General features: G+C 57.4%; 59 protein-coding genes, 1 tRNA gene, 1 rRNA gene and 4 pseudogenes. 26 read left to right on the forward strand and 39 right to left on the reverse strand.

The window, feature by feature from the left end:
• Positions 1–74: ribosomal RNA gene (gene rrf, locus ACZYSM_RS22005) — 5S ribosomal RNA — on the forward strand; the annotation flags it as partial.
• Positions 75–217: 143 nt separating this feature from the next.
• Here rrf and ACZYSM_RS22010 read toward each other — a convergent pair.
• Positions 218–595: a cupin domain-containing protein gene (locus tag ACZYSM_RS22010; RefSeq protein ID WP_489074546.1), complete on the reverse strand. Its 378-nt coding sequence runs from the start codon at positions 593–595 to the stop codon at positions 218–220.
• Positions 596–625: 30 nt separating this feature from the next.
• The gene (locus ACZYSM_RS22015; protein WP_489074548.1) at positions 626–2662 is read right to left on the reverse strand and encodes an oxidoreductase; all 2037 of its coding nucleotides are present in this window, start codon (positions 2660–2662) and stop codon (positions 626–628) included.
• Between the two features lie 136 nt (positions 2663–2798).
• Here ACZYSM_RS22015 and ACZYSM_RS22020 point away from each other — a divergent pair, with 136 nt between their 5' ends.
• From ACZYSM_RS22020 to ACZYSM_RS22050, 7 genes are all read left to right on the forward strand, one after another.
• A complete protein-coding gene (locus ACZYSM_RS22020; protein WP_489074550.1) occupies positions 2799–3452 on the forward strand; it encodes a TetR/AcrR family transcriptional regulator in 654 nt (217 codons plus the stop codon).
• 36 nt (positions 3453–3488) lie between these two features.
• Entirely contained in the window at positions 3489–4328 is an 840-nt protein-coding gene (locus tag ACZYSM_RS22025) for a pyrroline-5-carboxylate reductase family protein (protein WP_489074552.1), read from the forward strand.
• A 41-nt stretch (positions 4329–4369) separates the two neighbouring features.
• Positions 4370–5371, forward strand: a complete 1002-nt coding sequence (locus tag ACZYSM_RS22030; RefSeq protein ID WP_489074554.1) for an ABC transporter substrate-binding protein — start codon at positions 4370–4372, stop codon at positions 5369–5371.
• A gap of 151 nt (positions 5372–5522) precedes the next feature.
• Positions 5523–6386 carry an ABC transporter permease gene (locus tag ACZYSM_RS22035; RefSeq protein ID WP_489074697.1) on the forward strand — a complete coding sequence of 288 codons (864 nt, stop codon included), beginning with the start codon at positions 5523–5525 and terminating at the stop codon, positions 6384–6386.
• Entirely contained in the window at positions 6376–7485 is a 1110-nt protein-coding gene (locus tag ACZYSM_RS22040; RefSeq protein ID WP_489074556.1) for a quaternary amine ABC transporter ATP-binding protein, read from the forward strand. The genes ACZYSM_RS22035 and ACZYSM_RS22040 overlap by 11 nt, the downstream gene beginning before the upstream one ends.
• A 267-nt stretch (positions 7486–7752) precedes the next feature.
• Positions 7753–9147, forward strand: coding sequence for a cardiolipin synthase (cls, locus tag ACZYSM_RS22045; protein WP_489074558.1), 1395 nt, complete (start codon positions 7753–7755; stop codon positions 9145–9147).
• A 77-nt stretch (positions 9148–9224) separates the two neighbouring features.
• The gene (locus tag ACZYSM_RS22050) at positions 9225–10088 is read left to right on the forward strand and encodes a hypothetical protein (RefSeq protein ID WP_489074560.1); all 864 of its coding nucleotides are present in this window, start codon (positions 9225–9227) and stop codon (positions 10086–10088) included.
• 121 nt (positions 10089–10209) lie between these two features.
• Here ACZYSM_RS22050 and ACZYSM_RS22055 read toward each other — a convergent pair whose 3' ends face one another.
• The 7 genes from ACZYSM_RS22055 to ACZYSM_RS22085 all read right to left on the reverse strand — a co-directional run bounded on the left by ACZYSM_RS22055 (position 10210) and on the right by ACZYSM_RS22085 (position 16189).
• Positions 10210–10938: a Crp/Fnr family transcriptional regulator gene (locus ACZYSM_RS22055; protein ID WP_489074562.1), complete on the reverse strand. Its 729-nt coding sequence runs from the start codon at positions 10936–10938 to the stop codon at positions 10210–10212.
• Between the two features lie 86 nt (positions 10939–11024).
• Positions 11025–11789: an alpha/beta hydrolase gene (locus tag ACZYSM_RS22060; protein WP_489074564.1), complete on the reverse strand. Its 765-nt coding sequence runs from the start codon at positions 11787–11789 to the stop codon at positions 11025–11027.
• Positions 11790–12053: 264 nt separating this feature from the next.
• Positions 12054–13415, reverse strand: a complete 1362-nt coding sequence (locus tag ACZYSM_RS22065) for a purine-cytosine permease family protein (RefSeq protein WP_489074566.1) — start codon at positions 13413–13415, stop codon at positions 12054–12056.
• Between the two features lie 5 nt (positions 13416–13420).
• Complete coding sequence (locus ACZYSM_RS22070; RefSeq protein WP_489074568.1) at positions 13421–14095, reverse strand: cysteine hydrolase family protein; 675 nt, start codon at positions 14093–14095, stop codon at positions 13421–13423.
• Positions 14096–14230: 135 nt separating this feature from the next.
• A complete protein-coding gene (locus tag ACZYSM_RS22075) occupies positions 14231–14389 on the reverse strand; it encodes a hypothetical protein (protein WP_489074570.1) in 159 nt (52 codons plus the stop codon).
• A 78-nt stretch (positions 14390–14467) separates the two neighbouring features.
• On the reverse strand, positions 14468–15511 hold the full coding sequence (locus ACZYSM_RS22080; protein ID WP_489074572.1) for an LLM class flavin-dependent oxidoreductase: 1044 nt from the start codon (positions 15509–15511) through the stop codon (positions 14468–14470).
• 192 nt (positions 15512–15703) lie between these two features.
• Positions 15704–16189, reverse strand: coding sequence for a flavin reductase family protein (locus tag ACZYSM_RS22085; protein ID WP_489074574.1), 486 nt, complete (start codon positions 16187–16189; stop codon positions 15704–15706).
• A 263-nt stretch (positions 16190–16452) separates the two neighbouring features.
• Here ACZYSM_RS22085 and ACZYSM_RS22090 point away from each other — a divergent pair.
• A pseudogene (locus ACZYSM_RS22090) lies at positions 16453–16730 on the forward strand (cytosine permease); the annotation flags it as partial.
• 135 nt (positions 16731–16865) lie between these two features.
• Here ACZYSM_RS22090 and ACZYSM_RS22095 read toward each other — a convergent pair.
• From ACZYSM_RS22095 to ribBA, 5 genes are all read right to left on the reverse strand, one after another.
• Positions 16866–18020, reverse strand: coding sequence for an ABC transporter ATP-binding protein (locus tag ACZYSM_RS22095; protein WP_489074576.1), 1155 nt, complete (start codon positions 18018–18020; stop codon positions 16866–16868).
• 17 nt (positions 18021–18037) lie between these two features.
• Positions 18038–18847, reverse strand: coding sequence for an ABC transporter permease (locus ACZYSM_RS22100; protein WP_489074578.1), 810 nt, complete (start codon positions 18845–18847; stop codon positions 18038–18040).
• A gap of 6 nt (positions 18848–18853) precedes the next feature.
• The gene (locus tag ACZYSM_RS22105) at positions 18854–19798 is read right to left on the reverse strand and encodes an ABC transporter permease (RefSeq protein ID WP_489074699.1); all 945 of its coding nucleotides are present in this window, start codon (positions 19796–19798) and stop codon (positions 18854–18856) included.
• Positions 19795–20820 carry an ABC transporter substrate-binding protein gene (locus tag ACZYSM_RS22110; RefSeq protein ID WP_489074580.1) on the reverse strand — a complete coding sequence of 342 codons (1026 nt, stop codon included), beginning with the start codon at positions 20818–20820 and terminating at the stop codon, positions 19795–19797. The genes ACZYSM_RS22105 and ACZYSM_RS22110 overlap by 4 nt, the downstream gene beginning before the upstream one ends.
• Before the next feature lie 316 nt (positions 20821–21136).
• Positions 21137–22246 carry a bifunctional 3,4-dihydroxy-2-butanone-4-phosphate synthase/GTP cyclohydrolase II gene (ribBA, locus tag ACZYSM_RS22115; protein WP_489074582.1) on the reverse strand — a complete coding sequence of 370 codons (1110 nt, stop codon included), beginning with the start codon at positions 22244–22246 and terminating at the stop codon, positions 21137–21139.
• A gap of 86 nt (positions 22247–22332) precedes the next feature.
• Here ribBA and ACZYSM_RS22120 point away from each other — a divergent pair, with 86 nt between their 5' ends.
• Positions 22333–22626: a DUF1330 domain-containing protein gene (locus tag ACZYSM_RS22120; protein WP_489074584.1), complete on the forward strand. Its 294-nt coding sequence runs from the start codon at positions 22333–22335 to the stop codon at positions 22624–22626.
• A gap of 15 nt (positions 22627–22641) precedes the next feature.
• Here ACZYSM_RS22120 and ACZYSM_RS22125 read toward each other — a convergent pair whose 3' ends face one another.
• The 8 genes from ACZYSM_RS22125 to ACZYSM_RS22160 all read right to left on the reverse strand — a co-directional run bounded on the left by ACZYSM_RS22125 (position 22642) and on the right by ACZYSM_RS22160 (position 29496).
• On the reverse strand, positions 22642–23205 hold the full coding sequence (locus ACZYSM_RS22125) for an NUDIX hydrolase (RefSeq protein WP_489074586.1): 564 nt from the start codon (positions 23203–23205) through the stop codon (positions 22642–22644).
• 1 nt (position 23206) lies between these two features.
• Positions 23207–23959, reverse strand: a complete 753-nt coding sequence (locus tag ACZYSM_RS22130; protein WP_489074588.1) for a GntR family transcriptional regulator — start codon at positions 23957–23959, stop codon at positions 23207–23209.
• Positions 23960–24049: 90 nt separating this feature from the next.
• Entirely contained in the window at positions 24050–24439 is a 390-nt protein-coding gene (locus ACZYSM_RS22135) for a carboxymuconolactone decarboxylase family protein (RefSeq protein ID WP_489074590.1), read from the reverse strand.
• A gap of 34 nt (positions 24440–24473) precedes the next feature.
• Positions 24474–25925: an NAD-dependent succinate-semialdehyde dehydrogenase gene (locus ACZYSM_RS22140; protein ID WP_489074592.1), complete on the reverse strand. Its 1452-nt coding sequence runs from the start codon at positions 25923–25925 to the stop codon at positions 24474–24476.
• A gap of 145 nt (positions 25926–26070) precedes the next feature.
• Positions 26071–26556, reverse strand: a complete 486-nt coding sequence (locus tag ACZYSM_RS22145) for a flavin reductase family protein (RefSeq protein ID WP_489074594.1) — start codon at positions 26554–26556, stop codon at positions 26071–26073.
• A gap of 12 nt (positions 26557–26568) precedes the next feature.
• Entirely contained in the window at positions 26569–28050 is a 1482-nt protein-coding gene (locus ACZYSM_RS22150; RefSeq protein WP_489074596.1) for an aldehyde dehydrogenase, read from the reverse strand.
• Positions 28047–28880, reverse strand: a complete 834-nt coding sequence (locus ACZYSM_RS22155) for an alpha/beta fold hydrolase (RefSeq protein WP_489074598.1) — start codon at positions 28878–28880, stop codon at positions 28047–28049. The genes ACZYSM_RS22150 and ACZYSM_RS22155 overlap by 4 nt, the downstream gene beginning before the upstream one ends.
• A gap of 25 nt (positions 28881–28905) precedes the next feature.
• On the reverse strand, positions 28906–29496 hold the full coding sequence (locus ACZYSM_RS22160) for an amino acid synthesis family protein (RefSeq protein ID WP_489074600.1): 591 nt from the start codon (positions 29494–29496) through the stop codon (positions 28906–28908).
• Between the two features lie 700 nt (positions 29497–30196).
• Here ACZYSM_RS22160 and ACZYSM_RS22165 point away from each other — a divergent pair.
• From ACZYSM_RS22165 to ACZYSM_RS22185, 5 genes are all read left to right on the forward strand, one after another.
• On the forward strand, positions 30197–30979 hold the full coding sequence (locus tag ACZYSM_RS22165) for a transporter substrate-binding domain-containing protein (RefSeq protein ID WP_489074602.1): 783 nt from the start codon (positions 30197–30199) through the stop codon (positions 30977–30979).
• Between the two features lie 58 nt (positions 30980–31037).
• Positions 31038–31766 (forward strand): ABC transporter permease, encoded by a 729-nt coding sequence (locus tag ACZYSM_RS22170; RefSeq protein WP_489074604.1) that lies wholly within the window; start codon positions 31038–31040, stop codon positions 31764–31766.
• Positions 31763–32473, forward strand: a complete 711-nt coding sequence (locus ACZYSM_RS22175) for an ABC transporter permease (RefSeq protein ID WP_489074606.1) — start codon at positions 31763–31765, stop codon at positions 32471–32473. Before ACZYSM_RS22170 ends, ACZYSM_RS22175 begins: the two co-directional genes overlap by 4 nt.
• 34 nt (positions 32474–32507) lie before the next feature.
• Positions 32508–33272, forward strand: coding sequence for an ABC transporter ATP-binding protein (locus ACZYSM_RS22180; protein ID WP_489074608.1), 765 nt, complete (start codon positions 32508–32510; stop codon positions 33270–33272).
• Between the two features lie 225 nt (positions 33273–33497).
• Positions 33498–34397 (forward strand): polysaccharide deacetylase family protein, encoded by a 900-nt coding sequence (locus ACZYSM_RS22185; protein ID WP_489074611.1) that lies wholly within the window; start codon positions 33498–33500, stop codon positions 34395–34397.
• A gap of 46 nt (positions 34398–34443) precedes the next feature.
• Here ACZYSM_RS22185 and dsdC read toward each other — a convergent pair whose 3' ends face one another.
• The 9 genes and pseudogenes from dsdC to ACZYSM_RS22230 form a co-directional block, all read right to left on the reverse strand.
• Complete coding sequence (gene dsdC / locus ACZYSM_RS22190) at positions 34444–35373, reverse strand: DNA-binding transcriptional regulator DsdC (protein ID WP_489074613.1); 930 nt, start codon at positions 35371–35373, stop codon at positions 34444–34446.
• A gap of 78 nt (positions 35374–35451) precedes the next feature.
• Positions 35452–36804: a D-serine ammonia-lyase gene (dsdA, locus tag ACZYSM_RS22195; RefSeq protein WP_489074615.1), complete on the reverse strand. Its 1353-nt coding sequence runs from the start codon at positions 36802–36804 to the stop codon at positions 35452–35454.
• A gap of 37 nt (positions 36805–36841) precedes the next feature.
• Entirely contained in the window at positions 36842–38185 is a 1344-nt protein-coding gene (locus tag ACZYSM_RS22200; RefSeq protein ID WP_489074617.1) for a GntT/GntP/DsdX family permease, read from the reverse strand.
• Positions 38186–38371: 186 nt separating this feature from the next.
• Positions 38372–39124 carry an amino acid ABC transporter ATP-binding protein gene (locus ACZYSM_RS22205; RefSeq protein ID WP_489074702.1) on the reverse strand — a complete coding sequence of 251 codons (753 nt, stop codon included), beginning with the start codon at positions 39122–39124 and terminating at the stop codon, positions 38372–38374.
• An 11-nt stretch (positions 39125–39135) separates the two neighbouring features.
• Entirely contained in the window at positions 39136–39858 is a 723-nt protein-coding gene (locus tag ACZYSM_RS22210) for an amino acid ABC transporter permease (protein WP_489074619.1), read from the reverse strand.
• 28 nt (positions 39859–39886) lie between these two features.
• Complete coding sequence (locus ACZYSM_RS22215) at positions 39887–40750, reverse strand: substrate-binding periplasmic protein (RefSeq protein ID WP_489074621.1); 864 nt, start codon at positions 40748–40750, stop codon at positions 39887–39889.
• 84 nt (positions 40751–40834) lie between these two features.
• On the reverse strand, positions 40835–41218 hold the full coding sequence (locus ACZYSM_RS22220) for a VOC family protein (RefSeq protein ID WP_489074623.1): 384 nt from the start codon (positions 41216–41218) through the stop codon (positions 40835–40837).
• A 106-nt stretch (positions 41219–41324) separates the two neighbouring features.
• Positions 41325–41453, reverse strand: a pseudogene (locus ACZYSM_RS22225) (S-(hydroxymethyl)glutathione dehydrogenase); the annotation flags it as partial.
• Positions 41454–41638: 185 nt separating this feature from the next.
• Positions 41639–42445 carry a phytanoyl-CoA dioxygenase family protein gene (locus ACZYSM_RS22230; RefSeq protein WP_489074625.1) on the reverse strand — a complete coding sequence of 269 codons (807 nt, stop codon included), beginning with the start codon at positions 42443–42445 and terminating at the stop codon, positions 41639–41641.
• 97 nt (positions 42446–42542) lie between these two features.
• On the opposite strand from ACZYSM_RS22230, the gene ACZYSM_RS22235 reads away from it, so the two are divergent.
• A complete protein-coding gene (locus ACZYSM_RS22235) occupies positions 42543–43439 on the forward strand; it encodes a LysR substrate-binding domain-containing protein (protein ID WP_489074627.1) in 897 nt (298 codons plus the stop codon).
• Positions 43440–43464: 25 nt separating this feature from the next.
• Here the strand turns inward: ACZYSM_RS22235 and ACZYSM_RS22240 are convergent, their stop codons facing one another.
• Positions 43465–43689 carry a hypothetical protein gene (locus tag ACZYSM_RS22240; RefSeq protein WP_489074629.1) on the reverse strand — a complete coding sequence of 75 codons (225 nt, stop codon included), beginning with the start codon at positions 43687–43689 and terminating at the stop codon, positions 43465–43467.
• Between the two features lie 229 nt (positions 43690–43918).
• Here ACZYSM_RS22240 and ACZYSM_RS22245 point away from each other — a divergent pair, with 229 nt between their 5' ends.
• The 4 genes from ACZYSM_RS22245 (at position 43919) to ACZYSM_RS22260 (ending at position 46938) form a co-directional block, all read left to right on the forward strand.
• The gene (locus ACZYSM_RS22245; RefSeq protein WP_489074631.1) at positions 43919–44554 is read left to right on the forward strand and encodes a hypothetical protein; all 636 of its coding nucleotides are present in this window, start codon (positions 43919–43921) and stop codon (positions 44552–44554) included.
• A gap of 56 nt (positions 44555–44610) precedes the next feature.
• A complete protein-coding gene (locus ACZYSM_RS22250) occupies positions 44611–45252 on the forward strand; it encodes a helix-turn-helix transcriptional regulator (protein ID WP_489074633.1) in 642 nt (213 codons plus the stop codon).
• Positions 45253–45621: 369 nt separating this feature from the next.
• Complete coding sequence (locus ACZYSM_RS22255; RefSeq protein ID WP_489074635.1) at positions 45622–46569, forward strand: ABC transporter substrate-binding protein; 948 nt, start codon at positions 45622–45624, stop codon at positions 46567–46569.
• A 295-nt stretch (positions 46570–46864) separates the two neighbouring features.
• A tRNA-Cys gene (locus ACZYSM_RS22260) sits at positions 46865–46938 on the forward strand.
• A 100-nt stretch (positions 46939–47038) separates the two neighbouring features.
• On the opposite strand, the pseudogene ACZYSM_RS22265 reads toward ACZYSM_RS22260, so the two are convergent.
• A pseudogene (locus ACZYSM_RS22265) lies at positions 47039–47286 on the reverse strand (site-specific integrase); the annotation flags it as partial.
• A gap of 716 nt (positions 47287–48002) precedes the next feature.
• Entirely contained in the window at positions 48003–48242 is a 240-nt protein-coding gene (locus ACZYSM_RS22270; protein WP_489074637.1) for a hypothetical protein, read from the reverse strand.
• Positions 48243–48633: 391 nt separating this feature from the next.
• Between ACZYSM_RS22270 and ACZYSM_RS22275 the strand changes: the two genes are divergently transcribed.
• Positions 48634–48825 carry a DUF2188 domain-containing protein gene (locus tag ACZYSM_RS22275; protein WP_489074639.1) on the forward strand — a complete coding sequence of 64 codons (192 nt, stop codon included), beginning with the start codon at positions 48634–48636 and terminating at the stop codon, positions 48823–48825.
• A 63-nt stretch (positions 48826–48888) separates the two neighbouring features.
• Here ACZYSM_RS22275 and ACZYSM_RS22280 read toward each other — a convergent pair whose 3' ends face one another.
• Positions 48889–49071 (reverse strand): hypothetical protein, encoded by a 183-nt coding sequence (locus tag ACZYSM_RS22280; protein ID WP_489074641.1) that lies wholly within the window; start codon positions 49069–49071, stop codon positions 48889–48891.
• Between the two features lie 72 nt (positions 49072–49143).
• Between ACZYSM_RS22280 and ACZYSM_RS22285 the strand changes: the two genes are divergently transcribed.
• Complete coding sequence (locus ACZYSM_RS22285) at positions 49144–49428, forward strand: hypothetical protein (protein WP_489074643.1); 285 nt, start codon at positions 49144–49146, stop codon at positions 49426–49428.
• On the opposite strand, the gene ACZYSM_RS22290 is transcribed toward ACZYSM_RS22285, so the two are convergent.
• Positions 49420–49626 (reverse strand): hypothetical protein, encoded by a 207-nt coding sequence (locus ACZYSM_RS22290; RefSeq protein WP_489074644.1) that lies wholly within the window; start codon positions 49624–49626, stop codon positions 49420–49422. The genes ACZYSM_RS22285 and ACZYSM_RS22290 overlap by 9 nt on opposite strands.
• 305 nt (positions 49627–49931) lie before the next feature.
• On the opposite strand from ACZYSM_RS22290, the gene ACZYSM_RS22295 reads away from it, so the two are divergent.
• Positions 49932–50129 carry a hypothetical protein gene (locus ACZYSM_RS22295; protein WP_489074645.1) on the forward strand — a complete coding sequence of 66 codons (198 nt, stop codon included), beginning with the start codon at positions 49932–49934 and terminating at the stop codon, positions 50127–50129.
• Positions 50130–50342: 213 nt separating this feature from the next.
• Here the strand turns inward: ACZYSM_RS22295 and ACZYSM_RS22300 are convergent, their stop codons facing one another.
• Positions 50343–50543 carry a hypothetical protein gene (locus ACZYSM_RS22300; RefSeq protein ID WP_489074646.1) on the reverse strand — a complete coding sequence of 67 codons (201 nt, stop codon included), beginning with the start codon at positions 50541–50543 and terminating at the stop codon, positions 50343–50345.
• A gap of 120 nt (positions 50544–50663) precedes the next feature.
• Between ACZYSM_RS22300 and ACZYSM_RS22305 the strand changes: the two are divergent.
• Positions 50664–50851: pseudogene (locus tag ACZYSM_RS22305) on the forward strand (phage minor tail protein L); the annotation flags it as partial.
• 68 nt (positions 50852–50919) lie between these two features.
• Positions 50920–51684 (forward strand): C40 family peptidase, encoded by a 765-nt coding sequence (locus ACZYSM_RS22310; RefSeq protein WP_489074647.1) that lies wholly within the window; start codon positions 50920–50922, stop codon positions 51682–51684.
• A 523-nt stretch (positions 51685–52207) separates the two neighbouring features.
• Here ACZYSM_RS22310 and ACZYSM_RS22315 read toward each other — a convergent pair.
• The gene (locus tag ACZYSM_RS22315) at positions 52208–52534 is read right to left on the reverse strand and encodes a DUF2388 domain-containing protein (protein WP_489074649.1); all 327 of its coding nucleotides are present in this window, start codon (positions 52532–52534) and stop codon (positions 52208–52210) included.
• Positions 52535–52891: 357 nt separating this feature from the next.
• On the reverse strand, positions 52892–53329 hold the full coding sequence (locus tag ACZYSM_RS22320) for a hypothetical protein (protein ID WP_489074651.1): 438 nt from the start codon (positions 53327–53329) through the stop codon (positions 52892–52894).
• A 117-nt stretch (positions 53330–53446) separates the two neighbouring features.
• Here ACZYSM_RS22320 and ACZYSM_RS22325 point away from each other — a divergent pair, with 117 nt between their 5' ends.
• Positions 53447–53881, forward strand: coding sequence for an anti-virulence regulator CigR family protein (locus ACZYSM_RS22325; protein ID WP_489074653.1), 435 nt, complete (start codon positions 53447–53449; stop codon positions 53879–53881).
• Positions 53882–54011 lie beyond the last annotated feature (130 nt).

The raw sequence follows: 54011 nt of genomic DNA on the forward strand, positions 1-54011 counted from the left end.
AACTCAGCAGTGAAACGATGCATCGCCGATGGTAGTGTGGGGTTTCCCCATGTGAGAGTAGGTCATCGTCAAGATTAAATTCCGAAACCCCTATCTGCGTATGCAGGTAGGGGTTTTGTTTTGCCTGAAATTCGTAGGAGCAGCCTTGGTTGTGTTTGAGTTCAAGGTCGACACGGGGTGAAAGCAGGCGCGCGCAAGACAGCAGTGCAACCTCTAGTCAGCGGCGGGTATAGATCACCAGCACGATAGCCCCTTGTACAGAGCCCGCACTGTGAGCCGCATCGGGTGCCCGGCAACAATAGTCGCCGACGTTCAGCGTTCGATCCTGATCAAAGAAAGAGCCTTGCAGTACGAAAAGTTGCTCCAGCTCTCCTTCATGGGTGTGGCTGGTGACATGGGCGCCAGGGTCAACTTTCATCAGCAGCGTCTTTTCACCGCGCTCGATGTCTTCGAACAGAGGTTTGATCCAGAAGCCTTCAGCCTCGGTCCGCAGCCAATCATCTGCTGAAGATGAGTGATAGCGAGAACCTTCAATGGGTCCATGAATGCCATTTCCCCCAGTAATTCTGCAGGATGGGATTTCATCTTTTTGCATGGTCTTTCATCACCTAGGCAACGGGTTCGTTTACAAGTCCTTGACCAGTCTCAAGGCGTCGTAGATAGCGGCGTGAGTGTTGCGTGCAGCCACCGCATCGCCAATGCGAAACAGCTGAAATTCGCCTCCCGGGTGGGTCACGATATTCTGCGGGTTACCGACGATCAGGTCCTGATGCTCAACCACGCCGCCATTGCTGGAGGCGGCTTTCAACTCGAAATACAGCTCGTCCAGCGGTCGAGTGCCGTGGTTGACCACCACCTGATCGACGCGTCGGGTCTTGCGCGCACTGCCGTAGTCACTGTCGATGGTCGCCAGCAGATCCTGGCCCTCGCGTTCTACGGCGAGCAGGCGGAAGGTGACGGTAAAGGTTGTATCCAGGGCTTGCAGCGAGCGCATATAGGGCACCAGGTTCATCGCCATGACTTCCGGTGCAAAGGTTCGGTCCGGCGTCATGATTTCGATTTTTGCACCGCTTTTGGCGATGAACTCGGCCGCTTGCAGGCCCGCGTGATCGCCTGCGTCGTCGAATAGCAGGACATTGCGGCCGGGTTTCACATCCCCGGAAATGATGTCCCAGGCCGAGACCACCAGTTCATTCCCAGCAGAGAGAATCTCGGTGTGGGGCAAGCCGCCGGTGGCAATGATCACCACGTCCGGGTGTTCGTCGTGGACGGTGCAGGCCTCAGCCCAGGTATTGAAATGAAAGGTGACGCCCCGAGCCGTGCACTGGGCCATGCGCCAGTCGACGATGCTGATCATTTCCCGCCGCCGTTCAGATTGCGCGGTGAGACGAACCTGCCCGCCAGCTTGGTTGGCGGCTTCGAAAACTACGACCTCATGACCTCGTTCGGCAGCCACTCGCGCGGCTTCGAGCCCGGCAACACCTGCGCCGACGATGACCACTTTGCGTTTGCGGGGGGCCTTGGGAATGTCGTGGGGGATGCTGGTTTCACGGCCTGTGGCCGGGTTGTGGATGCAATAGGCGGCACCGCCTTGGTAGATCCGATCCAGGCAATAGTTGGCACCGACGCAGGGGCGAATATCCTCTTCGCGGCCCTCGATAATCTTGCGCACGATGTGCGGGTCGGTCATGTGCGCGCGGGTCATGCCGACCATGTCAATCTTGCCGGAGGCGATGGCATGGCGGGCGGTGGCCACGTCCGGGATCTTCGCCGCGTGAAAGGTGGGGAAGTCGGTGGCGGCGCGAATCTCTCCGGCGAAGTCCAGGTGAGGTGAGTTGCGCATGCCCTGGATGGGAATCACATCGGTCAGGCCCGCGTCGGTGTCGATATGTCCGCGGATGACGTTGAGAAAGTCCACCATGCCGCTGTCTTTAAGGCGCCGGGAGATGTCCAGACCATCGGCTTGGGTCAGCCCGCCGGGCATTTGCTCGTCGCCGGTATAGCGCACGCCGACGATAAACTCATTGCCGACGCGCTTGCGAATGGCGCTGAGGATATCGAAGGTAAAACGCAGCCGGTTATCAATGGAGCCGCCATACGGCGCATCGAGATCGTTGGTCAGTGGTGACCAGAATTGATCCATCAGGTGCCCGTAGGCCTGCAGCTCGATGCCGTCCAGGCCTGCTGCCTTCATGCGTTCTGCTGCGTCGGCGTAGTCCTTGATGATGCGCTCAATATCCCAGTCTTCCATCTTCTTCGGGAAGGAACGGTGGGATGCCTCGCGCTCGAACGAAGGCGACACCACGGGTAGCCAATCACCCTTGTCCCAGCGCGTACGCCGGCCTAGGTGGGTCAGCTGGATCATTACCGCCGCACCATGTTCATGGCAGGCATCGGTCAGGTCCTTCATCCAGCCAACGACCTCATCCTTGTAGGCCAGGATGTTGTTAAACACCGGCGGGCTGTCACGGGAAACCGCAGCGGACCCTGCGGTCATGGTCAAGGCCACGCCGGCCTTCGCCCGTTCCACGTGGTAGGCGCGATAGAGGTCCTTGGGCATGCCGTCTACGGGATATGCCGGTTCGTGGGCGGTGGTCATGATTCGGTTTCTGAGAGTCAGGTGCTTCAACTGATAGGGCTGGAGGAGCGGATCATTCAGCATCGTCAAGACTCTCCGGAAGAGGGCATCGGGTCAGGGGTGAAATTACGTTAGGGGGAAATGTACACCTGTGTCAATACACTAGACATAGGTGTACATTCTGCTTGCGTGGCTTCTGGCAACCCGCTAGGATCGAGCCATGAACGAACACACCAAAGCAGTAGAAACAGGTTGGAGAGGGTCGCTGGAAGGGTGGCTCGACGCAGCTTATGAAAGCCTGACCGAGTGCGGTGTCGACACGGTGCGGGTGATGCCGCTGGCCAAGAAACTGGGGCTGTCGAGAACCAGCTTCTACTGGTTTTTCAAGGATCGCGAAGAGCTGCTCGCGGCATTGATCGAGCGTTGGCGGGTGAAGAACACCGGTAACCTGATAGCTCAGACCGAGTGTTATGCCGAGAGCATTGCCGAGGCGATGCTCAATGTTTTTGACTGCTGGCTGAACCCGGAGCTGTTCGATTCACAGTTCGAATTTGCCATGCGCAGCTGGGCCTTGCAGTCCGCCGAAGTGGCCGAACATATCCGGGTGGCCGATATTGCCAGGCGCGAGGCACTGATCCGGATGTTCGTGCGTTTTGACTATGCATTCGACGCCGCCGATGTGCGGGCTCGAACGATTTACCTGACACAGATTGGCTATATCAGCACCAACACCCGGGAGGATGTCGGGGAAAGAATGCGACGGATTCCCGAGTACGTGAAGATATTCACCGGCCAGGAGCCCCTGGCCCGTGAGTTGAAACGTTTCTACTCCCGTCATGGCTATGGGGTGGATGAAGCTTCATCAGCTACCTGACTGACCGCGACTTCTGATTAACGAAGGCAGGTTCAAATGTTCAACGAACCCACGATAGGCATTATCGGTGGATCGGGATGGCTCGGCCGCTCGATAGCCCTGGCGATGCTCGACAAGGCATTTATAAAGCCCGGCGCGTTGGTACTTTCGAACCGCTCTGCAAGTAATCTGTTACCGAGCGCAAAGTGGCCGCAAGTGACGGTAACGCGCAACAACCAGGAACTGGTGGAGCGTAGTGATGTGGTCATCGTGTCGGTACGCCCGGAGCAATTTGCCGACGTGGAAATTTTCGCTGAAAACACGCTGGTAATTTCTTTGATGGCCGGCGTGACGTTGAACAGCGTGGCGCAGCACACGGGCAGTCGGCAGGTTATTCGTGCCATGCCCAATGCCGCAGCAGAAATCGGCAAGTCCTACACGCCCTGGTTGGTCACGCAGGAGGTTACCGACGAGCAGAAAGCCTTCGCCCAGAAGCTGTTCGAAACCTTCGGTAGCGCCGATGAAGTCTTCACCGAAAGCCATTTGAACTACCTGACGGCGCTGGTGGGGACGGGGCCAGCTTACCCGGCGTTGCTGGCTCGCAGCATGCTCCAACATGCCTTGAACAGCGGCTTGCCTCCGGCGATTGCCCACCGTGCAGTGAACGCTGTGGTGGTGGATGCCAGTCAGATGATCGGGAATGGACACTCCCTCGACGAACTCTTGCAGACGCTCATCAACTACCAGGGCGTTACTGCAGCAGGCCTTGAAGCCATGATCGCCGGCGGCTTCGATAAAACAATAAAAGCAGGTCTGGATTCGGCGACCTCAGTCGCCTGTTCCATGAGTCCATTTGCCCATTCTGCTGACACGAAAGAAGGTCCAATGACGCGGTAGTTGACCCTTCTTAACTTTGGCCGCAATCGAGGGTAGCGTTTATGAATATAAAGTCTTTCTCGAAGACGGGACTTGCACTGGGGATCGTTGCATTCAGTGGTTGGGTGTCAGCGTCTGAATGTGGCGATGTGACTATCGCCAACATGAACTGGCAATCCGCTGAAGTGATGGCCAACGTCGACAAGCTGATCCTCAACGCAGGCTATGGCTGTAATGCCGATCTGGTGACGGGGGATACCGTTCCGACCATCACCTCGATGGTCGAAAAGGGCCGGCCCGATATCGCACCTGAAGGTTGGATCGACCTGGTTCCTGAGGTCGCCAGGACGGGTATTCAAAGCGGTAACCTCATTCAGGCGGCGCGGTCATTGTCCGATGGCGGCTCTCAAGGCTGGTGGATTCCGAAGTACATCGCCGACGCCCATCCGGACATCAAGAGTTTCGATGATGTGAAGAAGCACCCCGAACTGTTCCCGGCACCTGACGATGCGAAAAAAGGCGCGATCTACAACGGGCCTCAAGGCTGGGGCGGCACAGTGGTGACCAGCCAGTTCTACAAGGCTTACGAGTTCGAGAAAGCCGGTTTTGTTCTGGTGGATACCGGCTCGGCTGCGGCGCTTGATGGCTCCATTGCCAAAGCCTACGAGCGCAAGGCTCCCTGGCTGGGTTTCTACTGGGCACCCACCGCCTTGTTGGGCAAGTATCCGATGGTCAAGCTGGAAAATGGTATCGCCACCGACCCGGTGGAATGGAAACGTTGCAATACGGTCGCTGACTGTCCTGATCCCAAGCCAAATGGCTGGCCGATCGATCGGGTCTTTACCTTGACCACCAAATCTTTCGCCGCTCGCTCGCCGACCGTCATGGCGTATCTGAACAAGCGCGCCTGGTCCAATGAGACGGTGAACCGGCTGATTGCCTGGATGACCGATAACCAGGCAACCGGAGAGGAAGGGGCCAAGTACTTCCTCAAAAACAACGAAGCACTCTGGAGCCAGTGGGTCACCCCCGAAGCGACAGGCAAGATCAAGGCTTCGCTTTAACCCCCGGGATCAATGCAGCCCGCCGCGCCGCGCTGCATTGATCCTTGCGCAGATAAAAATAAAAACACCCATGTATTGAAATGACTGCCAGCGTTCTTACGGTCTTCTACAAAAGGGGAATGTTATGGAGTGGCTGTTAAGCTTTCCACATATGGAGGACGAAAGGCTTCGGGCTTTGAAAAAGTCTATCGATGGTGCCTTTCGACACTTCACCAGCACCTATGGCGACAGCTTCGAAGCGTTCTTCCAGCCGTTGCAATATTTCCTCAATCAGTCCGAACGGTTCATGACCACGACGCCATGGCCGATCATCATTTTGCTCGTCGCCTTGATTGCCTGGTTTGCCAGCCGCAGCTGGAATATTGTGTTGGGTTGCGTGTTGACGCTGATGGCGATCGGTTACCTGGATATGTGGACCGACACGATGAAGACCCTGTCGATGATCTTCGTCTGCACGGTGATATCCATCGTCGTCGGCTTGCCGACCGGAATTGCCATGGCTCGCTCCAATCGTCTGCGAAACCTGATCAGCCCTGTGCTGGACGTGATGCAGACCCTGCCGAGTTTTGTCTACCTGATCCCGGTGGTGATGTTGCTGGGGATTGGTAAGGTGGCGGGACTGATTGCGGTGGTGGTCTACGCCTTGCCGCCGATGATCCGGCTGACCAATCTCGGTATTCGCCACGTCGATGCCGAGATGCTTGAAGCCGCCGATGCCTTTGGTTCCTCCGGCTGGCAGAAACTGAAAAACGTCCAGTTGCCCCTGGCTTTGCCATCGATCATGGCCGGGATCAATCAGACCATCATGATGGCGTTGGCCATGGTGGTGATCGCCTCGATGATCGGCGTCCAAGGACTGGGGCAGCCGGTGCTCAAGGCCATTTCCAACCAGTACTTTACCTTGGGCATGTTCAACGGTTTGGCCATCGTCGGTATCGCGGTGATCTTTGATCGGGTCAGCCAGGCCTATGGCAGAAGACTGCAAAAGCATTTGGAGATGGTTCATGGCCACTAGCCCGTCCAACGATTTCGGCATCGAAATCAGGCATCTCTACAAGATTTTCGGTTACCAGGCCCATGCCAGTATCGAACGGGTCAAGCAGGGCATCAGCAAAGCCGAGCTACTGCGCACTCACAGTCATGTACTGGGTTTGAAGGACATCAACATCAGCATGCCGTCCGGGGGCATTCAGGTCATCATGGGCCTTTCCGGTTCGGGGAAATCGACGTTGATACGCCATATCAACCGATTGATCGAACCCACTGCCGGCGAAGTCATAGTGGGCGGCGTGGACGTGTTGAAGATGAGCCCGCACGATCTGCGAGAGTTCCGCCGACATAAAATTTCCATGGTGTTTCAGAAGTTCGCGCTGCTGCCCAACCGGACCGTGCTCGACAATGCGGTGTATGGGTTGGAGATCCAGGGACTGCCCCGTGGCAGGCAAGTGGAGGTGGCCATGGGCTGGCTTGCGCGGGTAGGGCTCAAAGGCTTCGAAGATCACTACCCAAATCAGCTTTCCGGAGGCATGCAGCAGCGGGTTGGCCTGGCGCGTGCGCTGGCCAGCGATGCGCCGATCCTGTTGATGGACGAGGCGTTCTCTGCACTCGATCCGTTGATCCGTATGGATATGCAGTCGGTGCTCCTGGATCTGCAAAAAGAGATCAAGAAAACCATCGTCTTCATTACCCACGATCTCGATGAAGCGCTGCGCATCGGTGATCAAATAGCCATCCTGCGTGACGGTGAAGTCGTGCAACAAGGCACTCGGCAGGAAATTGTCATGAGCCCCGCCGACGATTACATTGCCAACTTCGTCAAGGAAGTGAACCGGGGTAGGGTGATCAGCGTCGAGGCGATCATGCGGCCGTTTGTTCGGGTGAAGGCCGGAGCAACGCTGACAGTGCCGATGGGGACGTCACTCGAGTCGGCGGTCAAACGACTGGTCGAGGCAGGGCTTGAAGAACTGGTGGTCACCAACAGCCAGGGGCAGCCTGTGGGGCAGTTAGCGTTAAAGTCCATTATTGCGACGATGGTCACTTCGACGGTGAGTGAGGAGTCGCAAGTGGTTCAGGGCGAATTACCCGAGTGTCTTGTTCTTCCGGATTGCCGCTGAGACTGATACTGGCGTAAGCGTCCGGCAACGTCATCTAGCTGTGTTTCTGATCGAGCGGCCGGTACGTACGCCACCACACCCTAGGCTGATTCGCTGCACATGCTTACGTCCCGGCAAACGAAGTGCTGCTCGAACGGATCATTCATTTCAGATGATGCTTGAAGTACGAAAACTGGAAAGTGTTCCGTTAAGGGTGGTATCGCACCGACGCCGTCTTCATGCACTGCCATGATTGCGGTATCCCCTCCAGCCTCAGGAGGATGCTCAATGGGCGTGCTTTCAAGGTGGAATCTGGTGCGAGCCTCGGCAGCGCTGAGTCTGACACTGCTCATGGCCTGTAGTTCGTTGCCGACCATTGTGCCCGACATGGCGTATAGCAACCCGGCACCGGTGCAAATCGACGGTACCCATGGGCCGCTGTCGGCCGAGCGCAGCAAGGCGATTCTTGATCGTCTCAAGGCCGGCGGTGTACAGACGAACATCTTCGATCTGCATCTGGCTATTGAGGCGTCTATCGTCGGCAGCCCCCTGACGGAAGGCAATAAGGTCGAGCTGTTACAGAACGGGCCGAGCACCTACCAGTCGATGATCGCTGCGATCGCCAGCGCGCGTGACCATATCAATATCGAGACCTATATTCTCGAGGACGACGAAGTGGGTCAGCGCTTTGTCGCGGCGCTGATTGCCAAGCAGGCGGATGGCGTGCAGGTCAATCTGATCCGTGACAGCGTCGGTACACTCAATACTCCCTCCGGTTTCTTTACTCGCCTTACCGCCGCGGGCATCAAGGTGGTGGAATTCAATCCGATCAATCCAGCGACCGCCAAGGCCGGCTGGGAAGTCAACCAGCGGGACCACCGCAAACTAATGATCGTCGATGGGCGCATTGCCTTCCTCGGTGGCATCAATATCAGTAGCGTTTATTCGAGCGGATCGTTTAACCAGAGCTCAAAAACCAGTTCCAACGGCAAGTTGCCTTGGCGCGACACCGACCTTCGACTGGAAGGGCCGGCCGTTGCTGAGCTGCAAAAGTTATTTATCGAGACATGGGAAAAACAGAAAGGCGAACAACTCGCGCCACGCAAGTACTTCCCTACGATTCAACGCAAAGGTCATGAGGTGGTTCGCGCCATTGGTAGTTCGCCTGACGAACCCTACAGCCAAATCTACGCCACGCTTATTTCGGCGCTACGCAGTGCACAAACCGAAATCTGGCTGACCAATGCCTACTTCGTGCCCGATCCACAGCTACTGACGGAGCTAAAGAACGCGGTGGCGCGAGGTGTTGATGTGAAATTGGTGCTTCCCAGCAGTACTGATTCCTGGCTGGTATTTCACGCCGGCCACAGGCACTACGCCGAGCTGCTGAAGGCCGGCGTCAAGCTTTACGAGCGCCGCGACGCCTTTCTGCATGTCAAAACCGCAGTGATTGATGGCGTGTGGTCCACTGTCGGTTCGACCAACCTGGACTGGCGCAGTTTTCTGCACAACCAAGAGGTCAACGTCGTGGTACTGGGCCCCGAATTCGGTGAGAAAATGCGGGCAGCGTTCCTCGCGGACCTGTCGAAATCCAACGAAATTACGCTTGAGAAGTGGCAGCGTCGGCCCCTTGATGTTAGAGCCAAGGAGCTGTTCGCTCACCTCTGGGAGTACTGGTTGTGATTCATACACACGTGATATCCCAAAGCCCCGGGAGCTGGACCACGATCAGGTTCTACAGATGTACCCAGCTGTTTTGGATGGTCTTGCTTTGTGCGCTGGTCGGCGTACCGCTGGTACATGCACAGGATGGGCAAGCGCTTAAGGCGCGCTACGTCGCCTTGCATGAACAGTTGATCAGCAACGCGTTCCAACGCCCGCTCTACCTCGAATCAAGTGAAAATTCAGACAGCCTGAGAGGCGACATCTATGCGTTGGTCGAACGACCCTTTTCGGTGGTCAGCCCGGCATTGCAGGGCATCGACCACTGGTGTGACATCCTGATCCTGCACCTGAACGTAAAGAGTTGTCGCTCCTCATCCAACGGCGACACGTTGAGCGTCAACATTGGACGCAAGTTCGATCAGCCGGCGGCTGATGCCTACCAGTTCGACTTTCTCTATAAGGTAGTGGTGGCCGGACCCGACTATCAGCAGATTACGCTGAGCGCCGCGCAAGGACCGTTTGGAACGAGTCATTACCGTGTAGAGCTCGAAGTGGTGATGCTCGATCCCCAACACAGCTTCCTTCATCTGTCGTATTCATATGGCTATGGCTTTGCGGCCCGCATGGCCATGCAGGGCTATCTGGCAACGACGGGTCGCAACAAGGTAGGTTTCAGTGTCGTTGGCAAAAAGGTCGATGGACAGCCAGCCTATATTGGCGGCATGCGCGGTATCGTAGAGCGCAATGCGATGCGCTACTACCTGGCAATCGAAGCCTACCTGGGGGCGCTGTCGACGCCTGCGCCTGCGCAGCTCGAAAAACGCCTGAACGATTGGTTCGCCGGGATTGAGCGTTATCCGCTGCAGCTGCATGAGATGGAGCGAAGCGAGTATCTCAGCATGAAACGTCTGGAGGTTCAGCGCCAGCAAGCTGCCAGCGCTGCATCTGAGGTGAAATAGGTGCTCTGGCTATTCAACACGACAATAGTTTCGTGTGCATTGCCGTACAGATTCCTCCAGGCATTTGCGCCTATTGGGTGGCATGCAGATCGCTGATCTCCCTACCTGCAACGGGACTCGCTCAGCTGACAACGCGCTGAGGAATGTAAGGCAGCAAGCGCTCGGTTTCTTTCCTGACCACGGAGTAACACTCGCAACTAAGCCCTTCAAGTTTGGCTCGGTCCAATACCGTAATATGCCCACGGCTGTACTCGATCACGCCGAGTTTCTGCAACTTGCCGGCCGCATCGGTAACGCCTTCGCGGCGCACGCCAAGCATGTTTGCTATCAGCTCCTGGGTCATGGTGAGTTGATTGCTCGGCAGACGGTCGAGGGAATGCAAGAGCCAGCGGCACAACTGTTGATCAATCGAGTGGTGACGGTTGCAGACCGCCGTCTGGGCCATTTGTGTAATCAGGGCCTGGGTGTAGCGCAACATTAGCTGCAGCATATCGCCGTGGCGGTTGAATTCGTCCTTGAGTCGCTGTCCCAGTAACCGGTAGGCGTGGCCGGCGCTCTGCACGACTGCCCGGCTCGGAGTGCTTTCGCCGCCCATGAACACGGCGACGCCAATGAGCCCTTCATTGCCGACGACCGAAATTTCCGCCGATGAGCCATTTTCCATTACGTAAAGCAGCGACACGATGGAGTCGGCCGGAAAAAAGACGTGCCGCAGGGCATCCCCGGACTCGTACAAGACCTTGCCAAGCGGCAGTGACACCCGTTCGAGGTGAGGGAACAGGCGACTCTGAACTTCGGCCGGCAAAGCTGCCAGCAGATGGTTTTGCCGGGGGGAAGGCGCCTCGGACATGTGGGCCACCTTTTAGGTGAACGTGACAGAAGTGGTCTGGGTAAAGAATAGCTCAGCAGTTGCTGAGTTCTAGCGCAACAGGTCGATTACAACCCGCTTCCGAGCAGTTTCAAGTAGTGAGGGCTTTGCGATATTGAGTTGTGGCCAGTGTCCGGAATGACCTTGAGCGAGGCCACGCCAGCAGGGAAGTGCGCATAGAGTTTCTCGGTATTTGAACGCGGTACGATTTCGTCGTGTTCAGCCGCGATCAACAGCGTGGGGACAGTGATGCGAGAGGCGTACTTCCACGATTCAAACTTGTCCTTTAACAGCCACCTCACTGGGAAAAAGGGCATTTTTATGGCCGCGAGGTCTTCCAGGCTGCTGTACGGCGTAATCAGGATCAGGCGCGATGTCGGCCGCTGGCTTGCAAGATGAATGGCGATACCCGTACCCAAACTACGTCCCACAATCACCGTATTGGGGTGGTCGGCGTGGACCATGTCAAACAAGGCAAGAGCATCGCGTTGGAGGGCCTCCTCGGAGGGGGATCCGGAGCTTCCACCAAAACCTCTGTAGTTAAGCAGGTAGATCGCCTGATTCGGGAAGGCCTGCGAAAAGCCGGGCAGGTTCAGCGAGACATCCTCGGCATTGCCTCCAAAGTAGATAAGCGCATCCGGACCGTCGTGGGGCCTGGCTGAAACCAGCACGTGGGCGTCGGCTACAGGTAGCTTGAGAATCGTTGCTGGGATACTCATGGTGCGAGGTTGCGGAAAGTAGATGAGGGCACGCTGAAACACGAACAAGGCGGCACAGAGCCCAAAGTACGAGGCTACAACCAATGCAAGGAGCCATACGACGGTTCGCGGCATGCGACTGACTTCTTTCAGGGGGGACTCTGCGAGGTATAACACAAGGTGGAAGGCTGGCGCAGGCAGGCAGCGCAAGTGTAGCTATCTTTGAGCCGCCAGGAATTTTGTTACTTCACAGGACATAGGACGCAGAATGCCGGCCGTTGGTTTCCTGGGCATGAGTTGCATCCCGAGAGGGGATAATTCCGTCAAAACCCGCCCCTGAATATCCTCCAGGAGCGGGTGATTTTGTTTTGACCTTCGATCAAGTTCTGCGCAGGGTCTTTATGACAGTTCACTGACCCTTGAAACCTGCTTGCCGAGTCTCATCAGCCAGTAGTAACTGAGGGCCGGCACCACCAGTCCGACGACCCAGGCCAGGTCGATACCACCCAGCTGCGTGGCCAATGGGCCGACGTAAAGGGTGGTGTTCATGAAGGGGATCTCCACCCCAATGGCGACGATGAAACTGGCGCAGGCGATCCAGTTGACGCGGCCGTAGATGCCATTCATGTCGAAGATATCGTCAATCCGGTATTCACCTTTGCGCAGCCAGTAGAAGTCGACCAGATTGATCGCCGTCCAGGGGATCAGGAAGTAGCTCATGAAGAAAATGAAGTTGAGGAAGAAGGCAATGAAGTTATCCTGACTGATGGTGCATAACGCTGTGGCCACCAGACTGATGATCAACATGAACACGCCTCTGACCCGTGGTGTGACGCGCAGACGGGCGAAGGGTTCGATTACCGTGATGGTCGACATGAACGCACCATACAGGTTGAAAACGTTGATCGACACCTGGCCATAGACGATAAACGCGAACAACAGCAGGGCGACCGGGCCGAACAATCCGGCGACATGACCGCCGACATTACTGGCGAAATCCGGAATGGCCACGCTGAGGATAGCGCCAAGGATCATCATCCACGCACCGCCGCTGACCGTTCCGGCGTAGCTGTACCAGAACACTTGGGGCATAGACGTCTTGCTCGGCAAGTAGCGTGAGTAGTCCGCGACATACGGGGCATAGGACAGTTGCCAGGTCACGGCAATGCTCACCGCCATCAGGAATTTTGCCAGTGAGAAGTCCGTTGCAGCCCATTGTCCCGCGGCAATCGGCAGACTCAACGCGAGCAGTGTGGCGGCGATGAACACCAGCAACGAGAGGATCGACAGCAACTTTTGCAGCCGATGGATCAGCCGGTAGCCATACAGCGCCACCACGAAGCACAAAGCGCCGATCAGAAAGATGTTGGCGTTGCTGCCCAACGGACTGACGGTCTCCAGGGCCTGGGCTGCCAGCAAGGTATTGCTGACGAAGAACCCGAGGTAGATCAGCATGACGAACAGCAATGGCAGGATCGCACCGATCACCCCGAACTGCGCGCGGCTCTGGATCATCTGCGGGATACCCAATTTGGGTCCCTGAGCCGAGTGCGAGGCCATGAAAATCGCACCCAGCAGCGAGCCCAGAATGATCGCCAGCGCACTCCAGAACAGATTCAGCCCAATCACCACCGGCAACACGCCAGAGGCGATTGTGGTGATGTTCATGTTGGCGCCGAACCAGATGAAAAACAGTGAGCCGGGTTTACCGTAGCGCTCGGACTCTGGAATGAAATCGATGCTTCTTTTTTCGATGCTCATGGCAGTCACTCCTGGCGCTGAAGGCTGGATTGGAAGCGGACAATGGTATTCGCCAACTCTTCAGGCTGGTGGGCGAACAGATCCGGGTGCTGAGGGGCGCAGCAGGTGAACTGCTCACCACTGAGCGAAAGCAGGAATTGTTCGCAGGTGAATAACTCAATGGAGTACACCCAGTTGGCCATGATCAGCAGCGCCGAGTAGTGCGCCGCCAAGGTGCTGGTGGTGCAGGCGTCGGTGATCAGCTGAATGCGATACCCCAACGCAAAGGCGTCGAACACCGTGGTCAACACACAAACATCGGTCAGCACGCCACTGATGATCAGCGTGTCGATACCCAGATGTTTAAGTCGTGCATCGAGGTCGGTCTGATGGAAGCCGCTGTAGCGATGTTTATCGATGACCTGCTCGTCCGGCCGGGGCGTCAGCGCGGTGATGATTTCTACCTGCGTGGTACCGGCTCGGTAGCTGCTCGGGCCACCGTCGTCGGACCTGGGCTCGCCGGGAGGCAAGCCGGCACCGTCGGCCTGATTGATATGTCGGGTGTAGAACACCGGGATAGAGCTCTGGCGGGCTGCCGTGAGCAATGCAACGTTGTGGGCGATGACCCCCTCGAAATTTTCCAGGGTGAAGCCATCTTCCTGTTGCATGTCGATGATCAAGAGCGCGTTTTTATTATTCATGAGCAAACCTGATGAAGAGCGGGGCGCAAACGGCGCGCCGCGCGGGCTCGATTAAATCGAGTCGAAGCAGAGTACACAGCGACCATGTTCGCCAGGCGAAGTCCGGTCAGGGTGCGGTTCTAACTCAGGGTTTACTCAGGTGATTATCAGCCAGAAGCCGTTCTGCTTGGCCGAAACGCAGGCGCGCAAGCGCTTGAGATGGATGTGCGAAGACGTCGATTCGCCACGCAGATACGCCAGTTCAGCGCCTGGTTCCGGGGAACTTTCAAGTGGCTTGAATCGACTGTTTATCATGAAAATCGACCATGACAGACAACGCTGATGGGGGACTGCCGGGCCCGTACTGATCCGGCAGCCTGCATGACTGCCGGCTTATTCGAATGCCGGCACGACGTGCTTGATAAACAGCTCCAGGGATTTCTTTTTCTCGGCGTGGGGCAAGCTGTTGTCGCACCAAAAGCTGAATTCGTCGACGCCCAGTTCCTGGTAGTACTTGATCCGTGCGATGACTTCTTCAGGGGTGCCGATCATCGTGTTCTTGTGGATGTTTTCCAGTTCGAACTCTGGACGGCCTTCGAACTTCTCTTCCGGGCTAGGCGCCAGGAATCCATTGACCGGCACTTGCTTGTTGCCGAACCAGGCGTCGAAGGTGCGATAGAACTTCGAGATGGCCTTGGCCCCGACTTTCCAGCCATCGGGGTCATCGACCGCGTGGACGTGGGTATGGCGCAGCACCATCAGTTGCGGGCGCGGTACGTCTGGATTGTTATCCAGCGCGGCCTGGAATTTGTTCTTCAGGTCGAGGACTTCTTCGTCGCCCTTCATCAGCGGCGTGACCATGACGTTGCAGCCGTTGGCCACCGCGAAGTTATGCGAATCCGGGTCGCGGGCGGCGATCCACATTGGCGGACCAGGCTTCTGAATCGGTTTCGGCACGCAGGTGGAGGTCGGGAACTTCCAGATCTCGCCGTCGTGGGCGTAGTCGCCTTGCCACAGGGCGCGCACCACCGGGACCATCTCCCGCAGGGCCTGACCGCCGGAGGAGGCAGGCATGCCGCCGGCCATACGGTCGAACTCGACCTGATAGGCACCGCGAGCCAATCCAACTTCCATCCGGCCATTACTGATCACATCGAGAAGGGCGCATTCGCCAGCGACCCGCAAAGGATGCCAGAACGGCGCGATGATCGTGCCGGCTCCCAGATGGATGGTCGTGGTGCGTGCCGCGAGGTAGGCCAGCAATGGCATCGGGCTTGGGGAAATGGTGTATTCCATGGCGTGGTGTTCGCCAATCCAGACGGTACCGAAACCACCGGCTTCGGCCAACAGGGTCAGCTCGGTCAGGTCTTCGAACAATTGGCGATGGCTGACTTGTTCATCCCAGCGCTCCATATGCACGAATAACGAAAATTTCATGACGCATACCTCGGATCTTTTGTAGTTGACCTGTCAGGTGCAGGTCTGATGCTTGAAGGAGCGCAGGGCGCTGCGGGTGTCTCTTGCCGATGTGCGAGCGAGCCCGGATTTCGGCGAATCGGCTTGTCGTATATTGGTATACCGTAATACGTAATGTCTACAAAATATTTCAGCGACCGCTCGTTCCAACACTCAAGCAAAGGCTGGCAGCGCGCCCATCTTGCCGCGGCAATACACCAGGGGGCGAGACTGTTGCTGCGGCACGATCAGGTTCTTCACCGCGCCGACCATGATGGCGTGATCGCCGCCTTCGTATTCACGCCACAGCTCACATTCGATAATCGCCGTGGCATTGCTCAGCAGCGGATTACCCAATTCGCTGAGGGTCCATTGGATGCCTTGCGCCTTGTCCTTGCCTTTGCGGGCGAAGGCATAGGCTTCATTCTGCTGCTCGCCGGAAAGCAAGTGAATGGCAAAGCGCTTGTTTTTTATCAGCACGGGGTAGGAGTCGGAGCTGTAGTTGGGGCAGAACAGCACCAAGGCCGGATCCATCGACAGCGAACTGAATGCGCTGGCCGTCAGGCCGACGATCTGCCCCTCGTCATCCAGCGTGGTGATGACCGTCACGCCAGAAGGGAAGGAGCCCATGACTAATTTGTAGACGTTCGCGTCGATCATTGGATGTTCCTCGTTCAGACGGTAGCGCTATGCGCCTTTTTGGAAGTTTTGTATGTCTGATGGTATACCGTAATACCTTCTTTGCAAATGGTTTTTACCTTAGGCAGACGAACGTCTATTTCGGCTGAGCGGTCAATGAATTCGGGGTTTCAAGGTCGTCAGGCGACTATTAATGAATCAGAGTTGCAGATCAGTTGGTCGGCAGAAGGCTGGATCAATCTTGTTATGATGTTGGAATACCATAATATGGTGATCGTCGATTCAAGCGCGGCCGCTATGACATGCCTCGATCTTCCGTTCCGATGGCGGGATCTACGGGCGTTTCAACCTGCATGCGATCGTCGCGTACTTTATCGGCATCGTGGTGCAGTTGCCGTTTGCCAACACTTCGTTGTACGTCGGGCCTTACGCCAATTTTATAGAAGGTGTGGACCTGTCGTGGCGGGTGGGGTTGGCAGTGACTTGTCCGCTCTATTACTGCTTGGCAACGCGCAATCAGACGTTGGTGAGCAAGGCGCAGCAGTTGAGCTTCGCTGACTGATCAATCCCGCTTCAAATGAAGGTGCCGCGCGTGTAAACGCCCGGCACCTTTTTTGTGGTGCGCCATGCCTGGCGCACCACAAAAAAGCCAACGCCCTTGGTAGAGGGCGTTGGCCTGGTTTGGCAGGGAAGGGTATCAGTGCGCCCCAGCCGCCTTGTTCAAATCACTTTCTGCCCACTGGGTGTAAACGCAGGCATCAGCCGTCGCCCAGCGCACACGCACCGGATCTCCGGTTTTAAGCGGCATGCCTGCAGCGGGCAATGCCTTGACGGTCATCGCCGTGCCGCCGGAGGTAACCACGCTGCAGGTCTGGCTTTCACCGAGGAACAACACTTCCGTGACCTTGGCCGAGACTTCGTTCCAGCCTGGCGCGAGGGGTTCGCTGGAGGCTTGTTCGACGCTCAGGGCCAGGGCTTTTTCCGGGCGAACCATCAGCAGCACTTCCTGATCGGTCTTTAGTCCCGAAGTCAGGCGGATCGACAGCGGTTGGCCTTCAAAGGTCGCCACGGCATTGCCCTGGGCCTTGAGTTTGAGGAAGTTCGAGTTGCCGAGGAACGAGGCGACAAAGGCATTCGGCGGGTTCTGATACAGGTCATAGCCGCTGCCAAGGCCAACGATCTTGCCATGACTGAAGATCGCGATGCGTTGCGACAAACGCATGGCTTCTTCCTGGTCGTGGGTCACGTAGACGATGGTGATGCCCAGGCGCCGATGCAACTGGCGCAGTTCATCCTGCAGGTCCTCGCGGAGTTTTTTATCCAGTGCGCCAAGCGGCTCATCCATCAGCAGAATGCGCGGCTCGTAGACCAGTGCCCGGGCAATCGCCACGCGCTGCTGCTGGCCGCCGGACAGTTGCGAAGGGCGGCGATGGGCAAACTGATCCAGTTGCACCAGTTTGAGCATGGCTTCGACCCGGCGCTCACGTTCGGCCTTGCCGAGTTTGCGGATGTCCAGCGGGAAGCCGATGTTGTCGCGCACCGACAGATGCGGAAACAGCGAATAGCGCTGGAACACCATACCGATGTCGCGCTTGTGCGGCGGCACATTGACCAGCGACTTGCCATTGACCTGGATCTCCCCGGAGCTGGGCGTTTCGAAGCCGGCCAGCATCGACAGGGTGGTACTTTTTCCGGAGCCACTGGAACCGAGGAAGGTGAGGAATTCACCGTCCTGGATGTCCAGCGAAATGTCGTCCACGGCGGCAAAGTCGCCGTAGTGCTTGTTCAGGTTGCGCAGGCTGACCAGGGTCTTGTTGTCCTGCTGTGCGGGGTCTTTGATCACGGCACTCATTGCTTACTCCCAGGCGCTCAAGCGCTGACTTCGTTGCGCCGGCGCACAGCGGCGGCGATCACCATGACCAGTACCGACAGCGCGATCAGCAGCGTCGAGGCGACGGCGATCACTGGGGTCAGGTCCTGACGCAAGGTGGTCCACATTTTTACGGGCAAGGTTTGCAGGGTCGGGCTGGCCATCATCACGCTGAGGACCACCTCATCCCACGACACCAGAAAGGCGAACAGCGCACCGGCGACCATGCCTGGGCGGATCGCCGGAAAGGTCACCTTGAACACCGCTTGCAGGCGTGAGGCACCACAAATCACTGCGGCATCCTCGATCGACTGATCGAACAGTTTCAGCGAGTTGATGATCGAGATAATGGTGAACGGCAACGCGACGATTACATGGCTGACCACAAAGGCGAACATCGTCCCGGTGTAGCCGAGTTTGAGGAACAACGCGTACACCGCCACCGCGATGATCACCAGTGGCACGATCATCGGCAGGGTGAACAGGCCATACAGCATCTCCCGTCCGCGGAAGCGTCCACGCACCAGGGCGAAAGCGGTCGGCAAGCCCAGCGCCACGGCAAAGATGGTGGTCAGGATCGCGACCTTGAGGCTGGCAAAGGCTGCATCCATCCAGTCGGCATTGGAAAAGAATTGCGTGTACCACTTCAGCGTCCAGCCCGGCGGCGGGAACACCAGCCACTGAGAGGAACCGAATGACAGCAGCACGATGAACACGATGGGCAGCAACAGGAACAGCGCGATAACCCCGGTGGTGAGGTAAAGGCTAAAACGCATGCGCCGGCTCATGGCATTGGAGGTCAATAACATGATGGCTTACCTCGAGTTGCTGGAGCCGACCGGGGATTCCGGTTGCAGCTTCAGGTAGAAGTAGAACAGCACCAGGGTGATCAGGATCAGCAAGGCTGCGCCCGCGCTGGCCAGGCCCCAGTTGAGGAACGATTGCACCTGCTGGATGATGAATTCCGGCAGCATCATGTTCTGCGCACCGCCGAGCAGTGCCGGGGTGACGTAGTAGCCCAGAGACATAACGAACACCATCAATCCGCCGGAGAACAGCCCAGGCCGACACAGCGGCAGGAACACCCGGAAGAAATTGCTCCACGGGCTGGCGCCGCAGATGGAACCGGCCTGCAACACCATCGGATCAATCGCTTGCATGGTCGCCTGCAGCGGCAGGACGATGAACGGAATCATGATGTAGCTCATGCCGATCACCACACCGGTCAGGTTATGCACCATCTCCAGCGGTTGATCGATGATGCCCATGGCCATCAAGGCCTTGTTGATCACCCCTGAAGCCTGCAGCAGTACCAGCCAGGAATAGGTGCGCGCCAACAGACTGGTCCACATCGACAGCAAGACAATATTGAGTATCCAGCGGCCCCAGCCACTCGGGACCAGGGTGATCGCCCAAGCCAATGGAAAGCCCAATAGCAGACTGAACACGGTGACCAGACCGGCTACCGCGAAGGTGTTGAACAGCACGTGGGCATACGCCGAGTTGGCGAACAGCTCGGCATAGTTGCCCAACCCCGGCGTTGGTTCGAGAACCCCGCGCAGCAGCAGGCTGATCAGCGGCGCGAAGAAGAACAGACCCAGGAACAGCAGTGCCGGCAGCAGGTTGCTGGCACCGCGCCAACGTTGGGTCAGTGGAGCGGAACGCTTCATTACCGCCGCCTTGGCTGGAGCCGGGACGGCGGCGCCAGTGGCGCCCCCGACCGGATTGGATTGACGGGACGCAGTGGCCGTCATTTTCATTTGAGCAGCCATTCGTTCCACCGTGTCGCGATGGTCTGACCATTCTTGGCCCAGTACGCGAAGTCGAGAGTGATCTGATCCTTAGCGTAGGCAGTTGGCAGGTTCGGTGCCAGTACTGAGTCCAGGCGTTGCACGCTATCGGTGTTGATCGGCGCATAGGCGGTCAGGTTGGAGAAGTCGGCCTGGCCTTTGGCGGAGCTGGAGTTGGCCAGGAAGCGCATGGCCGCATCCTTGTTTTTCGAGCCTTTGGGGATGACCAGAAAATCCGCCATGACCAGGTTCTGTTTCCAGCTCACACCGACCGGTGCGCCATCTTCTTGCAGGGCATGCACCCGGCCGTTCCAGAACTGACCGAGACTGGCTTCACCAGAGGCTAGCAGTTGCTGGGATTGCGCGCCGCCGCCCCACCAGACGATGTCTTTCTTGATGGTGTCGAGCTTCTTGAACGCGCGATCCAGATCCAGTGGGTAGAGCTTGTCGGCTGGAACGCCGTCGGCCAGCAGGGCCAGCTCAAGCACGCCTGGGCTCGGCCACTTGTACAGTGCGCGTTTACCCGGGAAGGTTTTGGTGTCGAACAGCGCGGTCCAGTTTTCCGGAGCGCTGGCGCCCAGCTTGCTCTGGTTGTAGCCGAGGACGAAGGAGAAGAAGAACGAGCCGACGCCGTGATCGGAGACGAAGCGCGGGTCGAGCTTGTCGCGCTGGATAACGTTGAAGTCCAGTGGTTCGAGTAAACCTTCAGCCGCTGCGCGCAAGGCGAAATCGGCTTCGACATCGACCACGTCCCATTGCACGTTACCGCTTTCGACCATGGCCTTGAGTTTGCCGTAGTCGGTTGGACCGTCCTGGACCACCTTGATCCCGCTGGCTTTGCTGAAAGGGTCGGCCCAAGCCTGCTTTTGCGCATCCTGGGTGGAGCCGCCCCAACTAACGAAGCTCATGCTGTCAGTCGCATTGGCTGCAGTGCAGGTAACCGCCAGAAAGCCTGCAGCGAGTAACGCGGTTGCACGTTTATTCAACACCATTTTTACGCCCTCATTTGTTGTGTTTTTGAGCGGGCTGTTGACGCCCGCCTATCGGGAGCAGTAGGTCCATCACAGGGGATAAATCGTCCGGTCTATGGAATATCATATTATGGTATTCCAAACTTTCTGCAAGAGCTTCACCTTACCAATTGTCAGCAGATGGCGATATTTTGTGCATCAGGTGTACGCAAAACCCTTGTAGGAGCGAGCTTGCTCGCGATGGACTCAAGGGCGCCGCGTTTTTTCAGAAAACGCGCGTTATCGTTAACGTCCATCGCGAGCAAGCTCGCTCCTACATTGGGATTGGGGTAGGGCGTCAGCCGGTAAACGGAATGCTCTCCACCACTTCCAGGTTGTACCCGGTCAAGCCGGCATATTTGAGCGGCGGCCCCAGATGGCGCAGTTTGCCGACGCCGATGTCTTGTAGAATCTGTGCCCCGGTACCGACTTCGGAGTAGATCCGCGATTGCGAGCGGGTGTATTGCCGAGGCGGTTGGATCAACTGTGGGATCCGCTCAAGCAGCGCCTGGGAGGACTCGTGATTGGCCAGCACCACCACGACGCCGCGACCTTCTTCGGCGACTTTTTGCAGTGCTGCCCACAACGTCCAGTTCGACGGTCCGGTGTATTCGGCACCCACCAGATCGCGTAGCGGATCAATCACATGCACGCGGACCAGCGTCGGGTCTTCTCGGCGGATATCGCCCATGACCATGGCCATGTGCACGCCGCCTTCGATCTTGTCCTCATAGCTGATCAGCCGGAACGTCCCGTGAACGGTGGGTAGTTCGCGCTCGCCGATGCGGGTCACAGTGTGCTCGGTGCTAAGCCGGTAATGGATCAGGTCGGCGATGGTGCCGATCTTGATGCCGTGGCGAGCCGCAAATATTTCCAGATCAGGTCGCCTGGCCATGGTGCCGTCATCGTTCATCACTTCAACGATCACCGAGGCCGGGGTGAAACCGGCCAGGCGCGCCAGATCGCAGCCAGCCTCGGTATGCCCGGCGCGGGTCAGCACGCCGCCTTCCTTGGCGCGCAGCGGGAAGATATGCCCCGGTTGCACCAGGTCTTGCGCGGTGGCAGTGGCCGCAACGGCGGCCTCGACGGTGCGGGCACGGTCGGCGGCGGAGATGCCGGTCGTGACCCCGGTAGCGGCCTCGATGGACACGGTGAAAGCGGTACTAAACGCGCTGCCATTGCTCGGTACCATCTGCTCCAGGCCCAGGCGCTGACAGTGTTCGTCGGTCAGCGTGAGGCAGATCAGGCCCCGTGCTTCGCGGGCCATGAAACTGATTGCCTGGGCGTTGCAGCGGTCTGCGGCGAGCAGCAGGTCGCCTTCGTTTTCTCTGTCTTCATCGTCAACTAACAGGACCATCTTGCCTTGACGGTAATCTTCGATGAGTTCTTCGATGCTGTTGAAGGCCATGCTCGGGCTCTCTGTGTCGCGAATGGTTGAAGGTTTGTGTTTATGGTATACCATAATACAAAATAAACCGAAATGACGAGGTCGTAATGAAGGCTTACTGGATTGCACATGTCGATGTCACCGACCCTGATCAATACGTTCAATACACCCAGCGCGCACCCGCAGCCTTCGCGTTGTATGGCGGCAAGCTGCTGGCCCGTGGCGGGCGTTCCGAGGCGATGGAGGGCAGGGCGACGCCGCAACGCAGCGTGGTGATCGAATTTGCGTCATACGAGCAGGCGCTGGCGTGCTATCGCTCGCCGGAATATCAGCAGGCGTGCCAGTACCGCCAGGGCGCAGCCAAGGCTGAAGTGATCATTGTCGAAGGGGTTGAAGCCTGAGGTTTGGTTGTTTGGTCAGCGGATGAAGTGGATTTTGCCGCTGTCATCGTTGCCCATGTAGATGCCGTAGACGCCCGCCTGGCGTTCCTCTATATAGCGTTCGAGGATCTGCCGGATGGCGGGGTAGTAGATGCTGTCCCAAGGAATGTCTTCGGGCGCAAAAAATCGACAGTCGAGGGTTTCCGGGCCGTATTGGCCAGTGTCCTCCATGGCGATGGCGCGGAAGATAATGTAGACCTCGCTGATCTGCGGCACGCTGAAGATCGAGTAGGGCGAGACGATTTCCGCGCGCACTCCGGTTTCTTCCCAGACTTCGCGCAGGGCTCCCTGCTCGGTGGTTTCGCCACTTTCCATGAAGCCGGCGGGCAGGGTCCAGGTACCGGGGCGCGGCGGGATCGCGCGCTGGCACAGCAGGTACTTGCCGTCCTGCTCGATGATGCAGCCGGCAATGATCTTCGGATTGACGTAGTGGATGTAACCGCAGCCGCGGCACATCAAGCGCTCATGGGTATCGCCCTGCGGTTGCTGGTGACCGAGGTCACCGCTACCGCATTGCGGGCAAAAGCGCGGGATGGGCATGTCAGCGACCTATGCGCGGTTCTTTGAGAACGATCGGTGCGACGATGTCACGCACCTTGTCAGTCTCGTTCTGCTTGAGCTTGAGGTAGTCCAGTGCGACCTTCGCGGCGGCACGGACGTGATCGACCGAGGCCTGATGCGCCGCCAGTGGATCGCCGCTCTTGATCGCCTCGACGATGCGTTCCATTTCCTGGTTGCTGACGCTACGGCGGTTTTCCTGGGACACCGAGGTGGCGCGCAAGTAGCTGATGCGTGCCTGCAACTGGCGTAGCTGGGTGGCCGCGATGTGGTTGCCCGAACCTTCCAGCAGTACATCGTAGAAGCCTTGTACCGAGTCGAGCACTTGTTGCAGTTCGCCGTCCTTGAGGGCCTTGCGGTTTTCCTCGAGGGCTTTTTCCAGGGCACGAATATCTTTGGCCTTGGCCCGCAGGGTGAACAACTGCACGATCAGGCCTTCGAGCACGCAACGCAGCTCGTAGATATCGCAGGCGTCTTCCAGGGTGATGATGGCGACGCTCGGGCCCTTGGCATCGGCGAACTCCACCAGGCCTTCGGATTCCAGGTGGCGCAGGGCTTCACGAACGGAGGTGCGGCTGACGCCCAGACGATCGCAGAGATCCCGCTCGACCAGACGGTCTCCCGGCAGAAGCTGGAAGTTCATGATGGCGCTTCGCAGTTTATCCAGCACGATTTCGCGCAGGGTAATAGGGTTGCGATTGACCTTGAAGCTGTCGTCAAGTGGCAGGCGTTTCATCGGGTCCGCTCTGAGTGTGGCTGTCCATGCAAAAAGAGCACTTTGATCGCTTCGATCATCAGTGCTCCGGTCAAATCAAACAGCCAGTAGTTAACTGGATGCCTCGGCGTCGGCTTCGGCGAATGCTTCACGGGCGAGACGGAAACTGTCTACGGCTGCGGGAACACCGCAGTAGATACCTACCTGAAGCAGGATCTCTCGTATTTGTTCACGACTCAGACCGTTACGCAAGGCGCCGCGTACATGCAGCTTGAGTTCGTGTGGCCGGTTGAGCGCCGAAATCATGGCCAAGTTTATCATGCTGCGTTCTTTAAGCGACAAGCCCTCGCGGCCCCAGACGTGGCCCCAGCAGTACTCGGTGACCATTTCCTGCAGCGGACGGGTGAAGTCGTCGGCGTTCTCGATCGATTTGTTCACATACTCCTGGCCCAGCACCTGAGTGCGGATGGCCAGGCCTTTCTGGTATTTTTCGTTGTTCATGTCAGATCACTCATGTTGGATCGGTCCTGCCGGATCAAAGTCCGCCCATCAGGGTGTATTTGAGTTCAAGGTAATCGTCGATGCCGTACTTCGAACCTTCACGGCCCAGGCCCGAGGATTTGATCCCGCCAAAGGGCGCGACTTCAGTGGAAATCAGCCCTTCGTTGATGCCGACCATGCCGTACTCCAGACCTTCGCTCATGCGCCACGCACGGCCCAGATCACGGGTGTAGCAATAGGCGGCGAGACCGAACTCGGTGTCATTGGCCATACGCAACGCGTCGCTTTCGCTGGTGAAACGGAACACCGCTGCCAGCGGGCCGAAGGTTTCCTCGCTGGCGACTTTCATCTGAGGGGTCAAATCAGCGAGCACCGTGGGCTGAAAGAAACCATGGCCCAAGGCATGCCTTTCGCCGCCACACAGCAGCCGCGCGCCTTTGGCCAGAGCGTCCTGCACATGGTCCTCGACTTTGGCCACCGCGCGCTCGTTGATCAGCGGGCCCTGGCTGACGCCTGCCTCGAAACCGTCGCCGACTTTCAGTTCGCCTACACGCTCGGCGAGGCGGGCGAGGAAGGCATCGTGGATACCGTCCTGCACCAGGAAGCGATTGACGCAGACGCAGGTCTGGCCGGCGTTACGGAACTTGGCGATCAAGGCTCCTTCAACCGCGCGCTCCAGATCAGCATCGTCGAACACAATGAACGGCGCGTTGCCGCCCAGCTCCAGCGAGACTTTCTTCAGTGTCGAGGCGCATTGGGCCATCAGCAGTTTGCCAATGGCCGTGGAACCCGTGAAGGACAGCTTGCGCACCTCGGGACTGCCGGTCAGCTCGGCGCCAATCGCCACCGCATCGCCCGTAATCACATTGAAGATGCCTGGTGGAATACCGGCCTGTTCCGCCAGAGCGGCCATGGCCAGTGCCGAGAACGGCGTTTCCGGTGCCGGTTTAACGATGCACGGGCAACCGGCCGCCAATGCCGGGCCGGCCTTACGGGTGATCATCGCCGCCGGGAAGTTCCACGGTGTGATGGCCGCGACGACGCCGATCGGTTCTTTGCTGACGACGATTCGCGCGTCGCCCTTGTGGCTCGGAATGGTGTCGCCGTAGATGCGTTTGGCTTCCTCGGCGAACCACTCGATGAAACTCGCGGCGTAGAGGATTTCACCCTTGGCTTCGGACAGTGGCTTGCCTTGTTCCAAGGTGAGGATTTCGGCCAGGGCGTCGGCGTTATCCAGCATCAAGGCGTGCCAGCGCTTGAGCAAGGTGCTGCGCTCCTTGGCGGTTTTTGCACGCCAGGCCGGCCATGCGGCATTGGCGGCAGCGATGGCTGCGCGCGCTTGCGTGGCGCCGAGGTTCGGCACATGGCCGATCACTTCACCCGTGGCCGGGTTGAAGATGTCCTGACAGACGCCATCGGGTGCATCCAGCCACTGGCCGTCGATGTAGGCCTGCTGGCGAAACAGTTGCAAGGCTGCTGGGCTCATGCGGGTACCTAAGAAAGTGGGGGGCGCTCTATGTGGGAGCGAGCCTGCTCGCGATAGCGGTGTGTCAGTCACATTGATGTTGAATGTGCCGCCGTCATCGCGAGCAGGCTCGCTCCCACATGTACCTGCGCCCAGAAGAAAAATATCAGGCCAAGGTGGGCAGCGGGCCCAGCTTGCCTCGGTGATAGATCATCGGCGTCACCGGCTGCTCGGGCAGGATCAGGTTCTTCACTGCACCAACGATGATTGCGTGATCGCCGCCATCGTATTCACGCCACAGTTCGCACTCGATGATCGCGGTCGCCTCGGCCAGCAACGGGTTGCCCAGTTCGCTCAGGTGCCATTCGATGCCTTTGGTCTTGTCCTTGCCTTTGCTGGCGAAGGCGTAGGCCAATGCCTGCTGATCTGCCGAGAGCAAATGGATCGCGAAGCGTTTGCTGTCGCGCAGGATCGGGTAGGTGTCGGAGGCGTAGTTGGGGCAGAACAGCACCAGCGCCGGGTCGATCGACAACGCACTGAAGGCGCTGGCGGTGATACCGACGATGCCGCCCTCAGGGTCGAGGGTGGTGACCACCGTGACCCCGGAGGGGAAGGAGGCCATCACCTCTTTATATATGCCAGGTTCGATCATCTCGGGTCATCCTCAACGCATGACAAAGGGGTCGGGCATCGGTGCCGACGAGAGGTTGATCCACACCGTTTTCAGTTCGGTATAGGCCAGCACCGAATCGATGCCGCTCTCGCGACCGTAGCCGCTGTTCTTGAAACCGCCGATCGGCGCCATGGCCGAGACCGCACGGTAGGTGTTGACCCAGATGATCCCGGAGCGCACGTCCCGAGCCAGCCGGTGGGCACGGCCCAGGTCGCGGGTCCAGATGCCTGCCGCGAGGCCGAACTGTGAGTCGTTGGCGATGGCCAGCGCCTCGGCCTCGTCTTTGAAACGGATCACCGAAGCGACCGGGCCGAAGACCTCTTCCTGCATGATCTTCATCGAATTGCGGTCGCATTCGAACAGGGTCGGCTCGTAGTACCAGCCGTCGCTGTCCATTTGCGGACGCTTGCCACCCAGGCGCAAATGGGCGCCTTCGGCGATGGCGTCGGCCACCAGACCTTCGACCACAGCCAGTTGCTGGGCGGTGGCCATTGGGCCCATTTCGCTGCTGTCATCCTGCGGGTTGCCGATGCGGATGCGCTTGGCGCGTTCCACCAGACGCTCGACGAATTCGTCGTAGATCTCGTCCTGCACCAACAGTCGCGAGCCGGACACGCAGCTCTGCCCGGAAGCGGCATAGATGCCGGCGATGGCACCGTTGATCGCGCTGTCGAGGTCGGCATCGGCGAAGATGATGTTCGGTGATTTGCCGCCGAGTTCCAGCGACAACTTGGCAAAGTTCTCGGCACTGCTGCGCACTACATGACGAGCCGTAGCCGCGCCGCCGGTGAAGGCAATCTTGCGCACCAGTGGGTGGCGGGTCAGGGCGGCGCCGGTGCTGGGTCCATAACCGGTGACGACGTTGACCACACCCGCTGGAATACCGGCTTCGAGGGCCAGACGGGCCAGTTCGAGGATCGTTGCCGAGGCGTGTTCGGACGGCTTGATCACAATGGTATTACCCGCCGCGAGGGCTGGCGCCAGTTTGATCGCGGTCAGGTACAGCGGGCTGTTCCAGGGAATGATCGCGGCGACCACGCCCATCGGTTCATGCACGGTGTAGGCAAACAGGTCGGGCTTGTCCAGCGGCAGGGTGCCGCCTTCAAGCTTGTCGGCAAGGCCTGCGGTGTAATGGAAGAACTCGGGCAAGTAGTTGACCTGACCGCGGGTCTCGCGGATCAGCTTGCCGTTGTCGCGGCTTTCCAGTTGCGCCAATTGCTCTTTGTTCTCGGCGATCAGATCACCGAGACGGCGCAGTAATTTGCCCCGGGCGGTGGCGGTCAAACCGCGCCAGGCCGGGCTTTCGAAAGCCTTTTGCGCAGCCTGTACGGCGCGCTCGACATCGGCTTCGTCAGCATCCGGCAGTTCGGCCCAGGCTTGGGCCAGTGCCGGATTGAGGCTTTCGAAGGTCTTGCCGGAGAGGGCATCGACCCATTGTCCGTCGATGCACATCTGGAAGCGTGCGAGTGTCATGCAACGATCCCCTTTATTTGATTTTGTCGGGTTTGCGCCGTGTTGAGAAAGTCCAGCAGCACCTGATTGACCAGACGCGGCGACTCTACCGGCATCATATGCCGTTGCTCGTGGAGCACGGCAACTTGCGCGCCGGGAATCCGTTCGGCCAGTTGTTGGGCCATTTGCGGCGTCGAACCCGGGTCTAGCTCACCGGTGGCGATCAGCGTCGGCACCTGGATACTGCCCAGGTCCTCGGCGCGGTACATGTCCTGGGTGGCAAACAGCTCATAAGTGGTCAGATAACCTTGCGGATCATTGCCGGCCAGGGTCTGGCGAATCGCCGCGATCTGTGCCGGATTGGCCGCCTGATACTCTCGGCTGAACCAGCGTGAGAGCGCCGCTTCGGCATTCGCATCCGGGCCATGTTCGGCAGCCTGACTGGTCCTCTCGATGACCCCGGCGCGCTGTTCGGCGCTTCGGTTAAACACGCTGTTGAGCACCACCAGCCCGAGCAAATGCTGCGGGTAATGCAAGGCGAAGGCTCGCGCCACCAGCCCGCCCATGGAAAAACCGATCACCGTGGCTTGCGGCAGCTGTAAATGCTCGAGCAGTTCCAGTAACTGATCGGCATAGCCGAGCAGCCCGGTACCCGATGCCGGGCGCGGACTTGCGCCATGCCCGAGCATGTCGTAGGCAATAACCCGGTAATGAGGAGCGAGACCAACGATCTGGCCGCCCCACATTTCTTTATTCAGGCCCACGCCGTGGATCAATACCACGGGTTGGCCTTGGCCGGTCGCCAGATAACTGGTGCCGGCCGGGGTGAGTTCAGCGCTGAGCCGAATCATGGATCGCTCCTGCAAATCTTATGAGTTACTGGGCTTTCTCAGCGGCCAGTTCTTCCAGATCGATGTAGCGGTTGCCGATGCGTGGGTGCAGGCGACCGCCGTTGGCGCAACCGAGGACGACGACAATCTCGTCCGAGCGCGGCGCGTCTTCGATCTGCATTTCCAGGGTGATGTAGTGCGAACGCAGACCTTCGTCGTCCTTGTGCATCATCGGAATCTGGATCGAGGTGCCCGGGCCACCGCGCTTGTTGGTGAAGCTCAAGTAACTCTTGGCGTTCACCGCTTCGCGGTAGTGGTTGCCGAAACGAAGGGTGTGGATCACCGCAGAAGCGTGCTCGATCTCGCCGTCGGCACCGACTACAGCAGCCTTGCCGTAGGCTTCGATCTTGTCTGCACCACCGATCGTGGCCACCAGACGCTCGACCATCAAAGCCCCCAGATCGGAGCAGTTGGCACGAATTTCCGGCTTGAGGTCTTCAACAAAACCACGGCCCAGCCATGGGTTCTTCATGACAACGGCCAGGCCGACCATGGTCACTGGGGTGTCAGTGGCTTTGCCGCCTTCGATGAAGGTTTCTTCCACGTAGCTGACGATCTTGCGAATTTCGAAACTCATGAGCGACTCCGTATGAGAGAGGGGATGTGTTTGTCGTATGATGGTATACCATAATATTGTGTATGCAAGCGTCAGCTGCAAGTTCATCGAAAAGGAAGTCGACGGAAGGTAGAACGGGCAGGGGAAAGCAGGGGGAACGCGTTATGCGCGATTCCATGCATTTGGAGAGTGGGGTGAGGGCTGGTGAGATAGAGAGGCGGCCTGCTGGAAGAGAACCACTAAGGACTGGCAATCATTCGTGAACGTGCATCGACCATCGGTGCGCGGTTGTCGATCGAAACCATTCGACCCCATGTTGAGTAGCTGCCAAGGGGTATTTCCGCGCGCACTTACCCATCTCAAATTGTTACCGGACGTACCTGCACGGTGTAAAACGGTGCTCCGGTAACAGCCGCACGCGCTTCTCAAGAATCTTCGATAATTTATTGGTCGTCTCGTAAGCCCTGTTCTAGACGCTTACTGCCTATTAAAAAGACTTTTTTGAACGTCCAGTCAACGAGTTGGCCGTTTGATTGCATATGCTTGTACGTACAAGTATGCGTATGTGCGTAAGAGTCAATGGGGCGTCTTGTCGCACAAGTGGTTTTAAAACACTTGTTCGGAATTTTGGTTCGGAAATTTCTGCGTTCATAGAGTCGTACGCGTTCCAGTAACAGTACTTATGCGCCACAAGCGCTCATATCGGTTTTGGGAATTGAATATGAAAAAAGCATTGCTGACCCTTTCTGCACTGACTTTATGCATGGCTACAGGCGTAGCGCTGGCCAAAGAATATAAAGAGCTGCGTTTTGGGGTCGACCCTTCCTACGCACCGTTCGAGTCCAAAGCGGCTGACGGTAGCCTGGTGGGTTTCGATATTGATCTGGGCAATGCGATCTGTGCCGAGCTGAAGGTCAAGTGCAAATGGGTCGAGAGCGATTTCGACGGTACGATTCCAGGCCTGAAGGCCAACAAGTTCGACGGCGTGATCTCTTCCATGACCGTGACTCCCGCCCGCGAGAAAGTCATCGACTTCTCCAATGAGCTGTTCTCCGGCCCGACTTCTCTGGTTTACAAGAAGGGCTCCAGTATCGGCATTGATCCAGAATCCCTTAAAGGCAAAAAAGTCGGCTACGAACAGGGCACCATTCAGGAGGCCTATGCCAAGAATGTGTTGGACAAGGCAGGGGTGGAAACCAAGGCCTACGCCAACCAGGACCAGGTTTACGCTGACTTGATTTCTGGTCGACTCGACGCCTCGATCCAGGACATGCTGCAAGCCAAGCTGGGTTTCCTGAAGTCGCCACAAGGTGCTGATTTCGAGGTCAGCAAGGCGGTCGACAGTGAGTTGTTACCCGCTAAAACGGCGGTGGGTATCGCCAAAGGCAACACGGAGCTCAAGGCGTTTATCGATAAAGGCCTAAAGGCGTTACACGATGACGGCACTTACGACTCGATCCAGAAGAAACACTTCGGTGATCTGAGTCTCTACAGCGGCAAGTAACGCCCCGGCGCCCATTCTCAAAATGGGTGCTTTTTTTTGATTGCCAAAGGCCTGACCCATGTTCGAAAACCTATTGCAGACTCTGGGGCTTTCCGCCTTCAGCTTGAAGGGTTTCGGTCCTCTGCTGATGCAAGGCACCTGGATGACCGTCAAATTGTCGGTGTTGTCGCTGTTGTTGAGCGTTTTGCTCGGCCTGATCGGCGCCAGTGCCAAGCTTTCAAGCGTCAAGCTGTTGCGTGTTCCGGCTCAGCTCTACACCACGCTGATTCGCGGGGTGCCGGATCTGGTGCTGATGCTGCTGATTTTCTACAGCCTGCAAACCTGGCTGACCAATCTCACCGTGGCGCTGGAGTGGGACTATATCGAGATCGATCCGTTCAGCGCCGGGATCATTACCCTGGGGTTCATCTACGGCGCCTATTTCACCGAGACCTTTCGCGGCGCGATCCTCGCCGTACCTCGCGGGCAGATGGAAGCCGCAACCGCCTACGGCTTGAGTCGCACCCAGCGCTTTCGCTTCGTGGTGTTCCCGCAAATGATGCGTTTCGCCCTGCCAGGCATCGGCAATAACTGGATGGTGATCCTCAAGGCCACGGCGCTGGTGTCGATCATCGGCCTCGCCGATCTGGTCAAGGCTGCTCAGGATGCCGGCAAAAGCACCTATCAACTGTTCTACTTTCTGGTACTGGCGGCATTGATTTACCTGCTGGTTACCAGTGCCTCAAACGTCGTCTTGCGTTGGCTAGAACGGCATTACGCGGCGGGTTCCCGGGAGGCTGTACGATGATTGAACTACTGCAGGATTACTGGAAGCCCTTCCTCTATAGCGATGGCTACCACATCACCGGCCTGGCGATGACGCTGTGGCTGCTCAGCGCCTCGATCTTCATCGGCTTTCTGGTGTCGATCCCACTGTCCATCGCCCGGGTTTCACCCAAGCTTTACGTACGCTGGCCGGTGCAGTTCTACACCTACCTGTTCCGCGGTACGCCGCTCTATATCCAATTGCTGATCTGCTACACCGGGATCTACAGCCTCGCCGCAGTGCGCGCGCAACCGGTGCTCGACGCGTTCTTTCGCGATGCGATGAACTGCACCATCCTGGCCTTCGCCTTGAACACCTGCGCGTATACCACGGAGATTTTCGCCGGTGCGATCCGCAGCATGAACCACGGTGAAGTCGAGGCGGCAAAAGCCTATGGCCTGACCGGCTGGAAGTTGTACGCCTATGTGATCATGCCCTCGGCCCTGCGCCGTTCGTTGCCGTACTACAGCAACGAAGTGATCCTGATGCTGCACTCGACCACCGTGGCCTTCACCGCGACCATCCCGGATATTTTGAAAGTTGCACGGGACGCCAACTCGGCGACCTTTTTGACCTTCCAATCGTTCGGCATTACCGCGCTGATCTACCTGAGTGTCACCTTTGCGCTGGTCGGCTTGTTCCGCCTCGCTGAACGCCGATGGCTGGCCTTTCTTGGCCCTGCTCACTAGGACTTCTACTTCCCCTTTGAGGATGCTTGCGCACATGTACAAACTGACGATTGAAGACCTACATAAAAGTTACGGCAGCCACGAAGTACTCAAGGGCGTCTCTCTGAAAGCCAAAACCGGTGATGTGATCAGCTTGATCGGCGCCAGCGGTTCGGGCAAGAGCACCTTTTTGCGCTGCATCAACTTTCTCGAAACGCCCAACGACGGCGCCATGACCCTGGACGATCAGCCGATTCGCATGGTCAACGATCGACACGGTATGCGCGTGGCCGATGACGCTGAACTGCAACGAATCCGCACCCGTCTGGCGATGGTGTTCCAGCACTTCAATCTGTGGAGCCACATGACGGTGTTGGAAAACATCACCATGGCCCCGCGCCGGGTGATGGGTTGCAGCAAAAAAGACGCCGAAGACCGTGCCCGTCGTTACCTGGACAAAGTCGGCCTGCCGTCCCGCGTCGCTGATCAATACCCGGCGTTTCTCTCCGGCGGTCAGCAACAGCGAGTCGCCATCGCTCGGGCCTTGGCCATGGAACCGGAAGTCATGCTGTTCGACGAGCCAACCTCGGCCCTCGACCCGGAACTGGTGGGCGAAGTGCTCAAGGTCATTCAGGGGTTGGCCGAAGAAGGTCGCACCATGATCATGGTCACCCACGAAATGAGCTTCGCTCGCAAAGTGTCAAACCAGGTGCTGTTTCTGCATCAGGGGCGAGTCGAAGAACAGGGCGCACCCGAAGACGTACTGGGCAACCCCCAGAGCGATCGGCTGCGACAGTTCCTCAGTGGCAATCTGAAATAGGTCCTTTCTCCGTACAACACCTTTGAGCGACTGGCCAGTTGCTCAAAGGTCAGTTGTCTGCCTGGTGCAGTTGAGCCCGTGTTTCTTGCGCGGGTGAAGCGCAGCTTTCTCACTCAGATCCGGACAAAATCAGCGGGTGCCTGATTCGCTATCCGTCTAGAGGGGGTGGTGTCGCTGTCTTCGCTGACGTGGGAAACTGGGTCGATCTGGACTAAGGCAAAAAACATGAAACAGATCGTCACCGCTTTATCAGCGCTCGCTATTGCAGTCGGCCTCTTCGGTTGTATCAGCCAGCCGATCGCAATGACGCCGCAGACTGAGCAACGTTTGCACTCGCAACCCCCAATACGTTTTCTGCTGACCTTTGACGACGGTCCAAGCGCGTCCGGATTTTACAATCCGACGGTCTCCATTCTCGACGATCTTGCGCATAATCCGGTGCAGTCGGGCATCAAAGCGGTCTTTTTTGTGCAGAGTCGTGCGACAGGGGCGGGCGGCAGCGAACGGGGCCGGGAAATCATGCACCGTGAAAATGACGAAGGCCATATGCTGGGCTTTCACACCGCCACGCCGGGGCATACCAATCATCGTTCGCTGAGCCCGGAAAAACTCGAACAGTCGCTCACGGAAGGCAGCGCGGACATTGCTGCGATCACAGGCGCGGCACCGATTCTCGTGCGCCCGCCATTCTGGAATTACGATAAACGCACCTTCGCCGCGTATCAGCAGCATGGCATGCATGTTTTGCTGACGGATCTGAGCGCCAATGACGGCAAGATATGGGGTTATAACTTCAGTCTGCGCAGACGTTCCAACATGCTCAGGCAATTGTCCGAGGTGCGCGAGCGGATCGCTGCTGGAGAGCTGCCGACGGTCGATGCCGCTATTCCGGTGGTGGTGACGTTTCACGACCTCAATCGCTACACCTCCCGGCATATGCAGGAATATCTGCAGATCCTGATCGACAGCGCGCGCGAGACAGGTGTGGCAACCGCAGCCAAGCCTTTTTACGACGATCGCTCAGAGTTGCAGCGTGCCGTCATGGCCCGCACTGTTACCGATAGTTCCGAACCTGTCCATTTGCCAGGGTTCTGGAACTGGTTTTGGAATAGCAATTCGGATTAAGACGGATAAGCAGGTCTGGCGCCGGCGAAATCTTTTTCGCCGGCGGTTACGCACATTCGTGCAGCCAGTCAATCAAGACCTGGACGCGCTTTGGCACGGGATTGCGCTGAGGGTGGACCAGGAAATAATCGTAACGCCCGGGCTGGGTAAAACCGCCAAAGGGCAGAATCAACTCACCTTGATCTATTCGTCGTTGCACCAGGCGCTGGCGACCGATTGCTATACCGACATTATTGATCGCGGCGGTAACGCATAAGTCGGAACGATCAAAGGTCAGGCTTTTTTCCGGTAGCCACGCTTGCATGCCTTGATGCCCGGCCCACAGCTGCCACTCTGCATCGTACACGGCGTTTTCCCAGGCCAGGGCGTCGTGCAGAAGGGTGCAGGTGCGCAGGTTTTCGGGGTTCTCCAGCAAACCATGTCGATGAGCGTATTGAGGGCTGCAAACGGGGGCGATGGTTTCGCTCATCAGTTTATGGCTGACCAGGCCAGGGAATTCGCCGTTGGCATACAGCAGGGCCAGGTCGATGTTCTGGGTGCGGAAGTCGATGTTGTCGTTTCCGACGCGGATATCTAATGAGATTTGCGGGTAGCGTTCGTGAAAATCTGCCAGGCGTGGCACCAGCCAGCATTGAGCGGCTGAGGGACGAGAGTAGAGCGCGACTGAGCCGGATATTTCCGCGTCGGGGGAGGGTTGCAGCGCCTCCGTCAATTCGTCCATGACGCCTTGCAGAATCATGAACACGCGTTCGCCTTCGACCGTCAGCCGGACTTGCCGTGTCAGGCGCTCGAACAGGCGCAGTGACAGGGCGCGTTCGAGTTTGCCAATGCGATGGCTCACGGCACTCGGTGTCAGGCACAGCTCTTGTGCGGCCAGGGAAAAGCTCAAGTGTCGAGCCGCCACCAGAAAGGTATGCAGGTTGGCAAACTGCGTGCTATTGATTTGGGCCCCAGGTCGGGGGGGAAGGTTCAGCATCAATAGGGTACTCCGCTGGCGAAAATCGATGGATCCGTGCCCCTGCATTGAGCACGGGCACGGACCGACGATCAAGGTTTATTGCTGTGCCAGAAGCTCCCGCCCTTTAGTCAGGTAGGCGTCCATTTCTTCGTTGGGCACCATGCTGCCTCCAGTGCCCCATACCAGATGGGTGGCATTGGCCAGACGAGACTCGGTCAGGTTCAGGCGCTCTCGATAACCCTGTTGCTCCTGCAGAACCCTGATCAGGCCAGGAACGCCTGCCAGCGCGGAGGGTTCTAGTTTAATGCCTTCGGTCGATTCCATCAGGGCCAGCAGGCGGTACATTTCCTCATCGCTGATCGTGTAGTAACCGTCGAGCAAGCGTTGCATCGAACGACCGACGAAACCGGACGGTCGACCCACCGCCAAGCCATCGGCCGCAGTGCTGTTGTCGATGCCGAAGTCATAGACCGAGACCGCATCATGCAGTCCGGTATACACCCCCAGCAGCATGCAGGGTGAGTGAGTTGGCTCGGCGAAGATGCAATGCACTGCGTCGCCAAAAATGTGCTTGAGGCCAAAGGCAACGCCGCCAGGGCCACCGCCTACGCCGCACGGCAGGTAAACGAACAGAGGATGCTCTTGATCGACGGTGATGCCCGCCGCCGTCAGCTGTCGCTGCAAGCGTTCAGCGGCCACGGCATAGCCCAGGAACAGGTTGACCGAGTTTTCATCGTCGACAAAATGGCAGTGCGGATCGGACTCCGATTGTTTACGGCCTTGCTCGACGGCCACACTGTAATCGGACTCGTACTCCATCACGGTGACCCCGCACGAGCGCAACTTGTCTTTCTTCCATTGCCGCGCGTCGGCGGACATATGCACGGTGGCCTGAAAGCCCAGACGGGCACTCATGATGCCGATGGACAGCCCAAGATTGCCGGTGGAGCCGACGGCAATACTGTACTGAGCGAAAAATGTGCGGGCTTCCTCGCTGTCCAGTTTCGCGTAGCTGTCGCCGGGTTGAATCAGGCCCGAGGCGAGAGCCAGGTCTTCGGCATGCTTGAGTACTTCGTAAATCCCGCCACGGGCCTTGATCGAGCCGGAGATCGGCAGCAGGTTGTCGGCCTTGAGCCACAAGGCGCCCTGTGATGCCTGCGGGTATTGGCTGGCCAACGCCGCCTGCAATTTAGTCAGGGGCAAAATCTCGGACTCGATGATGCCGTGACTGGCGTTGGTCTGAGGAAAAGCCGACATGATAAACGGTGCAAAACGCTCAAGCCGTGCGCTGGCATCAGCGATATCGGCGGCGGTCAAGGCCACGTCGCTCAACGCCTGTGCGGTAGGGGCGAGGGCAGGGTTGAACCAGGTGGTTTCCTTCAGGTTCACCAGTTCGGCGATCAAGGGATGGCTTTCGCACCATGTTTCGATGGTTTTATCCAGGATCATCTTGTTACTCCAGACTTTTAATTGCAGACGGACGGGCTTACACCCAATGCGACAACAGCAGTGTCATCCCCAGGGCGACGACTGATGCGAGCACGGTACCGGCGGTAAATTTTTTCAGCGCATCACTCAGGGATACGCCCAGGTATTCCTTGACCACCCAGAAAGCCGAGTCAGTCACGGTGGTCCAGCCGATAGCGCCGGCACCGATGGCGATCACCATGAGTTCGCGGTTTTGCCCTGGCATGGCGTCCAGGATCGGCAGAATCATGCCAGCAGCGCTGACCATTGCCACGGTTGCCGAGCCCACGGCCAGGTGCATCAGGCCGGCGACGAGCCAGGCCAGGAGGATCGGATTGATGTCCCAGTGCCCCAGGGTGCTGGCGAGGACTTTGCCGACGCCGCTGTCGATCAGCACGCCATTGAACGCGCCACCGGCGCCGATGATCAGCAAAATATTCGCCAGCGGGGTGAAGCAGCTCTGGGTCAAGACCTGCAGTTGCGCCATCTGCAAGCCACGGCGCAGTCCCAGCGCCCAGTAGGCAAAGATCACCGCGATCGCCAGGGCGGTCAGGGGGTTGCCGAGGAAGCTCATCAGGCTGTACAGGCTGGAGCCTTGAGGCAGGCTCATGACAGCCAACGTCTTGCCGACCATCAGCAGCAGCGGCAAGAGGATAGTGAACAGGGTCAGTCCCAGGCCTGGCAGCTCTCGGTGCGGACTCAGGACGCAGCGTTCATCCAGAAAAGCCTGTTGGCTAGCGGGCGCAGTGCGCGAGCAGACCAGGTTGACCCAGACAGGGCCGGCGATGATGGCGGTCGGCAAGCCGACGATCAAACCGTAGAGGATGACGGTGCCGACATCGGCGCCAAGCATCTTGGTAATCGCCATGGCGGCAGGATGGGGCGGTAGCATGCAGTGCACGGTCATCAGCGAAATGGCCAGCGGTATTCCGACATACAGAATGTTGAGGCGGGTTTCCTTGGCGACGACGTAGATCAGCGGGATCAGCAAGACAAACCCCACCTCGAAGAACACCGGGATGCCTACGACGAAGCCAACCAGCATCATCGCCCATGCGGCGCGCTGTTCGCCCAGGGCATTGAGCAATGCCTGAGCTATGCGCTCGGCGCCACCTGACTCTTCGAGCATTTTGCCGAGAATACTGCCCAGGCCGATGATCGCTGCGAGGAAACCCAGCGTGCCGCCCATGCCTTTTTCAAAGGATTCGGCAATGCTCGGCAAGGGCATACCGGCCCCGGCGCCGACGACAAAACTGGCCAGCATCAAGGCCAGGAAGGAATGAACTCTGAATTTGACCACCAGCACGATGATCATCACGATCGCTGCCAGTAGTATCAGTAATAGACCCGCATTTTCTTGCATGACGACCCCTTATTATTTTATTGAGCGCGTTAGCCCGCATACCTCACGGTGCGAGGGATTAAGCGCCAGCGCTGAAGGGGTTTACAAAGGATGGTTTTTCAACGGATGGGTGATCGGATATCACCTATGGGGGAGGGGGTTCCCCATGCCAGATTCAGTGAAGAATCTGACATGAGGAGGCACGGGTCAGTGCTGCATTGACTGGATAAAACTGGCTATGCGGCTGTTGTTGGGAGAGGCGAGCAGCTGTTCCGGGCACCCGGACTCGAGAATGCCACCGTCGGCGACGAAGCAGATGCGGTCGGCCAGTTTGCGTGCGAAGTTCATTTCATGGGTGACGATGATCATCGTCATGCCGTCCTGGGCGAGTTGGCGGATGGTGTCGAGCACTCCGGATACCAGCTCCGGGTCGAGCGCGGAGGTAGGCTCATCGAACAGAATCAGCTCTGGTTTCATGGCCAGGGCTCGCGCGATAGCAACCCGCTGACGCTGCCCCCCAGACAGTTGGTCGGGGTAGTAGTCGAGTCGCGTCGACAGGCCGACTTTGTCGAGAATTGCCTTGGCCTCAGCTATTGCCTCCTGTTTGGGGCGGCGTAGCACATGCACTGGCCCTTCGATGACGTTCTCCAGAACAGTGCGATTGCTGAACAGGTTGAACTGCTGGAACACCATAGGCATTTTGCTGCGCGCCATGTGCAGTCTGGATTCGTCCACCTGTTGGTAGGTCTGGTTGTCCTGATGGCACAGCCTCTCCCCGGTAAAGGTGATCTCACCGGCACAGGGCGTTTCAAGAAAGTTGATGCAGCGAAGCAGCGTCGACTTACCGCCCCCGCTAGGGCCGATGAGGAAGATGACTTCGCCACGCTTTACGGTCAGGTCAACGCCGCGCAAGATTTTTGTATTGCCGTAGGCCTTATGCAGGCCGCTGATCTGCAGGATGGGATCGGCATTCATGATTTGGCCTCTGTCAGCTTGGAGGATATGGGGCTCGTATTGACACGCGTTCCTGTGCGCAGGTGGGCTGGCGTCAGGCGTTGCTCGATCCAGTGCACCCCACGTGCAGCAATGAAGCTCAGGACGAAATAGATGATCGCTACCATCAGATAGACCTGCATGCTGAGGAAGGTATTGGCGATAACAATGCTGCCGTGACGCAGCAGCTCATTGACGGCAATGAAGGAAACCAGCGAGGAGTCCTTGAGCAGTGAGATGAAATAGCCGCCCACGGTCGGGATCGCAATTTTCAGTGCCTGAGGCAGGATCACGCGTAGATAAATCTTGTTGCGCGACATGCCGATGGATAGACCGGCCTCCCGCTGGCCTTTGTCCAGCGAGAGGATGGCCGCACGAAAGACCTCGGAGAGGTAGGCGCCAAGGTTGAGGCTAAGGCCCAGCACTCCAGCCCAGAAGCCGGAAAGTGTCAGGCCGATTTGCGGCAGGGTGAAGTAGATCACCAGCAACTGTACGACCAGTGGTACGCCTCGCCAGAGTTCCACATAGCTGCGCAATGGCCAGTCCAGCCAAGGCCGGCGCGCGAGTCGACCGAGAGCGACGGCCAGGCCGATCAGGATGCCCAGGGTCATGCTCAACACTGACAGTTCCAGTGTCACTACCGCACCCTTGAGCAGGAATGGGAAATACTTGGGGATGAGGACAAACAAGAAGTCGTACATAGCGGGTATCCCTCTGTTTGTTGAATGGTCAGTTCTTGATTAGCTTTGTTTGCATGGGGTCCCATACGCCGTATTTTTCGAGGATGGATTGGTGAGTACCATCGGCGATCATTGAGTCGAGTGCGACGTTAATGGCTTCGCGTAAATCCCCACATTCGTCACGCACTGCGATCGCTTGCGTACCGTAGATGTACGGCGCCTTGGCTTCGGCAGCAGCCCATTCCGGTTTTGGTTGATAAAGGATCGGCTCACCCACGACGCGCAGGTTCTTCATGGTTTCCTTCTGGCCAATCAGGGTGCCCTGATCGAGCAGAACGGCATCGGCCTGATTATTCTGCAGGGCCTGGAAGGGTTCACCGAAGCCGTTGAAATCCATGACTTCGCCCACCACGCCGGCGTCAGCCAGCCGGTGTGCGTTGAGGGAGTCGTCGGTCCCCATTACGGTGGCGAGCTTCTTGCCCTTGAGGTCGTCCATCGATTTGATCGGTGAGTCGGTCTTCACGATGACGTAGTTGTAGCTCAGGAAATATGGATTGCTGAAGAGGATCCCCGCGTTCTTCACCCGCTCCTGGGTGGCCGACATGGCGGAGAGAATGATGTCCCAGCGCTTGGATTTCATGCCGGGAATCAAGGTCGACCACTCGGTAACCACATACTCGGTTTTGGGGACGCCGATGCGTTTGCCGATCTCCTTGAACAGTTCGGCCTCGAAGCCGCCGTAGCTGCCATCTTCGTTTTGCCAAATGAAAGGTTTCGTGCCCATCAGGCCGTTACCGGAGCGCAGCACGCCAGAGGCTTTGACGTCTGCCAGGCAACTGCTGCCGGCCTGAGCCAGGCCGGCAGTGCCGAGAAGCAACAGAAGGGCGCTGATTTTGAGTACTGAACGTTGCATAGGTGAGTCTCCAGCTGGGAATAGGTAGATCGACAGATGGCAGTGTTGTGTTCAGAAACGTGTATGGCCGCGGTGGCGAACCGGTCAGACCGGTTTGAAGCAGTACGCAGCCAGCTTGTTACCGTCCAGGTCGCGGACGTAGGCTGCATAGGCATGCGGCGCCCAGTTACGCGGCCCCGGGGTACCTTCGCATTTACCGCCCTCGGCGAGCGCGGTGGCGTGGAAGGCATCGATCGATGCCCGGTCTGACGCTTCAAAACTGACAGTGACGCCATTGCCGACGGTAGCGGGGGCGCCGTTGGCAGGGCTCAGAACGAAAAAGGAAGGTGCCTGTTCTCCCCAGATCGAGCCGTTGTCGCCGAGATCGGCGATGCGCTTGAGGCCGAGCGTGCCGAGCGTGCGGTCATAAAAAGCTCGCGACTTGTGCAGGTCGTTGGTGCCAACGGTAACGTGGGTGAAAATAGCCATTGAGTGCTCCTCGGTATATCGGGGGTAGTGGTTTGGGTATCACGTGGTAAATAAAGGTCGCGCGCCTCCCATCGCCGTCGCTGGACGGCGGCGATAGGGGGTCAAGAATCGAAATGGATGGCAACACGGTGTACTCGCAGAAGCTCGAAGTACCCATGTAATGGAGAATTGGCGTGTCTTGATGGGGCGAACGGCGGGTGCCGTCCGGCACCAGGCCCTTGCCCTGTCTTGGCCTGGAAGGCAACCGTGGCTCGAGACTTGATCATATTGGATGACCTTTAATGGTTATTTTTATTCTTATTTTTGCCGAGCAAAAGTTCTCAAGCCCGGAACCGTGTATCTACTACGGGCAACTCTCTCTCCCGGATTTTCGGGGGAGGCGAACGATAGATTTTAGGGGGGCAAGGGCGTGCAACGATCTCAGTCGTTTTGGCGCCAGACGACTGGAAACCAATCTTCGCGCATACGGTCGCCGGTTTTCAGATTGATCCCCGGGAAGGGCGGCGAGGTGCGCCCCGAGCGGGCGATGTAACGCACATCGTCGCCGATGAAGCGGGTCGAAAAAGCTCTTCTGCGGCCGGTGCCCTGGTTGCCCGCCGCGCCATGCACCGTGCGAAAGTCAAACACCACGGCATCGCCCGGTTGCAATTCCGGCGAGAGGATTCTGAAGTCGCCGTTATCCACATCCGGCATGTCCATAAAGACACTTTCCCCAGTTACGGAGTTGGTTTCGCCATAGAAATCCGTGTTGCTGGCCCAACTTTTTGGTCGTACCGGTTTGGGCCACAGGTGTGAGCCGAGCACCACGCTCAGGGTGTTGAGTTTGGTCACGGGATCAAGCGGAATCCAATAGCTGGCGGTCTGCAGGCCATCCACACAGTAATAGGGCAGATCCTGATGCCAGGGCGTTGGTTTGGAGGTGCCAGGCTCTTTGACCAGAATGTGATCGTGGAAGACCTGCACCTGCTGTGATTGCATGATGTTCCCGGCGATCCCGGCAGCCGGTGAGTTCATGACAAAGTCAGTAAAGGCCGGGATGCGTTGCCAGTTGCAGTAATCTTCGAAAAAACGGCCTTTTTCACCGCTGCCCACATTCTCTATCGCAAACTGGCTGGGCTGCGCGAGGTTCTGTTCGAACCCTTCACGCAGACGCTCGATCCAGTCGGTGAAGGCGCCGCGCAGAACGACAGCACCCTCTCGCTGAAATACCTCGACATCGGACATCATCGGGCTTGCTCCTCGGTTGTTAGCGGTGTGCGAGGAGTATTGCTTTTGCGCTCGAATAGGAAAACTATATATTTCTTATTCTTGAGTATAGGAAAACATGATAGGTTTTTCATTCCGCCAGCTGGAGTACTTCGTTGCCGCCGCCGAGCATGGAAGCATCAGTGCTGGGGCCAGGGCGCGACATGTATCGCAGCCCTCAGTGTCCCTGGCAATTTCTCAGCTGGAAGACACGCTGGGTGAGCGCCTGTTTCGCCGCCAGGTCAGTCGCGGGCTGGAGCTGACGCCGGCAGGGCAGCGTCTCTTGGGGCGGGCGCGGGACATCCTCAACCTGGCGAGGGAGATGACCGAGGATCATGGTGCTCGGCAAGCGCTGCGTGGTCAGCTGACGTTGGTCTGCTTTCAGGATCTGGGGCCTTACTTCGCACCTCGATTATTGGCCGGCTTTCGTGCGCAGCACCCAGAGGTATTGGTCACACTGTTCGAAACCGATCTGGCAGGAGTGCATCGGACCTTGAACGCGGGCAAGGCTGAGCTGGCATTGACCTATGAGTTGGGGCTGGATCCGCTGACCGAGCGGGAAGTGCTCGCGCAACTTTCACCCTATGCCTTGCTGCCAGCCGATCACCCGCTGGCGGCACAGGATGACGTATCGCTCTTCGACCTGGCGCGCGAATGCCTGATCCTCGAAGACATCGCGCAGACGCGAGAGTATTTCCTCTCGCTGTTTTGGTCGCACGACCTGCATCCCATGGCGCAGCAATACACACAGACTTTCGAGATGCAGCGTGGCCTGGTTGCCCATGGTTATGGCGTAGCGCTGTCGTGCACCCGTCCGGCAGGTGATCAGAGTTACGACGGCAAACCGATTATCTGCCGCCCGCTGCGCGAAGCCGTCAAGCCGCAGCGCGTGGTGCTCGCCCAATCCAGCGCAATGCGCCCATCACAGGTCGCTGAAGCCTTCATGCGCTGGGCTGCCAGCGAAACCCAAACGTAGTCTTCCGTGGGCCATTGACCCGGTGCTAATCCACCTCGGACCTTTCGTCCTCCATCAACTCGAGAATTGTCGAGGAGATGAAGACGAGGTTCCGATCCAGCATGCTGAGATCCTGCCGGGCCTTTACCGCGACCTGCGTACACCCAGTGGCTTCAATCGCATAGGAGAGTTCTTCGACAGCGGCGGCAATCGCCAGCTGGTTTTGGTGAAGTTTGTACAGCAGGGTGCTGAGTGAGTTTTTTACCGGCATGACAAGGCTCCCTTATAGCGCTGCGTTGCTCGGCGATGCTTTCAAATACTACCCGCAGCGGCGCGCACCAATAACTCAAAATTTATGCTGCCAGGGCTAAATTTTTTTCATTTTATTCAGGGATAACCCCGGTCAGGTGACGTCTCGATAAAAGGTCTGTTTTTAATATTGACATATTTGTATGTCGAAACTACCTTTATCAAACAATCCATAAATCGAGTCTCTAGCCATGAACATCAGAATCCTGGGTTTCTTGCTCTTTGCACTTTGTGTTCAGCCGCTTTGGAGTGATGCCGCTCAAAGCCCGGCACCGGTCGCGGGAGCGCAAGATGCTGCGCTCACAACTCGATTGGCACTGCGGGATCTGTGGGTGGAGCACATTTTCTGGATCAGAAACTACGTTGTCGCCAACCAGCAAGGGAACCGCGCGCAGGCGGATACGGCGGTTACTCAAGTGGTGGCCAATGCCACCTCGATAGCCAATAGCCTTGCGCCCTTGTACGGTCAGCCTGCGGCAGATCAACTGTTGAAGCTGCTCGCCGGGCATTGGGGGGCGGTGAAACATTACAGCGATGCCTCTGTAGCCAAGGACGCCAAGGGGAAAACTGCCGCCGTTGAAGAGCTGACCAGTAATGCCAAAGCCCTGGCGCATTTCCTGGCCTCGGCTAATCCGAATTTGCCGGAAGGGACATTGGTCGCCATGCTCAGCGCTCACGGCGGGCACCACATCGCTCAAATTGATCAGTTGGGCAAAAAGGACTATGCCGCTGAAGCCCAGACCTGGGCAGCGATGCGCCAACATATGCTGGTCCTTGCCGATACGTTGGGCGCAGCATTGGTCAAACAGTTTCCGGACAAGTTTTGATGTTGGACGGGGCGCGTAGGCGCCCCCTTTTTTGGCAAACGCAGTGAGGTTGCACAATGCTCCAGGGGATGGGTCGTACACAGCAGGATCTTTTGTCTGCACTGCTGTACCAGCCGGCGGGCATGAGTATTGATGATTTGGCGAGTCACCTCGAGGTGACTCGCACCGCCATTCGTCAACACCTGACTGCGTTGGAGCGGGACGGTCTGATCCTGCGTGGCGAAACCCGTCCCACAGGCCGGCGCCCTCAACAGTTGTTCCAGCTCACGAGCTCCGGCCGGGAGTTGTTTCCACGGCAATACCAAATGCTGGCCGATCTGTTGATTGGCGAAGTCGCCGAAATAATGGGTCACGACAATTTGGCCAGATTGATGCGTAGTCTCGGTCAGAAAATGGCCGCGGGAATGGAGCAATCGGTCGTAAACGAAGAGCAGATCGTCAGCCACATGAATCAGGCCGGCTACGAAGCCGAGGTGTTTTTCCGTTCGTCTGGCGAGAAGGAAATAGTCGCCCACAACTGTGTGTTCCATCATTTGGCCAAAACCCACCCTCAGGTCTGCGAACTTGATCTGGCGCTAATCGGCGCGCTGGGCGGCGGTGAGGTGGAACACCTCGAATGCATGGTGCGCGAGGGCGAGGTCTGCCGCTTCCACCTGAACCGGACGCCGCCGGCTTCAAGCGATAAGTCGCTCTTGTAAGGCACGCGCCACACATGCCGCCAAACTCAGCACCTTAAACGGACTCATTCCAGGCAAAAGGGACGATGGTTATCGGCGGCTGCTTATTTCTAAAAAATCAGTTAGCTGTACGGCGATCTGCGTAAAAGGAATATGTCAGGCTCCGTGCCATTTACTGGATTCAACGCGAATAAGGGGGTTAGCTGGGGGGCGGGGCTCGAAGAGGTGTCTGCACAACAGCAGTCTGTTGAGAGGCTGTTGCGCTACCAACAGTGCGATACAAAACGCTCGATTTCGAATATGAGCATATGCCTTAAACGAATTTCTCCGATTCCTTTAAGAACGTTATGGTCTATAAAGAATCCGACTTATGACGTTTTAGGAGCCTTTATGAAGTTTTCCCGATACCTGCGCTGGTTGTTGCTCAGCTCGCTTTTTACCGCATCACTGACTCAAGCCGCCGGCCCGGTGGTCTTGCGCGTAGGCGACCAGAATTACTACAACATTCGGGCCTCGGTGGAGGCGTCTGGTGTGCTTGAGGGCGCTCCCTATACGGTCGACTGGAAGCACTTCCAGGCCGCTGCACCCTTAGCTGAAGCGCTCAATACCGGTGCATTGGACTTGGGCTTTCTCGGGGATTCCGGCTTCCTGTTCCTGGCGGCCAAACAGGCTCCGGTGAAACTGATCGGCGTGTCGCGACAAAATCCACAGACCATCGCCTTGCTGGTACCCAAAGATTCGCCAGCGAAAACCATTGCCGACCTCAAGGGTAAAAAAGTCGCCTATTGGCCGGGTGCCTGGAGCCAGCAGCTCACCTTGCGTGCACTGGAACAAGCTGGCTTGCCGGAGGACTACGTCGAGTTCATCAAGCTAATGCCGATCGATGCGGCAGCGGCACTGCCACAAGGCAGCATCGACGCTTTCCCTGTGTGGGAACCCTACATTTCCCAGCAAATCCTGTTCTCCGGCGCCAGACCGATCCTGACGGCCAAGGACCTGATGCCCGGCTTGAGCGCAATTGCCGCCTCAACGCCTTCGATCGACACCAAGCGTGAGGCCATCGCCGACTTCCTCGCACGACTGAAAAAAGCCCGGGCCTGGGTCGATGCACATACCGATGACTACGCCGACCTCTGGGCGAAGAAAGCCAACCTCGATCAGGACGTGTCCCGCCTTTGGTTGCGTCAGGCGCACATGACTGTCGGGCCGGTCGATCAACAAGCAGCGGCGGACATTCAGAGCACTGCGGACTTTCTGTACAAGGTCAAGGCGCTACCGACTGCGTTCGCGACCCGTCCGGTTATCGACACCTCGTTCCAGCAGGTGCTGTCGGATTAGTCATGGCGCGTTATTGAGGAGGGCCCAAGCCAAGAGTTTGCCTGCGCCAGACAGCTAATCAGCGTCGAGGATAATGGGCCACAAACAGAGCTTGGTGGCTCATTGGGAGGAGAGTTAAATCTTTTAGAATTCAGGGGGTTGCCAAGTCCGATGTTCTTCTCCATAATGCCGCCCATCGCTCAGGCGCTTGGATTCAAGTGGCTTGCAGGATAAAGGTTTGGGTCGTTAGCTTGGCTTCCGCATCCCGCTCCAGTTTGTATACGGTTGATGTTGTTGTATGACATTGAGCGTTTGAGGCCGAGTAGCAAAATGGTTATGCAGTGGATTGCAAATCCACCTACGCCGGTTCGATTCCGACCTCGGCCTCCACTATTGAAAGCCCCGTAGATCAACGATCTACGGGGTTTTTTCATGCCCTCAGAAAAGTGAAGTGTTCCGCAACTATTCGATGGTGTTCCGCAACCCTCGGTCATTTTGTGGGGCTCACGATTTCGTCAGCACGGCGATAAACCTTCTTTGTCATCTCCGAGTTGAGTGCCCAAGCAGTCTTCTTGCGTGGCCGATATCGTCGATTTCACTGGCAGCCTTCGGTCGGATATCGCGGAACTGGAATTACCGGATCCTTGCCGAGAGAGTTGTGTCGCCTTCAGCTACTGCCTTCGTGGCCACCTTCTCCCTGGCTTCATCCCAGCGGTTGCGCAACACCGGATAGGAGAGAAAGACAGATAGCCATAACTGCGTCACCCCAGAGAGAAGGGCGACCATTGATGACTGCAATGTTTTGCAGGCCTGCATTGGCCGCATGCCGAGTTCGAGCCCCCACTGGATCGCCACCAGAATATTGCCGAGGTTGCTGCGGAACTCTTTCGGAACAATGGTCGAAGTGGCGAGGATATCGGCGAAGCGCATGGCCTCGTCGAGTGACTGCGGTGTGAGGCTTAGGCTTTGTTTGAGCGCTAAATCGGACACGGGTGCTCTCCCGCCGGGCCGAGGCGCAGCCTTGAAAAAAGTGTGGTTACTTAATGGGTTAGGAGATTCTTAATCGGACGGAAGGTCGAAAATATCTTGTTACGAGTCTCTGAAATCAGATAATATTGCTCTGCGTTCACCACCACGGTTTATGCATTTTGAGTCCCAAGCGTCCATCAGCTGCTTGGGCTTTTTTTTGCCTGAAATTCGCCTCCTTCGGGAATGGCAATCGACCGTCACTACGACTCTTCCAGTGACAAAAGCCGCCCACCCAATTTGATCTCGGCGACGATCTGTTCCGTTGCTACTCCAACGATCTGAGCAGCCTCGGTGAGCAGCAATCTCTTCGGCGCGTGCTCGGCCGTAGTCGTTAGCCCAACGCCGAATAAGGGGCTCGGCAACGTCGTGTAGCGCAGTAGGGCTGTGCTTGCTTTAGGCTGGCCGTCCTCACCAGCGGAATGCATTTACCGGTTGATCTTGTTCTTGGTACGCAACCATTCCTGCTGGGCTTGGAGATATTTTTCATCGGCCCGCTTCTTGACTTCGGAAAACCTTTTCAGGGTCTGAGTCGAAATAGGTTGGTCGCTGAGGAGTGCATAGGCTTCTGCGCTTAGCCGATCAGCTTCAAAGAAGAGCTGATTGTCGATGTTGATGGAGTCAGGCCATGTAGCGTGTTGCGTCTTTTTTGAGTTGTTCGTGTTCATAGCGGCATTCCTTCCGGCAGGACAGGAAGGTGAAAATACTGTCCTGGCATTCCTTCAAGTCATGGCGTCGAGCGAGAGATCACGCTCGGTTTAGCGGTCATCCATCCTGACCGTGGCGACATATGACGTTAGCTGAGTTTGTACCAAGTTGAACCTTTTTTTGCCGTCGCTGATCAATGGTGCATGACCCTATTGCCCCGGCGTGCTCGGTGTTGAACAGGCCAGTTATCTCGGCAAGCGCGGGGCTGAAAGAAAGGCAGGCGAGATCTAATTCGCGACACGTTTCGCGAATCGGCAAATTGCGTCGCGACGTTCGGTCGTTTTGGTGGCGAAGGTCGGGTGTATGGTATGCCGGGCAACCCCTGGTATCTCTACCGAAAGGGAGGTGACTATGAGTGTTCCAATGCTTACCAAGATGCACATGAACGGTTATGCCGTGCTCAGCGTGAACAGCGGCCCCTGGAGGGTGTGCACGAAGGCAGATCGACTCGGATCCTTCCGCTCTCGGGAAGAGGCCTTGGCTTTTGCCGCGTCCTTACCTGGTTACAGGGCGAGATCGATGCGACCTTCCAATACCCAATAGTCAGATCAGAATTTACTCGCCTCGGTCATGCCGGGGCTTTTTTATGAGTGCGGCACGGGTAGATCAGGACGCTGTGTACTCGAGATACAGCTTTTCGAGCGCCTCCTGGTATTTGTCTCCCGTTAAAGACTTTTTCAGAGCTGCCACGACTTCGAGTGCTGAGGCCGCAGCCATGACCACGTTTTCTCCCCGGCTTGCAGCGCGCTGTCTTGCTGCCGCAATTATCGCATCTTCAGTCGTGCGCATGGTCCTGCCCTCGAAAGATGAAGCCTCACTGATGCCGACAATCCACCACTCATTTTAGCCCCGAGATATGCCATGACAACCAAGCAGCCCGACTGGGAGGCAATCGAACGCGCCTGCCGGGCAGGATTGCTTTTCACCATCAAGCCCCTTGGTGAGAGCATGAATCGACCGTGCCCACCGAAAGGCCTCGGCCTCTTCGATGAGGGGGACGACTACCCGATCAGCTTCGCCACGGCGCCTGATGTCGCTGACGGGCTATTCTCCACGATCATGACTCCGGGCGAGCTGAATACCGTTCAAGCTGCTGGACACGTGCGTCGAACAGGTCGACGCCCAGATCAAGCGCAATCAGAGTAAGTAGCCAGTAGCTTGTCCGGTGTGGTTGTCCTGCGCTCCAGCGATGAGGTGCAGTGGAATGTGTTGTTGCGCATCCATGGATAGGATTTCGAAGCTACCCACTATTTGAAGGTGTCGCTCACTCAGCCCGATCGACTCTTCTTCCTTTGCCTTAGCCATTCTCGCGTGGTTCGCAGCGATTTCATTGAGCGTTGACACGTTACATCTCCGGTGACTGACCAAGCGTATCGCTGGAGTCCTTAAGCGTTAATTTTGATTGCCGCCGCGTCAGAATTACGTCGTTCTGGGGCTGCTACGGGCGTCCTTTGCAATCCCTAAGCCAGACATGGTCGCGTAATGCGTGCCACGTTTTCATATGCGACGAATGGTGGTGCGATATCGGAAAACAGCATGAGCAACGTAAAACGCGAGTGCAACGCAGTTTGCGGATTATCTGTTACGACGCGGGTTGTTTGCGGTTCGGGCGTAAAATAGCAGGGCTACCTCACTAAAAGGAGCCGCATATGAACGCCGACCAAATGAACAAACAGGCATCGGAGCAAAGAGTTTGGGATCAATACTTCTGCGCTGCGTTGATTGCGGAAAGCAATCTGACGGCTCCGGTTGTAGGAGGCCCAAAATCGAATCATGAAGACAGGCAGAACCAGTTGGTTGACAGGGCCAAAGCGCTCGCCGACAAGATGATGGAACACAGAAAATAACCAGAGCCCAGCCATCGCGCTGGGCTTTTCACATCTGGAGCCACCATGGCCTTCCTCGACGAAATGGCCGTGATGGCTCTGGATATGAGTCCTTCGGCAAAGATCTGGCTAGCTTCGTCGAGCAGAAATATCAGCAGATGATGAAAAAAATCTTGGTCAGGGCGGGCGAATTCGCACAGCAATAAAGAACGGCTGACACCCGCCTGAATATGCTTAGAGAACTCTCTTTGCTTCCGCTATGGCTTTTAGCTCAATTTGCGAGAATGTCAGGTCCGAATCAAATGGGATGGTCACGGTAGCCTCTCCCATAAAGATGCCCTCATATCCGTCATCAGGATCTAAAAGCAGACAAACCGAGAAAATTTCTGGCTCTAAGTCAGGGTTATGACTGACAGATCGGATTCGAATTTTCATGTAATGCTCCTGCGAGTGGTTGGGTGAGGCTACTCCGGAATCTGCTCTGCGTGAAAGGATAAACAATGGCACTTGACCGCCACCTTCGAACAAACATTCCACCCCTAAAAGGCAATCCTGATGGCATTAATCACGGACATCCAGAAGCTGGAGCCCGGCGGGGACGTGGCACCGAGTACGGCGCAGACGTTTTGCGCTTTCATGCTCATGCAATCCCGCACACACTGGAGGAACTCACGGCCGCCGCGGTATTGCCGGACGAGCTGCCAGCCAAGTCAATTGGGTGGCAGGGTAACGAGTACGCAGCCTGACCAGTGCAGATCGAGGGCAACCACGGCGGTTTCCCGGCCGTTTTCCGATTGCCCGGAGCTGATTCATGCGCAAGCACATCCTGAGCGCAATAAAGACGCACGCGGTCACCGAGTACCCGAAAGAGTGCTGCGGCCTTTTGCTGGCGATCGGCCGAAAGCAGCAGTACTTCCCCTGCCGAAACATCGCCACAGAGCCGAACGAAGAATTCCTGCTTGATCCCGAGGACTATGCCGTTGCGCAAGACCAGGGCGAAGTAATTGGCATCGTTCATTCACACCCGGACGCCACCAGCCAGCCGTCACCGCACGACCTGGCCATGTGCGAAGCCACAGCATTGCCCTGGCACATTCTGAGCTGGCCCGAGGCGGACCTTCGCACCATCATCCCGACGGGCAATACGCCTTTACTGAAGCGCCCGTTTGTTCACGGCGTTTGGGACTGCTGGCAGGTTTGCGCGGATTGGTACAAACGCGAGTGGGGTCTTGAGTTTGAAGCCTTCCTGCGCGTTGATGGCAGGTGGGAGGGCGCCGAAAACACCAGCTTATGCGAGGCGAGTTATGAAGCCGCCGGCTTCTACCGCGTCGACCAGCCACAGCGCGGCGACATGATCGTTATGGCGGTCGGTCGAAGGGCTCACCCGAACCATGCCGGGATCTACCTTGGCACCGATCCTGCGCTGCCCGGCGAAGAGTCGGAGGTGTTCGGCCCTGGTCCTTTCCTGTTGCACCATCGGTACGGGCGGCCTTCGGAGATCATCGTCTTCGGCGGACCGTGGCTGGAGCGCACACGCCTGATCCTCAGGCACAAAGATGCACAACCAACCACATGATGCGGCAGGGCCGCCGGAGCGATTAGCGATCACCGGTTAGCAGGCATTGCAATGTGAGGGCGTATTGATCTTGCTCGACGTTGGATGTATTGCCTGTAGGTAGTCTCGTGAATGCTCAGCTCAATCAAGTATCTTCCTATTGGTTAATTCAGGAATAAAGATGCGTAACCCATTGAGTCCTCATGTCAGGATTTGGAGTTTGGTCATTGCGTTTGTCGTTCAGGCTGGATGCGACACTGGTGACTCCTGGAGCCCGGGCAAGTAAGACTCCTTCCTGGCGTGAAAAAACCCGGTCTAGTACCCAATGCTGTTCACTTAAGAAAATGAGGTCGCTTTTGTAGGAGCGTTCGCTTAACTGAACAGCATTGCGGTCTAGTGCCGGGCTTTGTTGGTTTTTGGGTTCGTTCAGTTTGGCAAATACTCTCTTTTGACTCAAAGCCGCCGAACAGGAACGCATACATTGGTACAGATATACTTTCCCTATGCCCCTTGGCGTAGCCTCGCTACTGACTTGCGTACACCTCTAGTGAGCAGCGGGTAGCTCATCTTGAATGAGGATTGCATTGGCCAGCTCTTCGTCACTGGCCTTGAGGCCTGGATGGTCATGTCGAATCTGATCCAACACTGACTCCAGATAGACGCCGCGAATCGTGCCTCCACTGGCGACGAAGCTGGAGGCGTCATCGCGCGCGGGAATCGCGATTTTGTGGTCCTTGAACGTTGAGTACAGCGACACGGAAATACCTGCCGAAGTAGCAACATCGCGCGCATCAATATCGGGCCTGCGAGCCATGGCCGAACCAAAGGGCAGACAAAGCATTAGCAAAGGGATGAGGAATATGCGGCGCATGGCGTGTCCTCCGAAAGCATGAAGCCTAAATGATTTACCCTATATTTTTTGATACGTGGTGCCAGCTCGGAGTTCCCTGTCGGTGGCGCATCCCGGTTCAGATGGGGTGAGGGTGGGAGCTGATTCGCAGACCCGGTCAGATGTGAAAAAGCCCAGTCTAGCGCTGCAATGCTGTTCACTTAAGCCGTAGACCGGAAGCTTTTGATTTCCGGCTCTACAGCGAAAGCCAAGAAAAACGCCACTTTCCTATTTAGGGATAAGCGGCGTTTTTCCTTAAGTGAACAGCATTGCGCAGATGGCGGGCTTTCTGGGTTGCACGAAAAAATGGAAAAGCTCGCGCGACGGTAAGGGCTGGGTTTACTGATCTTGTTTGGTTTTGGTGGTCGAAGCAGCCGCTTTACTCAGGCCTTTTGAATTGTGATCTCCTGGTGTGGTAGTTGAGATCGCAGTGGCCTTCGTAAGTCCGTGCGTAGTTTTGGAGTGTGCAATCCCGGAGGTAGCCACGCCATGACCTTTGCTGTCATGGCGAGTACTCCCGTTGTGTTGGCCATTGACCCCGTGGTCCCTGACCGCTCGACCGTCATGATCGCTTTCTTGGCCTTCGCTACGGCCATTGCTGTCAGCGTCGGCAGAATGACCTACTCCCTGTCCGCCGCCGCTACTGCTGCCGTGACCTGCGCCGTTACCGCCACCACCACTTTTTGCATAAGCAGAGGACATTGGGAGTAAAGGCGCTGCAGCCAGCATCATGACGCATGTCACCACAGCTACGAGATTCGTCTTCTTTAAAAGCATGATTGCTTCCATCGATCAGGGTAGGTTTATATGAACTAGGACGTACTTCATTGTTTATAGTTCTCAGGCCTCCGACGAAAGGCGCTACGGCATGGGCTCACGCAGAGGATCACGGATATGACTACTCGTTCAGTTGTGGCTTTTTTAACAAGTATTACGCTTTTGTGTGGCTCAACAGCTCTGTACGCAGATCCTGGCAATGGGAAGGGGAACCCGCACGGCGATCACGGGAACAAAGGCAACAAACTCCAAAGCTACGAACAAGGGGGCGGATACAGCGGCCCACAGGTCGACGTGGGTGGCGTTCGAGTGATTATCGGTGACAGTCGTGACTATTGGTCGCCTGGTCCAGCGTTACCGCCAGGTATTCAAAAGAAGCTTGCTCGAGGAAAGCCGCTACCACCGGGAATCGCCAAGAAACTGGACGGCCGGATGCAGGGCAGACTGCCTCATTACGATGGTTATGAATGGCAGCAAGTCGGTACGGACCTGATTCTGGTGACCATCGCGACCGGACTAATTTACGAGGTCATGCATAACGTATTGGACTGAGTTTTCGGCGGCGAGGCGCCAGAACGAAAAAGCCCGGCATCAGGCCGGGCTCTCTATAGATGGGCCAAATCCTTTTGGCTGACCGTATTGTGCTTGGTGGATGTGACGAAGGCATGACAGGGCAGATATG

The organism is Pseudomonas sp. F220, assembly GCF_057813935.1.

Bases quoted from the DNA above. Each gene is read 5' to 3' on its own strand.
- ACZYSM_RS22010 (WP_489074546.1), bottom strand. From the start codon at position 595: ATGCAAAAAGATGAAATCCCATCCTGCAGAATTACTGGGGGAAATGGC.
- ACZYSM_RS22015 (WP_489074548.1), bottom strand. From the start codon at position 2,662: ATGCTGAATGATCCGCTCCTCCAGCCCTATCAGTTGAAGCACCTGACT.
- ACZYSM_RS22020 (WP_489074550.1), top strand. From the start codon at position 2,799: ATGAACGAACACACCAAAGCAGTAGAAACAGGTTGGAGAGGGTCGCTG.
- ACZYSM_RS22025 (WP_489074552.1), top strand. From the start codon at position 3,489: ATGTTCAACGAACCCACGATAGGCATTATCGGTGGATCGGGATGGCTC.
- ACZYSM_RS22030 (WP_489074554.1), top strand. From the start codon at position 4,370: ATGAATATAAAGTCTTTCTCGAAGACGGGACTTGCACTGGGGATCGTT.
- ACZYSM_RS22035 (WP_489074697.1), top strand. From the start codon at position 5,523: ATGGAGGACGAAAGGCTTCGGGCTTTGAAAAAGTCTATCGATGGTGCC.
- ACZYSM_RS22040 (WP_489074556.1), top strand. From the start codon at position 6,376: ATGGCCACTAGCCCGTCCAACGATTTCGGCATCGAAATCAGGCATCTC.
- cls (WP_489074558.1), top strand. From the start codon at position 7,753: ATGGGCGTGCTTTCAAGGTGGAATCTGGTGCGAGCCTCGGCAGCGCTG.
- ACZYSM_RS22050 (WP_489074560.1), top strand. From the start codon at position 9,225: ATGGTCTTGCTTTGTGCGCTGGTCGGCGTACCGCTGGTACATGCACAG.
- ACZYSM_RS22055 (WP_489074562.1), bottom strand. From the start codon at position 10,938: ATGTCCGAGGCGCCTTCCCCCCGGCAAAACCATCTGCTGGCAGCTTTG.
- ACZYSM_RS22060 (WP_489074564.1), bottom strand. From the start codon at position 11,789: ATGCCGCGAACCGTCGTATGGCTCCTTGCATTGGTTGTAGCCTCGTAC.
- ACZYSM_RS22065 (WP_489074566.1), bottom strand. From the start codon at position 13,415: ATGAGCATCGAAAAAAGAAGCATCGATTTCATTCCAGAGTCCGAGCGC.
- ACZYSM_RS22070 (WP_489074568.1), bottom strand. From the start codon at position 14,095: ATGAATAATAAAAACGCGCTCTTGATCATCGACATGCAACAGGAAGAT.
- ACZYSM_RS22075 (WP_489074570.1), bottom strand. From the start codon at position 14,389: ATGATAAACAGTCGATTCAAGCCACTTGAAAGTTCCCCGGAACCAGGC.
- ACZYSM_RS22080 (WP_489074572.1), bottom strand. From the start codon at position 15,511: ATGAAATTTTCGTTATTCGTGCATATGGAGCGCTGGGATGAACAAGTC.
- ACZYSM_RS22085 (WP_489074574.1), bottom strand. From the start codon at position 16,189: ATGATCGACGCGAACGTCTACAAATTAGTCATGGGCTCCTTCCCTTCT.
- ACZYSM_RS22095 (WP_489074576.1), bottom strand. From the start codon at position 18,020: ATGAGTGCCGTGATCAAAGACCCCGCACAGCAGGACAACAAGACCCTG.
- ACZYSM_RS22100 (WP_489074578.1), bottom strand. From the start codon at position 18,847: ATGTTATTGACCTCCAATGCCATGAGCCGGCGCATGCGTTTTAGCCTT.
- ACZYSM_RS22105 (WP_489074699.1), bottom strand. From the start codon at position 19,798: ATGAAAATGACGGCCACTGCGTCCCGTCAATCCAATCCGGTCGGGGGC.
- ACZYSM_RS22110 (WP_489074580.1), bottom strand. From the start codon at position 20,820: ATGGTGTTGAATAAACGTGCAACCGCGTTACTCGCTGCAGGCTTTCTG.
- ribBA (WP_489074582.1), bottom strand. From the start codon at position 22,246: ATGGCCTTCAACAGCATCGAAGAACTCATCGAAGATTACCGTCAAGGC.
- ACZYSM_RS22120 (WP_489074584.1), top strand. From the start codon at position 22,333: ATGAAGGCTTACTGGATTGCACATGTCGATGTCACCGACCCTGATCAA.
- ACZYSM_RS22125 (WP_489074586.1), bottom strand. From the start codon at position 23,205: ATGCCCATCCCGCGCTTTTGCCCGCAATGCGGTAGCGGTGACCTCGGT.
- ACZYSM_RS22130 (WP_489074588.1), bottom strand. From the start codon at position 23,959: ATGAAACGCCTGCCACTTGACGACAGCTTCAAGGTCAATCGCAACCCT.
- ACZYSM_RS22135 (WP_489074590.1), bottom strand. From the start codon at position 24,439: ATGAACAACGAAAAATACCAGAAAGGCCTGGCCATCCGCACTCAGGTG.
- ACZYSM_RS22140 (WP_489074592.1), bottom strand. From the start codon at position 25,925: ATGAGCCCAGCAGCCTTGCAACTGTTTCGCCAGCAGGCCTACATCGAC.
- ACZYSM_RS22145 (WP_489074594.1), bottom strand. From the start codon at position 26,556: ATGATCGAACCTGGCATATATAAAGAGGTGATGGCCTCCTTCCCCTCC.
- ACZYSM_RS22150 (WP_489074596.1), bottom strand. From the start codon at position 28,050: ATGACACTCGCACGCTTCCAGATGTGCATCGACGGACAATGGGTCGAT.
- ACZYSM_RS22155 (WP_489074598.1), bottom strand. From the start codon at position 28,880: ATGATTCGGCTCAGCGCTGAACTCACCCCGGCCGGCACCAGTTATCTG.
- ACZYSM_RS22160 (WP_489074600.1), bottom strand. From the start codon at position 29,496: ATGAGTTTCGAAATTCGCAAGATCGTCAGCTACGTGGAAGAAACCTTC.
- ACZYSM_RS22165 (WP_489074602.1), top strand. From the start codon at position 30,197: ATGAAAAAAGCATTGCTGACCCTTTCTGCACTGACTTTATGCATGGCT.
- ACZYSM_RS22170 (WP_489074604.1), top strand. From the start codon at position 31,038: ATGTTCGAAAACCTATTGCAGACTCTGGGGCTTTCCGCCTTCAGCTTG.
- ACZYSM_RS22175 (WP_489074606.1), top strand. From the start codon at position 31,763: ATGATTGAACTACTGCAGGATTACTGGAAGCCCTTCCTCTATAGCGAT.
- ACZYSM_RS22180 (WP_489074608.1), top strand. From the start codon at position 32,508: ATGTACAAACTGACGATTGAAGACCTACATAAAAGTTACGGCAGCCAC.
- ACZYSM_RS22185 (WP_489074611.1), top strand. From the start codon at position 33,498: ATGAAACAGATCGTCACCGCTTTATCAGCGCTCGCTATTGCAGTCGGC.
- dsdC (WP_489074613.1), bottom strand. From the start codon at position 35,373: ATGCTGAACCTTCCCCCCCGACCTGGGGCCCAAATCAATAGCACGCAG.
- dsdA (WP_489074615.1), bottom strand. From the start codon at position 36,804: ATGATCCTGGATAAAACCATCGAAACATGGTGCGAAAGCCATCCCTTG.
- ACZYSM_RS22200 (WP_489074617.1), bottom strand. From the start codon at position 38,185: ATGCAAGAAAATGCGGGTCTATTACTGATACTACTGGCAGCGATCGTG.
- ACZYSM_RS22210 (WP_489074619.1), bottom strand. From the start codon at position 39,858: ATGTACGACTTCTTGTTTGTCCTCATCCCCAAGTATTTCCCATTCCTG.
- ACZYSM_RS22215 (WP_489074621.1), bottom strand. From the start codon at position 40,750: ATGCAACGTTCAGTACTCAAAATCAGCGCCCTTCTGTTGCTTCTCGGC.
- ACZYSM_RS22220 (WP_489074623.1), bottom strand. From the start codon at position 41,218: ATGGCTATTTTCACCCACGTTACCGTTGGCACCAACGACCTGCACAAG.
- ACZYSM_RS22230 (WP_489074625.1), bottom strand. From the start codon at position 42,445: ATGATGTCCGATGTCGAGGTATTTCAGCGAGAGGGTGCTGTCGTTCTG.
- ACZYSM_RS22235 (WP_489074627.1), top strand. From the start codon at position 42,543: ATGATAGGTTTTTCATTCCGCCAGCTGGAGTACTTCGTTGCCGCCGCC.
- ACZYSM_RS22240 (WP_489074629.1), bottom strand. From the start codon at position 43,689: ATGCCGGTAAAAAACTCACTCAGCACCCTGCTGTACAAACTTCACCAA.
- ACZYSM_RS22245 (WP_489074631.1), top strand. From the start codon at position 43,919: ATGAACATCAGAATCCTGGGTTTCTTGCTCTTTGCACTTTGTGTTCAG.
- ACZYSM_RS22250 (WP_489074633.1), top strand. From the start codon at position 44,611: ATGCTCCAGGGGATGGGTCGTACACAGCAGGATCTTTTGTCTGCACTG.
- ACZYSM_RS22255 (WP_489074635.1), top strand. From the start codon at position 45,622: ATGAAGTTTTCCCGATACCTGCGCTGGTTGTTGCTCAGCTCGCTTTTT.
- ACZYSM_RS22270 (WP_489074637.1), bottom strand. From the start codon at position 48,242: ATGAACACGAACAACTCAAAAAAGACGCAACACGCTACATGGCCTGAC.
- ACZYSM_RS22275 (WP_489074639.1), top strand. From the start codon at position 48,634: ATGAGTGTTCCAATGCTTACCAAGATGCACATGAACGGTTATGCCGTG.
- ACZYSM_RS22280 (WP_489074641.1), bottom strand. From the start codon at position 49,071: ATGCGCACGACTGAAGATGCGATAATTGCGGCAGCAAGACAGCGCGCT.
- ACZYSM_RS22285 (WP_489074643.1), top strand. From the start codon at position 49,144: ATGACAACCAAGCAGCCCGACTGGGAGGCAATCGAACGCGCCTGCCGG.
- ACZYSM_RS22295 (WP_489074645.1), top strand. From the start codon at position 49,932: ATGAACGCCGACCAAATGAACAAACAGGCATCGGAGCAAAGAGTTTGG.
- ACZYSM_RS22300 (WP_489074646.1), bottom strand. From the start codon at position 50,543: ATGAAAATTCGAATCCGATCTGTCAGTCATAACCCTGACTTAGAGCCA.
- ACZYSM_RS22310 (WP_489074647.1), top strand. From the start codon at position 50,920: ATGCGCAAGCACATCCTGAGCGCAATAAAGACGCACGCGGTCACCGAG.
- ACZYSM_RS22315 (WP_489074649.1), bottom strand. From the start codon at position 52,534: ATGCGCCGCATATTCCTCATCCCTTTGCTAATGCTTTGTCTGCCCTTT.
- ACZYSM_RS22320 (WP_489074651.1), bottom strand. From the start codon at position 53,329: ATGCTTTTAAAGAAGACGAATCTCGTAGCTGTGGTGACATGCGTCATG.
- ACZYSM_RS22325 (WP_489074653.1), top strand. From the start codon at position 53,447: ATGACTACTCGTTCAGTTGTGGCTTTTTTAACAAGTATTACGCTTTTG.